Raw genomic sequence first — 57671 nt, 5'->3', positions numbered from 1 at the left:
GCGTGAGGCGAAAGTAAAACTATCTCATTTATCAATATAAATGCCAGAAGAATTCATCAATCTCATTGCAAGCTCTTGTGTGGCTCACACTATGATGAAGCATTGGTTACTATCCTAGTATAAGCCCCGAGTGGTGAACTTTCCTTAAACTAGAAAGAATTGCTCTTCTAAGCCTACAGTTACTCAGGCAAAATATTCATAAGCCTCTGTATCGACAGATAAACTCAATATCTACATCACTATAGCGGCAATGTAATGCCAGAGTTGAATTAAATATCACGAAGGGAACACATTCTTCTACTGGTATATGAAATGTCCAAGATGTAGTGATTGCTCAGTTTTAAAACTAAAGTCAATTGATTAGGTTTCATCTTTCATATACCTTCCTTGAGCTAGTGAATCAATATGAAGTAGTCTTTTATCAACCGCTCTACTTTGTACTCGATACACCATCAGAATGTAGATGCAATCATATTACCCCCTTAAAAGCGATGAATGATAAAATCTTACTCAATACCCCTCTTTACACTTTCTGCCACCAGCTTGATAGTGCAAACCTAAGTGACCTAGATCTAATAAAGGCCGATGCGAAGCAAACATGGCTAAGGAAAATTTCACTGCTGCAAACCCAGTTGAAAACCTTGCCTCACCTGGCTGGACAAGTGCTGCTACGCCTGCCCATGGGAGCAAACCTTGAAGATATAGAGTCAATAGTGCTCTATCGTGGGATCATATTCGTTATTCAGATAGATATGGACAGCGATAATTACCAGCCAAGCTCTATCGCTCAGGTTCATCTGGCTGCTCGCCAGCTTAAAGACCTCAACCAAGCCAACAAAGACAAGTATATGGTTCCTGTATTATTGGCCGAAAAAGCACAGCCACAATCGGGGGCATTAGCGGCAACAGAAGACAGACTGTTTGACACTATGTGTGACAGCGGAGAGTACTTATCTGCAATGATCGAACATTTCGCCAACCAGTTTAAAGCGGATGAGATCGATGCTGAAAACTGGTTAGTACAACATTATCGTAGCCTCTAACGCGTCATTTTCTTCACGAAAACCACCACAAACAGCGCCATGGTAAAGCTGCCGAGAAAGGCTTCGAAGGCAGCAATAAACCTAGCGATTCCGACTGGGGAAATATCCCCGTAACCGAGAGTAGTAAAGGTCACTACGCTAAAGTAAAGCGAGTTAAGAAATTCAAATAGATAGAATTGCCAGCCACTAAGATCTTCATATATCGGGTGTGCGCCCGTAGTATCCAAAAAGAAATACGCCATGGCACAGACTAATATCAGAAAGATAGAAAAGCCGACCACCCGCATCGGATCTTCGCCATAACCGCAGAACAGATCGACCACTTTAGACACCACTCTACGGACACTCAACTTTGGCATTTGATATCGACGAAAACGCATCTCGCGTTTGAAGAAGTCTCCCGCCATTTCGAACAAACCCTGCTTCTCACATTGCTTGCGAATATTTCGACACACTTCCTCGGCTTCCTGATACAAAGATGCAACTTCTTTGTACTGACGCTTCTTGCGTGCCTGCTTAGCTTGTTGTTCTTGCTTGAGGTAGGTTCCCCACTCAACATTCTCCAGCTTCGCTCGGCCAAGATCTGCTCCCAGTAAATTGCAGTCATCAAGCTTGGCACAATGCAGATTCGCACCTAACATCTTTGATTTCATTAACGACGAACCACGTAAATCAAGACCGAAAAAGTGCGCATCGGTCAGATCCGCTCGGTAAAAATCCACATTACGACATGAATAGCCTTCTTTACACCCTCGGTTCACCAAATTGATGTCTACCAAGTTTGTTCTTGCCAACTGAAATCCGTCTAAAGGTTTACCCGCTGCGGCCCATTGTTCAACCTTGTCTTTTATATCATCTTTGCTTTTATCGACTTTGGGATCATGCCAGTAACACAGTCCTGACTCACCACACGGTTGATCGCAGCACCAGCCATCAGGATTTTGATAGCTGCATTGGCCTTGTGTCGATTTCATATGCGCTGCCCCGTAAGCACGCCAGCAAGTGGAAACTTGCTGGCATTATTAAGTGTAGTGGGTGCATATACACTCGCAAACGCTATTTACAATTTAACTAATAACACTTTGTTGTTTCAGCCAACTTTTAAACAGCCGAGTATGCGGGTTGTCGACGTGAGTAATAATGAAATACCCCGCTCTGGCACGGATAGCTGGGAATGGCGCCACTAACCTGTGCTGTTTTAACTCATCCCCTAATAGTGCCATGCGCGCCAACGCCACACCGACTCCGGCTTCAGCTGCAGACATAGCCATGTCGGTACGATTAAAGAAGTGCCCCTGATGGGTGTCAAACTCAAGCGAGTGCTCTTGGGCCCAAAATTGCCATTCATGATCTTTGGTCGAGCCTTTCCATGGCATCGCATCATGGAGCAAGGTCACCTGTTGCCAGCTCTGTGCACTCCCTGACACACTAAGATGAGCAAAATGACGAAAATACCCTGGGCTCATTACTGGCAGCAAAGATTCCTCCATCAATAGCTCAGCGTCAGGCAACTTATAGGGTAATGGCCCGTAATCAATCGCGATATCGTAATCTCGGTTGTCGCTATCAACCAAGGCTCCCTCAGCAAACGTGTGGATCTGTATTTCAGGGTGTTGTTTCTGGAAATCTTCTAAGCGAGGCACCAACCACTTAAAAGCAAGTGAAGGGGTCAGCTTAAGTCGGATCTGCTTACTATCCGTCACATGCGTAAGTTGGTAGATAGTATCTTCAATAGCCGCTAAATGCGGTGAAACTGACTCAACTAATTTTTGACCTTGATCTGTCAAGCGAATACCTCTCGCATGACGCTCAAACACGTCAAAACCTAGACGTTCTTCCGCCGACTGAAGCTGTTGGCTGACGGCACCTGTAGTGAGGTTAAGCTCACTGGCCGCACTGGTCAGGCTGTGGTGTCTGGCGACAATGCACACTAGATTGATTCCATTAAGCAGAGCTGATTTCATAAAGCTTTTAGTTTTTCTAAACAGTGATATTAATTCTTATCGATTGTTAACCAGATGTAAATCCAACATTCTTGAAAAAATTCCCCGTTTATGGAGTTGGAGTGTGAAAGTCGTCATTTTAGGCAGCGGAGTGGTCGGATTAACCAGCGCTTGGTATTTACAGCAAGCGGGGTGTCAAGTTACGGTGATTGATCGCCAACCACGATCCGCAGAAGAAACCAGTTTTGCCAATGCGGGCCAGATCTCTTATGGCTACTCTTCACCATGGGCGGCTCCTGGCGTGCCCATGAAAGCCATAAAATGGTTATTAGAAGAGCATGCACCGCTAAAGATTAAGCCTAGCCTCAGCCCAGAACTCCTCCGTTGGGCTAGCCAAATGTTAAAAAATTGCCAGCTGGACAGGTATCGGATTAACAAAGCCCGTATGTTGGCGATTGCCAATCGTAGCCGAGAGTGTTTAGCGCAGTTAAACCAGCAATACGACCTCAACTATCAAGGGCGTACTCGAGGGACGTTACAAATTTTCCGTAACCGCAAGCAATTACTTGCAGTAGAAAAAGATATTGCACTGCTAGAAGAAAGCGGCACTCGATACCAGTTGCTGAATGCTCAAGAGTGTTTAGTGCAAGAGCCTGGGCTCGCCCACATTCAAGGAACACTTACCGGAGGTCTCTATTTACCAGATGATGAGACTGGAGACTGCTATTTGTTCTGCCAACAACTGCAAGCAATGGCAGAACAAGCTGGGGTTGAGTTCATCTTCAACACCGAGATACATAGCCTCAACACACAAGGTAATCAGGTACTCTCAGTCAACACATCGCAAGGGGAAATTGCCGCAGACAAAGTTGTGGTAGCCATGGGCAGCTATTCAAAATCGCTTTTAGAGCAAGTTGGTATAGACATCCCACTCTACCCCGTCAAAGGTTACTCACTCACCTTGCCTATCATTGACGAAGCATTCGCACCTCAATCAACCATTATGGATGAGACCTACAAAGTGGCCGTGACTCGCTTCGAAAATCGAATTCGCGTCGCGGGCACAGCCGAGCTGGCTGGTTTTGATCCCGCCCTGCCGGATAAACGACTCGCTACGTTGAATCATGTTGTGTCTAACTTATTTCCGGATGGGACAGATTTATCTCGCGCAGATTATTGGACAGGCTTCCGTCCAATGACCCCCGACGGCACGCCGATCATCGGAAGCACATCAATAAAGAACCTCTTTACTAATACTGGGCACGGCACCTTAGGTTGGACTATGGCCTGTGGCTCAGCAGAGATCCTGACAGAAGTGATTACACAGTCAAATTATCACCAATATAAGGAGCTCAGCACGCATCGATACAACGAATAGTGTAAATACCTACAATCGATGATATTGACAGTACAAAAAACGAGCTACACAACTATAGCGCGCATTGTTAGTGCGCTATGGATTGGGTCATATCAATTCATTTTTCAAGCATTTTGAAACTACTCGCTACGATAACACTACTCGTTAACATTTATTTAGCATTTTGTGCCTAAGCTCACGCAAATAAATTTTAAAGTACAAATCGGTTAACATCAGAGTTACAAAAAGGTTAATATTCTGTTCGCAAAACAACCACTATAAAACTAAACAGGGAAAATACTTATGCAGTCATTAGTTGATTTTCTGAATGGAATCATCTGGAGTCCGGCACTGATTTATTTGTGTCTTGGCGCTGGCTTGTTCTACTCAATCATGACGCGATTCGTGCAGATTCGTCACTTCGGTGAAATGTGGCGTCTGCTTCTTTCAGGTAAAAGCTCGTCCAAAGGCATCTCTTCTTTTCAGGCACTCGCCGTTTCACTTTCAGGACGTGTAGGTACAGGTAACATTGCTGGTGTTGCCGCTGCTATCGGCTTTGGTGGCCCGGGCGCGGTATTTTGGATGTGGGTGGTAGCATTCTTTGGTGCTGCGACAGCCTACGCGGAATCCACGCTTGCACAAATTTACAAAGAAGAAGACAACGGTGAGTTCCGTGGTGGTCCTGCTTACTACATTGAGAAAGCAATGGGTCAAACGTGGTATGCGTGGATCTTCGCTATTGCGACCATTTTTGCATGTGGTTTCCTACTGCCGGGGGTTCAGTCAAACAGTATTGGTAATGCAGTTGAAGCCGCATTTGGCTCAGGTGCTATGATCGAGACAGCGATCGGTACATTCAGCTTTGCGAAAATCTTCACTGGTACTGTTATCTCCGTCATTCTAGCCTTCATCATCTTCGGTGGTGTTAAGCGTATCGCGAACTTCACACAAATCGTGGTTCCTTTCATGGCGCTGGCTTACATCGTAACGGCCTTCATCATCATCCTTCTAAACATCGGTGAAGTACCACGCGTATTCTCAATGATCATTGGTGATGCGTTCACACCTATGGCAGGTGTTGGTGCGGCCATCGGCTGGGGTGTTAAACGTGGTGTTTACTCAAACGAAGCGGGTCAAGGTACAGGTCCTCACGCAGCTGCAGCAGCAAGTGTTGACCACCCAGCTCAGCAAGGTCTGGTACAGTCGTTTTCTATCTACATCGATACGCTACTAGTATGTTCGGCGACAGCATTTATGATTATCATCACGGGTGCTTACAACGTACACGGTACAGAAGGCTTCTTAGTTCAGAACGTAGCAGCGGACATTGCAGCGAACGGCCCTGTCTTCACTCAGATGGCAATTGAAAGCGCATTACCGGGTATTGGTAAGCCGTTCATTGCGATTGCATTGTTCTTCTTTGCTTTCACAACCATCCTTGCTTACTACTACATCGCAGAAACAAATGTGGCCTATATCCGTCGTCACATCAAAGTTAACGGCTTGATGTTCGTACTAAAAGTGGCACTTATTGCGGTTGTGTTCTACGGTACAGTTAAGACTGCAAACCTTGCATGGGCGATGGGTGATGTGGGTGTTGGCCTGATGGCATGGCTCAACATAGTTGGTATTCTGATCATCTTCTTTATGGCGAAGCCAGCACTTAAGGCTCTACATGATTACGAAGAACAGCAGAAGCAAGGCGTCACAGAATACACATTCAACCCTGTTAAACTGGGCATAAAAGGCGCAGATTACTGGGAAGATAAATATCGTCGTAAGACAGGTAAAGAACCTACAGCAGAAGAAGAATCCAAGCCAGTTGAGCAACCTTCAACCTAATTTGGATATCTAAGATAAAAAGCAGTGGTAAAAAAGGGGTTAGCCTATGGCTAACCCCTTTCATCTTATGTTCCCAAATATATTTCTAACACGGCCATTAGCCATGCCAGCAATATTCTTTACGCCGCAACAGCTTCCGTTGCAACTGATGCTTTTTTCTCACCAATAGGCAGAATCGTGCGGCCATATTCGTTGTTCAGTACTTGAGCCATCGCGAAGTAGATTGCACTTGCACCACAGAAAATGCCTTCAAAACCTGCAATTGTGCCAATCAGCTCACTCCCCGTGAAATCACGTGCGGCAAGTAGGAAAAACAAAATAGTTAGCGAGCCGAAAACCACTTGCTTCGCTGTTGGGTAGCAAAGAGATCCGATAAACATGAAACCCGTGAAGATGCCCCACAGAGCTAGGTACCAACCCATAAAGTGTGCAGGGCTTGCCGGCAACCCCATGTAAGGCATAACAATCAAGCCAACCAGTGTTAGCCAGAACAAGCCATAAGAAGTAAATGCGGTAGTACCAAACGTATCACCACGTTTAAAGCACATCATGCCGACAATCACTTGGCTCAGACCACCATAGAAAATACCCATTGCCAAAATCATTGAATCAATTGGGAAGAAGCCTGCGTTATGAATGTTTAGCAGGATGGTTGTCATACCGAAACCCATCAGACCAAGTGGAGCTGGGTTAGCCAGTTTTGTTGACATTTTGCACACCTTTCAAAAAAATTAATAAAATTTACGCGCGAAGTTTAATTCCGTTCAATAAAAAAGATAGATCTGGAATGTGCAATCTAAGATTACAAAAACCGTCCCATAACGCGAAAGCAAACCAAAAAGCTCCTGCTTATTGCAGGAGCTTAGTTTACGAGTTATGAACCTGTTTACATTACTGGCAAGAGATTTCATCCCAGAACCAGTTTGACTGGGTTGGCGTATCCCAAACACCCGGGCCATTCTTAGCAACAAAGCATTTACCTTCATGGGTGACTTTATCGCCGTTGGCAACTTGAGTTACACCAGCTTGCCACTGAATAAAGGTATCAGGTTCTGGCGTTGGGTCAGGATTCGGGGTTGGATCTGGCGTAGGCTCAGGTGTGGGTTCAGTTGGCGTGCCAGAGATGAGTTCCCACGGTCCACCTGCGTCTGGGGCATCACCTTGTGTCCACCATTTCGCTTTATACGTCACTCCTAGATAGGTAACTTCCTCACCCGCATTGTAAACCTTACTGGCACTCCAAGCCTTTCCTGTGCCAGGATCAGGGTCAACCGGGTCTAACTGGTCAACAACACGCACTTCAGGCCAGCTAGCGTGAGAACCATACATATTCGTCACACATTTTTCGTAGTCACCTGGTACCAGCGCAGAGTAAGCGGTCTGGAATCCAACCAATTCACACTCAAATGAATAACCACCCGGACGATCAGCATAGTACTTCCAGTTGCCATCCCAGTTGGTGTAAAGCACATCCGTCGCACCATTTAGGTTAAGGCTACCGTATGGAGTCTGTTGCCAGCAGGTATTCTTTTCATCGGCTTCGATTGGAATCTGGTAATGAGACGACAGTCCTTCCCAATATCTTATACGGTTGACGGGTTGCCCTTTATTTTTATTCTGTTCTCCACACTCAATGCCCCCATTGATGATATTAATCGTGGTGCCAAAGCCATAACCAATCCCCGCTTCAATTTCACGTTGAGAAGGCGACCACGTTTTATCAATCACATGCAACATCGCTGGTTTCGGTGCTTGTGGCGTTAAAAAGAACCAGATCGCAGATGCTAAGTTCAACCAAGAGTCGGCAACTAAGCCTGGGTTGTTGAGCAAAACAGACGCATCACCATCAAACATTGCTTCGGAAAACGCGCCGTAATTAAAGTGGTAAGAAAGCTGCTTAGCACCGCGTCCAAAATAGCCCTGCCCTGCCGCACACGGCCATTTTTTATTTTGCCAATCATTCTGACCACAACCGGTGGTATAGCCCTCCTGACCTTCAGACCAGCCCATTTCACGTACATGCACTAACGCCTGTTGCCACTCTTCAAGACCTAATGGATTATCCGACACATTATCTTTGGCAATATGCCCCCCAGTTTCCTGCGCGAAGTGGGCAAATGCCGTTACGATCGAGCGTTTACAGATCGCATCGGAATCTCGCCCATCCGTATACTCGGCACAAAAGGCGGGAAACTTACCAATCGCCCGTAGGAAACGTGTATAAGTGTACTCAGGCGCAGCCATATTGGTCAGAAAATCCCACTCTACCTGAGGAAACACACGCTCAGCGCGCTTAACGTTATCCGGATTAGTGACAAGGCTAGGCTCAATCGCTTCAACAACGCTATTTGGTGCGGTGGTAAGTGCCTGAGACCATATCTGGTACATAGGGTCGGAAGTTTGTGCTTGCTCTGCCGCCTGTATGTCAGCGCGGGCAACCACATAACCGTTAGGATTCTGTGGATCAGGCTGAATATTAGTCATAGCCCAACTGGACGAAACAACCGCCGAAGATACAGCAGCGGCCAAATAGGTTATTTTTCTCATCACAATTTCCCTTGTTTTATAAAACTTAGGGAATGTTAGAAAAAGACAAATCAAGAATCACGGTGAATGAATGAGCCTATTGTTAAGTTGCGAGTCACTTTGGAGTTACAACGCAATAAGGAGTAATTTCGACCAATAAAAAACCAGCCCGAAGGCTGGCTTTCAATTGGGGTACATCGAATGGGAAGTTATTCCCACTCAATTGTCGCTGGTGGCTTACCTGAAATGTCGTAAACTACGCGAGAAATACCGTCAACTTCGTTGATAATGCGGTTAGAAACCTTACCTAGGAAGTCGTATGGTAGGTGTGCCCAATGCGCAGTCATAAAGTCGATCGTTTCCACTGCGCGCAGAGAAACCACCCAGTCGTATTTACGACCGTCGCCCATTACACCAACAGAGCGTACAGGTAGAAATACCGTGAAGGCTTGCGATACCTTGTTGTAAAGATCCGCTGCATGTAGCTCTTCAATGAAGATAGCATCTGCACGACGTAGCAAGTCACAGTACTCTTTCTTGATTTCGCCAAGAACACGAACCCCTAGACCAGGACCTGGGAATGGATGGCGGTAAAGCATGTTGTAAGGCAGACCTAACTCTAGGCCAATCTTACGAACTTCATCTTTGAACAGCTCACGTAGAGGTTCAACAAGGCCCATTTCCATATCGTCTGGCAGGCCGCCAACGTTATGGTGAGATTTGATTACGTGTGCTTTACCTGTCTTAGATGCCGCTGACTCGATGACGTCTGGGTAGATAGTACCCTGAGCAAGCCATTTCGCGTTTTTCAGCTTCTTAGATTCTTCATCGAATACGTCGACAAATACGTGACCGATAGTCTTACGCTTCTCTTCTGGATCCGACTTACCTTCAAGAGCGGCAAGGAAACGCTCTTCTGCGTCAACTTTGATGATGTTCAGACCGAATTGATCGCCAAACATATCCATTACTTGTTGACCTTCGTTTAGACGAAGTAGGCCATTATCGACGAATACACACGTTAGTTTGTCACCGATTGCACGGTGAACCAGCATCGCAACGACAGATGAATCCACACCGCCCGACAGGCCTAGGATGACTTCGTCGTCACCTACCTGCTCTTTAATACGCGCAACGGCATCTTCAATGATCGATTCAGAAGTCCATAGCCCTTCACAACCACATACGCCAAGAACAAAGTTCTCAAGCATTTGCTTGCCTTGCTTAGTGTGCGTTACTTCAGGGTGGAACTGAACACCGTAGTATTTCTTCTCTTCATTGGCCATTGCCGCATAAGGACAAGTATCTGTCTCACCGACTTTTACGAAGTCCGCTGGAATTTCTACCACTTTGTCACCATGGCTCATCCACACATCTTGAGTTGCTTCAAGATCTTTAAACAGTGCCGATTCACCAGAAACTTTGACTTGTGCGTAGCCGAATTCACGCTCGGTTGAACCAGCAACTTTACCACCTAGCTGCTCAGCCATAGTCTGCATGCCGTAACATACACCTAGTACTGGCACACCAGAGTCAAATACATATTGAGGCGCGCGTGGAGAGTTGTCTTCCGTTACGCTTTCTGGACCACCAGATAGAATGATACCGTCTGGATTGAATTCACGAATATCCGCTTCTTCAACGTCCCAGCTCCACAGTTCACAGTAAACACCGATTTCACGTACACGGCGTGCGACTAGCTGAGTGTACTGAGAACCGAAGTCCAAGATCAGAATACGTTGGTCATGAATATTTTTAGTCATTTTGAGCAGTCTTATAAGCTAGGTTATTAAAACGGAGGCGAGTGTACTCGCCTCTTATTAATGCTTCAAGGAAAAAAGCAAACGTTTACGTCAGGTGTATAGGTTTTCTTTTTACAACAGTAAAAATTAACCTAGACGGTAGTTTGGTGCTTCCTTGGTAATTTGAACGTCGTGTACATGAGACTCTTTCATGCCAGCGCCCGAAATACGTACAAATTCAGCTTTGGTACGCATATCTTCAACGGTTGCACTGCCAGTAAGGCCCATGCTTGAACGTAGACCACCCATTTGTTGGTGAACGATCTCTTTTAGGCGGCCTTTGTATGCGATACGGCCTTCGATACCTTCAGGTACAAGCTTGTCTGCTGCGTTGTCAGATTGGAAGTAACGATCAGATGAGCCTTGAGACATAGCGCCCAGAGAGCCCATACCACGGTAAGCTTTGTAAGAACGGCCGTTGTATAGAATGACTTCACCTGGTGCCTCTTCTGTACCCGCGAACATTGAGCCAACCATCACACATGATGCGCCAGCAACGATAGCTTTACAGATATCACCGGAGAAACGGATACCGCCATCGGCAATAACTGGAATGCCATATTCGTTCGCAACTTCAGCTGCATCTGCAATAGCAGTAACCTGAGGAACACCCACACCTGTTACGATGCGAGTGGTACAGATAGAACCAGGGCCGATGCCCACTTTCACCGCACTGACACCTGCTTCGATCAGTGCTTTAGCACCAGCACCGGTTGCAACGTTACCGCCAATGATATCTAGATCTGGGTAAGCCGCACGAGTTTCTCGAATACGGTTTAGTACGCCTTCAGAATGACCATGAGAAGAGTCGATAAGTAGAACGTCAACACCCGCTTCAACCAAGGCTGCAACACGCTCTTCGTTACCCGCGCCCGCACCAACTGCTGCACCAACGCGTAGACGACCTTGCGCATCTTTACATGCGTTTGGTTTACGTTCTGCTTTATGGAAATCTTTCGCTGTGATCATACCGGTTAGTTGGAACTCATCGTTCACGACCAGTACTTTCTCAACACGTGCTTCATGCATTTTCTCTTGCACTTCTTCACGAGTTGCACCTTCTTTTACTGCCGCCAGACGCTCTTTAGGCGTCATAACCACTTCAACTTTCTTAGAAAGGTCAGTTACGAAACGAACGTCACGGCCAGTGATGATACCAACTAACTCATTGTTATCAGTTACGACAGGGAAACCTGCAAAACCATGCTTCTCTGTTAGAGCCACAACGTCTGCAATTGTTGCATCAGGGTTTACCGTAACCGGATGTGAAACCACGCCAGCTTCGTAAATCTTAACCTGATGAACCATCTTAGCTTGTTGCTCAATAGACATATTCTTGTGGATAAAGCCAATGCCACCCTCTTGCGCTAGCGCGATAGCTAGACGAGCTTCAGTAACAGTGTCCATAGACGCTGAAATCATTGGGATGTTTAGAGTGATGTTCTTAGTCAACTGAGTGCGAAGATCAGCTGTGTTTGGGAGAACGGTGGAGTGAGCTGGCACGAGTAGTACATCATCGAATGTCAGCGCTTCTTTGGCAATTCTTAGCATTTGCAATATCTCACAATTAGAGGAGTAAAAAGACAACCCAATCTCATCGTTTCGCGTAATGAGGGTAACCAGTTTTAGGTTGTTGGCTACATTTGGATTAGATATTGCGGAGGGATTATACGGTTAACGCAATCGCTTGACCACAAGTTTTTTTAATTTTTTTCTTGCAATTGCCCCCTTGCTATGTATTATATTGCCGCTAATTTCCATACTCACGCCTATGAGATTAGCTGTGTCATCTCTGACCAATCAAAACATCTTCACTGTTTCTCGTCTTAATTCTGAAGTTCGCCTATTACTAGAAAATGAAATGGGTATTGTGTGGTTGGTCGGTGAAATCTCAAACTTCTCTTCGCCAGTTTCAGGCCATTGGTATTTTACCCTCAAAGACTCCCGTGCCCAGGTCAAGTGCGCCATGTTTCGTGGTAACAATCGACGAGTCACATTCAAGCCACAGAGTGGTAATCAAGTCTTAGTCAAAGCTCGTTTATCCTTGTATGAACCGCGCGGCGATTATCAATTGATTGTTGAGAGTATGCAGCCAGAGGGTGATGGCAGGCTTCAGCAACAGTTTGATGAATTGAAGATGAAACTTGCCGGAGAAGGACTATTTGCCCAGAGCAATAAAAAGCCTTTACCTGAGCACCCTAAGTGTGTCGGTGTCATCACATCCAAAACAGGCGCAGCACTATTTGATATTCTAGATGTCCTTAAAAGACGTGATCCTTCATTACCTATCGTGGTTTACCCGACATTGGTGCAAGGAGAAGATGCGGCGATTCAGATCGCACAGGCGATAGGGTGTGCAAATAGCCGAAACGAATGTGACGTGTTGATTGTAGGCCGTGGTGGTGGCTCTTTAGAAGATCTTTGGTGCTTCAACAACGAAATTGTCGCACGTACAATCGCAGCCAGCCAAATACCTATTATCAGTGCTGTTGGTCATGAAATTGATGTGACTATCGCGGATTTTGTTGCGGACATGCGCGCACCAACTCCATCTGCCGCTGCCGAAATAGTCAGTAGAGATAATAGCCACAAAGCAGAGGCCATCAATTCACGTAAACACAAATTGCAAAGTGCGATTCGATACTACTTGACGCAGCAAAAGCAAACGACTGCAACGTTATTGCATAGACTGGAACGTCAGCACCCAACTCACCAGTTACAACGTCAAAGCCAACAGCTTGATGATTTGTCACTGCGCCTTCAACGATCAATGGAAAACTACCTATCCTCACGCAGACAAAACCTAGAACGCCAACAGTACAAACTACAGCTTCACTCTCCTGTCACAAAACTTCGCGAGCAAAAACTGGCGTTACAAAGGCTTGAACAAAAGCTTACGGATGCCTTGGACAGAAAGCTGTTAAAATCACGTCATCAGCTGGCGCTCGCGGCTGAAAAGCTCGATACCGTCAGTCCACTTGCCACATTAAAACGTGGATACTCTATTACTCAGGATACATCTGGAAAGGTTCTAACCAGCGCCACAGAAACAAGATCGGGCGACACCTTGGTCACCCGTGTATCTGACGGCGAAATACGCTCAACCGTTATCTAAGCTAACTCTGTTTGATAAATTCAATCCGCACTTTTGACTTGGATTTTAATTCATTGCAGGAATGGCAAAAATAGCTCGCTGATCCACACGCTTGGATTTTCTCTAGTTGCTTATTACAATCTGGACAGTAACCAACTTTGGTGTAATTACTTGCACAATCACTACAGCGATAGTGACCTTGCCATTCCAGTTCTCGTTGACATATTGGGCACTGATCCATTTTGACTCTCGTAATCGTTTTATTTTCTCGACCAACAGCTTATATTTGTTGCTATCGAGAACACAATGATCCACATCACGCCCAATGGCAAGTTTCGCTCGGTATGATGGGCTAAAGATCTTAATAAGATCATCGGCTAAATCCATTTTGATCAGCGATCACCCCCTAAAAGAATATTTATATCACCACACACCGAAAGCATAAGTTACATGTGCTGTTTTTGAACTTTAAGCGATATAAAAAACCAAATTAAGTTAAAAACAACCAATAGATAAAAATTTAATAAAAAGATCCACTCTAGCTCATGCTGCTATTACATTGGTACGCATTTCGATATTTTGTGTATCAAGTTGAGTAAAACTCACCCTAATCGCTTTGTATTCATTAAGACTTTTAGCATGCGTGCCGCCACATGGAATTTCAGCTACGCTCCCTTCACCAAGATCACATTGCCAATATCGTGAGTCTGTTAAAGACTCTCCGCAGCACTTTATATTGATTTTTGCCTCTAAGGATAACCATTGTTCTATTTGTTGGTTAACCAACACCTGTATCTGTACAAGGTCTTTTAACACATCTGCGCTGTTCAAACCTCGTTTGCGCAAAGTTTTCCCTAAGCGGTAGGTATCGACACACTGATCTTCACTCACATAACTGGTTTCCTGAGCATAGCTATTAAAGTCATAGTTGCCGTGAGGGTCCTTGCGATCGGCATCTTTACGCCAATATCCATGCTCTACTAAGACCTTATTGAGCGCCAAAAATGCGATATGTCCTGCGCTATGTCCCCTGCTCAATGCTTGCTGATAAGCTTTATCTACAACTAATGTGACTTCCTGACCGAGGCGAAGGTTTATTGCAGACTCTTCCAAACAATGCACTACGACAAATACCCAGCCCTGTGTGTCTCGCTTGACTGGAATGTCCTTATCCACGTAGAGCTCACCGCTGCTCAACTCAACCGCTCCCACTACACAATCTTTAACCTCGTATCCCTCTATCCTTCCCTTATCAGCTGGGTGATCAGGCCATATATGACTCACGGGATGAAACGGTGTCACCTCTGTGATGACATAGAGTGCATTTTCTCCCTGCTTAACAAGTTGAATAGAAGATGTAAGTTGCCAGATCTGATGGCAAAAACGTGTAATCGTCGGTGTCACTGACATTTTATGTATCCTATATAAAAAAAGCGCCCTTCTTAGAGGCGCTTTCATACAATCATTATTATTTTTTGCGATTTTTCATCATACTCATCAAGCGCTTACGTTTGCGCTCCTGAGAAAGGGTCATCTTGTTCGATTTACCTTCAAATGGGTTCTCACTACTCTGGAACTGAATACGAATCGGCGTCCCCATGATTTCCAATGACTTACGGTAATAGTTCATCAAGTAACGCTTGTAAGAATCTGGTAGCTCATTAACTTGGTTGCCATGAATGACTACGATTGGCGGATTGTAACCACCAGCGTGTGCATACTTAAGTTTCACACGACGACCACGAACCAAAGGCGGCTGGTGATCTTCAGTCGCCATCTTCATTATACGGGTCAGGACAGATGTACCCACTCGGGTTGTCGCCGATTTATAGGCTTCTTGTACTGATTCAAACAAATGACCAACACCTGTACCATGAAGTGCAGAAATAAAGTGGATACGAGCAAAGTCAACAAAGCCAAGACGACGGTCTAACTCCTTCTTCACGTGCTCTTTTACGTCCATATCCAGACCATCCCACTTATTGACCGCAATCACAATCGAACGACCAGCGTTCAATGCAAAACCAAGCAAGCTTAAGTCTTGATCAGAGATATTTTCACGCGCATCAATAACAAGAAGTACAACATTCGCGTCTTCTACGGCTTTGAGCGTTTTAACAACCGAAAACTTCTCTACTGTTTCGTTGATACGCTTACGGCGACGAACACCTGCGGTATCAATCAGTACGTATTCTCGGCCATCACGTTCCATTGGAATATAGATAGAATCACGCGTTGTGCCCGGCATGTCGTACACGACTACGCGCTCTTCACCAAGAATACGGTTTGTTAACGTCGATTTCCCAACATTTGGACGACCGATGATAGCCAGCTTGATAGGTTGATCTTGTAAGCGCTGGAATTCCGCTTCAGCTTCTTCTTCGGTGTAATCGAGCTTCTCTTCTTCATCGATGAAGTCGGTCAGATCTTCAATTTCACCCTGCGCTTCCTCGGCCATTTTCTCTGCAAAAGGATTGAGTGCACGATCAATCAGAGCACCAACACCACGGCCATGCGCTGCAGCGATTTGGTACATGTTTTCCACACCTAACTGCCAGAAATCAGCCGATGCTGCATCTGCATCAATACCATCAACCTTGTTCACAACCAACATTGAAGGCTTTTCAATTTTGCGCAGGTGGTTAGAAATGGCAATATCAGCAGGAGTCAGGCCGGCACGGCCATCCACCATAAACAGAACTACGTCTGCTTCATCAATCGCGGCCAGTGACTGCTCTGCCATTTTGGTTTCAACGCCTTCTTCAGTACCGTCGATGCCGCCAGTGTCAATCACAATAAATTCGTGTTCACCAAGCTTAGCTTGGCCATATTTACGGTCACGAGTTAAGCCAGGGAAATCCGCAACCAATGCGTCACGCGTACGAGTTAATCGGTTAAACAACGTTGATTTACCAACGTTTGGACGCCCTACCAGAGCAACAACAGGTACCATAATAACCTCTACAATATGCTTTCTTTATGTAGTTATAGGTAACAACTCCGTAGAGTTCACTAATGAGCGCTTTACCTATAACCACATTACCTATGAGTATCTAAAACAAACAAACGGCTCCCAACTGTTACCAGCTAGGAGCCGAATGTGAATTATATCACACGATTACTTGGTAATGGTCAGTTTCTTTACATCGCCATCACGAGTAACTGTGATGTAGCCTTCTGGGACAACCACAGGTGACACAGCAAAACCACTGCTGCTGACTTGCTGCTGAGCAACAAATTCGCCAGTATCACGATCTAACCAGTGAAGATAACCTTCACCGTCACCAACAACCACGTAACCATCAATCAGTACGGGCGCTGTCAGCAAGCGGTGTTCAAGCTGTTCATTACTCCATAGCTCTGTGCCACTGCGTGCATCTACCGCAACCAGATAATCTTTATCTGTCACCATATACAAACGCCCACCATCGCTAGCAAGATCAGTTGACGAAGAATACTTACGCTTCCAAACCGACTTTCCTGAACGCAAGTCTATTGCTGTTAACTGACCATTGTAGCCAACAATGTATAGAGTACTACCTAGAACGAGTGGAGATGCATCAACATCAACCAAGCGATCAATTTCGGTTGCCCCTTGCGGTGTCGCAATCGGCTGTTGCCAGATCAACTGACCACGTTCTGCAATCGCAGCAGCCAAGCGGCCATTTGCCGTTCCCCAGAACACGCCACCCGATACGGTGATGGGTGCACTGTTACCTCGCAAAGTTAGGCTCGGTACTTCGGTACTAATGGTCCACTTACTATCGCCCGTCGCCTGATCCAGCGCAACCAACATACCTGTTGCAGTGTGGACAATAACCAGATTGCTTTCCGTTGCAGGCGCCGCTAACACTTCACCTTCCACATCAACGCGCCAGTTGACCTCACCAGTCTCTTCATTCAGGGCTATCACTTGACCGTTTTCACTACCAATAAAGATTTGGCTGTAACCTGCAGTGATACCGCCAGATAAACGGGCTGAAACATTTTGCTCAAGGTCTTGTTGCCATAATGTATGGCCATTTTCAGGATTAAGCGCCTTAACAACACCATCACGGCTTGCCACAAAGATTTTGTCGTAAGCGTATTCAGGAGAAAGTTTAGAGAAGTAGTTGGATACCCCATCTCCAACACTGGTACTCCATTCGATAGCCGGCGTAAATTGACTTTCAACCTGAGGTACTGGTGCCATGATAATGGTGTCTTCTTCACTGGCACAGCCAGCTAAAACACCTAATATCGCAGCAGCAGTCAGTGCTTTTTTCAGCATTTTTTTCATGCATCGCACCCTTATTTAGCTAGATCGTCCAGCTTCATTTGTAGAGTCTGGCTCGCATCATCTGCTTGTTGCGCTTCAGTATACGCAGCATACGCACCTTCAGTATCTCCCTTACGTAGGAGAATATCACCTTTAAGTTCAGCCACTCGGCCAACCCAACCTTCATCTGTGATCGTTGCTAGCTCAGACACGGCAGAATCAAACTCACCTTGTTCTGCTTTCAAGCGCGCTAGGCGGAAAGCAATCACAGAAGTCAGAGCAGGATCATCCGTCGCTGTTTTCGCCCACTCTAACTGTGCCAGTGCTTCATCTAAGTTGCCTGCTTCAACCTGAGCTTTAGCCAGTTGTAGCGCAGCTAGCACTGCGTATTGCGTCTCTTTGTTAGCATCGATGAAGCTCTGAAGAGCCGCTTCACCTTCGATACCTTTCGCTGCCAATTCCTGAACGGCTTTGGTATAGCTTTCAGATGCGGCTTCTTGAGCTGCTGTCACTGAATCTTGATAATAGCGCCAACCGAATAGACCGCCTAAACCGATAACCGCGCCAAAAATGACGGCCTTACCGTTTTCTTTCCACCAATCTTTGATCGCTTCTACTTGTTGTTCTTCAGTATCGTAGAGTTCCACTTCCTGTCCTCTTAAATCTAAAAAGTGGCGAATAGAATCGCCACTTCAAATTTGAATGCGTTTAAACCAACTCAGCTAGCTTAGCGGCAACATCCGCTTGGCTATAAGTTTCTTGAGTACCACCAACTAGGTCTTTCAGTACTACAGTGTTATCAGCCACCTCGTTCTCACCAAGAACCAGTGCCACTGCTGCACCCACCTTGTCGGCACGCTTGAATTGTTTCTTAAAGTTACCACCACCGAAATGGTTCATCACACGAATGCCTGGAACTTGCTCACGTAGTAACTCAGCCATCTTCATGCCCGCCATCATAGTGCCTTCGCCCGCAGTAACCATGTAGACATCAACAGAGCGGCGAACATTCGTCAGCTCTAACGTTTCTAGCATAAGAACTAGACGCTCAAGCCCCATCGCAAAGCCCACAGCAGGTGTCGATTTGCCACCAAGTTGTTCAACCAGGCCATCGTAGCGACCACCACCACATACAGTGCCCTGAGCACCTAAGCTTTCGGTAATCCACTCGAACACAGTGCGATTGTAGTAATCTAGGCCGCGAACCAAACGCTCATTGACTGTGTATTCGATACCTGCGGCGTCAAGAAGTTCACAAAGACCAGCAAAATGTTCTTTGGACTCTTCGCCCAAATAATCTGATAGACGTGGCGCATCACCTAGAATAGCCTGAACGTCTGGATTTTTAGAATCCAGTACACGCAGTGGATTGGTATGCATGCGGCGTTTACAGTCGTCATCCAGTACATCAATATGCTGTTCAAGGAAAGTAATCAACGCGGTGCGATAGTTAGCACGATCTGCCTGTGAACCAATAGAATTCAACTCAAGGCGAACGTGTTTATCAATCCCCAACTCACGCCACAAACGTGCCGTCATCATGATCAGTTCAGCATCTACGTCTGGACCATTAAGCCCGAATACTTCCACACCACATTGGTGAAATTGACGGTAACGGCCTTTTTGCGGACGTTCGTGACGGAACATAGGGCCCATGTACCATAGACGCTGCTCAGAACGATCAATCAGGCTGTTCTCAATACATGAACGAACACAGCCAGCAGTGCCTTCTGGACGAAGAGTTAAGCTGTCACCGTTACGATCTGCAAAGGTGTACATTTCCTTTTCAACCACATCAGTCACTTCACCGATAGCACGGCTAAACAGATGGGTCATCTCAACGATTGGCATGCGCACTTCGCTGTAACCGTATGCGCTGATTACATTCTTCACTGCGTTTTCAAGTTTCTGCCACAGTGGTGATTGAGTTGGAAGGCAGTCGTTCATGCCTCGAATTGCTTGGATTTTCTTTGCCACAGTTTTTTACCGTAAGAATGGTTACCGTAATCTAAATTACGTTGAGATTAATCGTTTACTTTTACGTCAATGCGGTTTTGCTTGTCCATCACTGAAGCTTTAGCACGAATTTTGGCTTCCAGCTGGCTAACCAGATCATCATTATCAAAGCGCTCTTTCTGGCGTTTGCCATCTTCATAGAAAGCGCTTTTCTTATTGCTGCCGGCAAGACCAAGATGAGAAACTTCTGCTTCACCTGGGCCATTGACAACACAGCCGATAATGGAGACATCCATTGGAGTGATAATATCTTCTAGACGTTCTTCAAGCGCATTCACTGTTCCAATCACATCAAACTCTTGACGCGAGCAGCTTGGACAAGCGATGAAGTTGATACCACGAGAGCGAATACGTAGAGATTTAAGAATATCAAAACCGACTTTGATCTCTTCAACAGGGTTCGCAGCCAATGAAATACGCAGCGTGTCTCCGATACCTTCCGCCAATAGCATTCCCAGACCGACAGAAGACTTCACTGAGCCAGCACGTGCACCGCCTGCTTCTGTAATACCTAAATGAAGTGGCTGATCGATTTTTTTCGCTAGCAAGCGATAGGAGTCAACCGCCAGAAAGACATCTGATGCTTTAACGCTGACCTTAAATTGATCGAAGTTAAGACGATCAAGAATATCAACGTGGCGCATCGCAGATTCGACTAACGCTTCAGGTGTAGGTTCGCCGTACTTCATCTGGATATCTTTTTCCAAAGATCCGCCGTTCACCCCAATACGAATCGGGATGTTTTTATCACGAGCACAATCAACCACCGCACGAATGCGATCTTCTTTACCGATGTTGCCCGGATTGATACGTAAACAATCCACACCGTATTCCGCGACTTTTAACGCAATACGGTAATCAAAGTGAATATCAGCCACTAACGGGATATTCACCTGCTGTTTGATTTGTTTGAATGCTTCAGCCGCATCCATGGTTGGTACAGACACGCGAACGATGTCCGCACCGACATTTTCCAGTGATTTAATTTGTGCAACAGTCGCTTCGACGTCTGTTGTTCTGGTGTTCGTCATCGACTGCACAGCAATCGGAGCGCCGTCACCAATGGGCACATCGCCCACGTAAATACGAGTCGATGGGCGACGTTTGATAGGAGATTCGTGTTGCATATTTAATTCTAAGGTAAGGTGAATCTTGCTACTTTGCCTGAAGTATACCCAGAAAGGTCAACAGGTTCACTTGATAATGTCATTGAAACGTTTTCAGGGGCTCCCAAAATCACTTTATAAGGTGTTTCGCCACTGACTTGCAAATCATGACCCGCTTTCTTAATGCCTGTAGCCAGCGTTTTCCCCGTCGCATCTTTTACTTGAATCCAGCAATCATCGCTGAATGACATCTCAAGCAAATTCTGATTGGTAGCGGGTTCTGGGGCAGACGCTTGCAATTTACTTTCTTCTGCCACCGATGGTTCCGGTTCTGCTTCTACAGCTAGAGTTTCTTCAGTCGGCTCAGCTGTTTCCGCAGGAGTGCCAGCTTTCGGTGGTTCAATCACTTCAAGCTCATTGTCTTGAGTGGCAACCGAAGTCGTCACCTCTTCCAATGGCTGCTCAACCAATTGCTGATCTTCTGGCGACTCATTGATCAAACTCGGTTCAATAGCAGCAAAGTCGAGTTGGTTATTCTCCGCCAGTTCTTGCTCAATTTTCATTTCCTGCTCAGTTGCCGTCGTCAACTCAACAACGCTGTTTTCCTGGTTCTGCCACCACCACACAGAAGAAATACCCACAATAACGGCAAAAATACCCCAAGTTAGGGTCATAATGCGGCTATCGTGTTTTTCTTTATTGGTCTTCTGCGAGAAGCTCTGCATCTTGTGCTCTTCATGTTGCGCTTCTCCGCAATCATCAAGCGCACACAGCACGACAGATTCTTTAATCCCCACGACACGAGCATAAGAGCGCAAATACCCACGAGTGAAGGTGGCAACCTGCTCACTCTCAAATTGGTTAGATTCGATGTTTTCAATGATGGAACGACGAAGACGCAGCCTATCAGCCACTTGCTGCTGTGTCAGACCTAGTTCTTCTCGTTTTTGCTTTAAAATCGTACCCGCTTCGATTTTGTTCTCTTCTTGTACCGCAGTTTGCTGTTCTGCACTCATTTTTATAACGTCTCTTTTCAAGGGGATTCCAGCCAATCGCACATTTATTATTTTTCGTTAGTGGTGCTGGTTTTGTTCAGAATCCAGAATTTTTGAGGACATCGCCTCACCAAATTGCTTAAAAGTGCTTCACTAAAATCGCAGAGGAATAACCTCTAAAGCACTAAAGTTTAATTCTAATAGATATCAGAGATGAAACAACATAGAAAAGGCGCATAAATTACAAGCAGCTCAAGGTTTTTCCTGATTTTGACATAATTTAGCAATACCAATTTACAAAAAAGCCAGAGTTCAACTCTGGCTTTTCCATCAAAACTCTCAATTAAACGGCTTTGACTTCAATTGTGTCGCCCTTCGCTGCACGGAGCATCGCTGTACGTTTAGTGCGATCGATAACATCTCCGACCAATTGACCACAAGCAGCATCGATATCATCACCACGCGTTTTACGCACTGTCACTGTATGCTCATATTGCATCAATGTTTTCTGGAACCGGTCAATACGTGAATTGCTTGGCTTCTTGTAAGGTGAACCTGGGTAAGGGTTAAATGGAATCAGGTTGATCTTACATGGTGTGTCTTTGAGTAACTCAGCCAACTCACGGGCATGCTCCATGTCGTCATTGACATGATCCAGCAGCACATACTCTACCGTCACTTTTCCGCGGTTGGCATTTGATGACGCGATGTAACGACGAACTGAAGCGAGGAAGTCTTCGATATCCCAGCGATCATTAATTGGCATAATCTCACTGCGTAGCTTGTCGTTTGGTGCGTGTAGAGAAATTGCCAGCGCGACATCGATCTGCCCGGTCATCTGGTCCAAGCCAGATACGACCCCTGATGTTGATACGGTTACACGACGCTTTGAAAGACCAAAGCCAAGATCATCCAGCATTAATTCAAGCGCAGGGATCAGGTTTTTCATGTTCAGCAAAGGCTCCCCCATCCCCATCATCACAACATTAGTGATGGGGCGACGCCCTGTCTCTTTTTCCAAACCAATTTCGCGTGCAGCACGCCAAACCTGACCGATAATCTCAGAAACTTTCAAGTTGCGGTTAAAGCCTTGCTGAGCTGTTGAACAGAACTTACATTCCAATGCACAACCAACCTGAGAGGACACACATAACGTCGCGCGATCATCTTCTGGAATATACACCGTTTCGACATCCTGATCGCCAACCTTCATCGCCCACTTAATCGTGCCATCGGAGGAATGCTGAGCCTCAGCAACCACTGGCGCTTTGATTTCACAACGACGCATCAGTTTTTCACGTAGTTTCTTGTTAATGTTGGTCATTTTTTCGAAGTCATCGACACCGAAATGATAGATCCACTTCATTACTTGCTCAGCACGAAATGCTTTTTCACCCAGTTCTTCTGCAAAAAACTGGCGCATCCCTTTGCGATCAAAGTCGAGTAGATTGATTTTTTCAGTGGTCATGTGGCCTCACGAAACGACGTAACATTAATTAAGGGCGCGAATTGTACAGCCTTTATTCAGCGACAACAAGAGGTCTAACACCCTGTATTTTTTAAGGCATTAATATCTCAGTGATTAAATTTTATACAGATATAATCCCCCCGCCAAATCAGAGGAATGCAGTTATCGGGTGACTTGCTTTATTTGCTCAACAATGGCTTTTAGGCCGTTGCCTCTCGACGGGCTGAGGTGGGCAATAAGGCCCAACTTTTCAAAGTACTCATCTATATTAAATGTCTGAATTTCTGTATTGGTTTTGCCGTCATAAACCGCCATGACCAGTGCAATAAGGCCACGAACAATACGTGCGTCAGAATCAGCACAAAAATGCCACACACCATCTGTATTTTCACTCACCAGCCAAACCTGGCTTTCACAACCTGAAACCGTGACTTGTTCAGACTTCAGCTCTTCAGGCATCATAGGAAGCTTCTTTCCCCACTGAATAACTTGGCGGTAACGATCTTCCCAACCTTTAAAGCCTTGCATAATCGTAACGATGTCTTCTGCTTGAATATCGGTGCCAAAAGGTGACGGTGGAAATGTGGACATAAGAATCTCCAAACGAACTATTTACGGTATTTCTGAATCAGCTTCTCGACAATGCGCGAAACCGCCACAAAGCCGAATGTTGCGGTAACGACCGTTGCCGCTCCAAACCCACTCGCACAGTCCATACGTTTTGGCCCTTCCGCTGTCGACTTCACACCACATACACTGCCATCTGGCTGAGGGTATTTCAGCTGTTCCGTTGAAAATACACACTCAATACCAAACTTACGCTGCGGATTCTTGGGGAAATTGTGATGCCGACGCAAAGTATCTTTGATTTTTTTCGCTAATGGGTCTTGGATGGTTTTGGTCAGGTCAGCAACTTGAATCTGGGTTGGATCGACTTGCCCACCCGCGCCGCCGGTAGTGATCACTTTAATCTTGTTGCTACGACAGTACGCCAGCAATGAAGCTTTCGCTTTCACGCTGTCGATCGCATCAAGCACGTAATCAAACTCTTTTGACAGATATTCATGCTGGTTGTCAGGGGTAATAAAGTCATCAATCAGATTAACTTTGCACTCTGGATTGATAAGCTTGACGCGTTCGGCCATCACTTCAATTTTACTCTGTCCCACCGTACCGTTCATTGCATGGATCTGACGGTTGATGTTAGTGACACACACGTCATCCATATCAATCAAGGTCAACTCACCGATACCTGTACGAGCTAATGCTTCGACTGCCCAAGAGCCCACGCCACCAATACCAATAACACAAACATGTGCCGCACGAAGGATTTCCACTTCGCTATTGCCGTAGAGACGTCGAGTGCCGCCAAAACGTTGGTTGTAGCTGTCTGAAGCCGGAGTATCAAGTTCGCGCATGGTGCTGTTCTTCCGCCGAGTAATGGTACAAAAATAAAGAGTGCGATTTATACGCACTCTTTATTAAAAAGTCTAGGTTGAGTTAAGCTCAAGCTATTTTAACTTCTCCGGCGGCAATGCCCAAGGTGCTTGAGTAGCGGAGTTTTCTAAACCCAATTTCCAAACTCGGCCAAAATGTTTGTAATGGCCAGCTTCTGTCCCTGCCCTTGGTCCCATTCCATGATAGAGATCGAGGTGATTCTGTTTCACCGCCCCGCCAGTATCAAGAACAATCAGTAAACGCAATTGATGCGCACCACTCCATGTACCGTCCGCATTAAGTAAAGGTACCTCAGCGAGAATAGGCGTTCCCATTGGGAAAATAGATCGGTCACCGGCAACAGAAGCCATTGGCAGCAGCGGGATCCCTGCCGTTCCAGTCACAGGCGCATCAGCTCTTGGCTCAAAAAAGACGAACGATGGGTTCTGTTCAAGTAGCTCGCGCACTGTTGCCTCATCATTAGCCAACACCCACTCTTTGATGGCTTTTAAAGACATTTTTTCCCGCGGTACTTGATCACGTTCAATCAGTATTTTTCCGATACTGATATAAGCCTTGTTATTCTTGCCTCCATAAGCGAAATATTCCAGCGTGTCATCATCTTCAAAATGGACAAAACCGCTACCCTGAACTTCCATCAAAAATGGGTCTATCATGTTCGCGGCATAGCCAAGTTCTAAGCCCTGACCTTCCAGCGCACCATCATAAATCTGTGCGCGTGTCGGGCAATCGATATCACATTCCGGTTTGCCATAAACCGGATACTTGTACGTTTCATTCGGCTCGTGACGTAATTCCATCACTGGCGAGAAATAACCAGTGAACAAGACGTTACCTTGCTTATCACCACCACCTAGCTGGGCCGTTTGAATGCCAAAGTCGCCTAACTGTGCTGGATCACCACTCTGTAACACCCATTCATTGAGCTTTTCATACAGTGGTTGATAAATGCGTGCCATTGAGGGCGACTTATTGATCACCTGCTGTGACTGTTTGGTGAACTCAGTAAAATCCCGCGGCTTATCTGATTCGACCACAGCTGTTTTATTCAGAATCGAATTAAATTCACCATCAAGATATTGTTGAGCACGATCGTGCGGTTGCGCGCAGCCAAACAAAATGCTAGCCGCCAAAATTGGAAGATATTTTTTGAACACAGGTTTTATTCCTTTCAAGCCCGAAACAAAGGATGACAAACTCAAAGGCTTAGCGCAATCGCATAGACGTTAACGGGTGTTATTTTTGAGCTTTTCTGACAATTGAATAGACAGGCTGGTAGCGAGGCTCGGAAATTAGCCTCATTTGACTGAAATCTTGATTGAGGATCAGATAACGACGCTCTATTTCGCCTACCCGAAACTCAACATAGGTACCGTTGAAACGAAAGCGGGTATCGACAACACCACCATCAATCACCACTCCGGTTTCATTCAATACAAAACGATCCGCTGAGTACGGTGCAACTCCCTGTTCAACCCATGTTCCATATACCATTGAATTGGGGTGCTGAATATCTTGATAGTGCTCATACAATGCCTTCGCCACAAATATCGAAGCAATCGCCAACGCAATAGCAAAGATGATCACCGCTCGCTCTAACAGTTTCTTTTTCGTCAACTTGATACGCCTAATTTGACTTCACGCCACAACAACTGACAAGTGTAATGATTGCATTAAGTGTTAACCTAATTACTTCACTTTGCTAGAAATACTTATCAAAACAGACCAATCTATAAGCCCTTAAAATAATCCGATTGATTCATCTAATCGAAATTTAGTGCCTATAACCAAAAAAAACTTGCCGACAATGGAATAAAAAAGCAATATATTTACATATAAATTCACACAAATTGGATAAATAGTGAAGATTCGTAATACCGCTTTAGTCAAAGGATTCCGCCAATCCGCGCCCTATGTGAACGCTCACCGAGGTAAAACCATGGTGATCATGCTGGGGGGAGAAGCGGTAGCAGATGGTAATTTTGCTAATATTATTAGCGATCTCGCTCTACTTCACAGCCTTGGCGTAAAAATCGTGCTGGTTCATGGTGCTCGGCCACAAATCAATCGAATTCTTCAACAATGTCAACATGATACACCCTACCACAAAGGTATACGGGTGACCGATGAGGTCAGTCTCGACTTTGTGATGCAAGCAGCTGGACAACTCCAATTAGCCATTACCGCTCAACTTTCGATGAGTCTTGGTAATACACCAATGGCAGGGACTCAGCTTAATGTCGTCAGCGGCAACTTTGTCATCGCACAACCTTTAGGCATCGACGATGGGGTTGATTACTACCACAGTGGTCGCATTCGCCGAATTGATGTGGAGGGTATTAATCGCACACTCGATCAAGGCTCCATCGTTCTACTTGGCCCGATTGCCAGCTCAGTCACAGGCGAATCCTTTAATTTGTTATCAGAAGAAGTTGCCACTCAAGTCGCAATAAAGCTTCGTGCTGATAAGCTGATTGGTTTCTGTTCTGAGCAAGGGGTTATTGATCATAATGGCAATGCTGTTGCAGAGCTCTTTCCTAGAGAAGCGGAACAATTCCTGGAAAAGCTGGAACAAGACAGTGACACTAGTGGCGATAACGCCTCTGGCACACTCAGGTTTCTTCGCGCTGCTACGACCGCTTGTCGCGCTGGCGTACCACGCAGCCATTTGGTGAGTTATAAAGTGGATGGCGCCTTAATTCAGGAGTTGTTCTCCTTAGATGGTATCGGCACCCAAATCGTTAGAGCCAGTGCAGAGCAAGTTCGCCAGGCAAACATTGATGACATTGGGGGCATCTTAGATCTGATTCGCCCACTTGAAGAACAGGGAGTCTTAGTCAGACGCTCCCGAGAGCAACTAGAGCAGGAAATCCATCAGTTCACGATAATCGAGAAAGATGGTTTGATCATTGGCTGCGCTGCGCTTTATCCCTACACACAAGAAAAAATGGCAGAAATGGCATGCGTCGCGATTCACCCTGAATACCGTGATGGCAATCGTGGAGTTCTGCTGCTCAATCACATCAAACTGCAATCAAAATCCCAAGGAATTAAACATATTTTTGTTCTCACAACCCGAAGCTTGCATTGGTTCCGTGAACAGGGGTTTGGTGAAATGTCCGTCGACTTTCTTCCTTCGCAAAAACAAAACCTCTACAACTATCAGAGAAAATCGAAGATCTTAGCTATTGAACTGTAATGCATAGTAATAAGACAAGAAGTTAGTCAGTTTCTCAATCTCGTCTCACAGATGAAACACCTTTCTTTCCATTGTGATCCATTTTTCCACTTTATTTTGTCGCATTAACTGGTTAAAATTCGAGCTCCCTGATTCCCCTTAGCGGGAGAGGGAGCCCTATTGGACATGTCTTCAACTTACAGGTGAATACTCCTGTAAGTCGCACGGATTGCTTGAGGTAGATAACAACGTCACTAAGAGCAAATAACCGATGAAAACCATCATCTGTAACTCCATCCAGAGCTTCTGGGATATGGCTGATAACGAACTTCTGGAAGGGTTGGACGTCCACTGCGTCTTCCCTGTCAGCAAGGGGTTAAAAGCATTCATATTGAATTACCAAGAGAAATACCGTATTCGTAGCATCTCTTTTAGTCGATCCATTCGATAAATTTTATCAATAGCCATGGATGGTCATTGTTGCAAACGACTTACCAAACCACTTGCCCTTTCAGTTCTGATTTTTACCCCTCGCGACATTACCCTTTCATCGGCATACAAACTCAATCTTTGCTTGGCACGCGTAATTCCAGTGTAAATGAGTTCACGTGTCAAAATTGGGGTAAAGTCTGGTGGTAATATCATTAGGGTGTGCTCAAATTCACTGCCCTGAGATTTATGAATCGTCATCGCGTAAGCTGTTTCATGCTCCGGCACTCGGCTTGGAAGCACCGCTTTAACAGAACCATCAGGCAATTCAAAAAACACTTTGAGTCGCTCTCCCCCTTCCGAGTTATCACGCAGGCAAAGGCCGATATCACCATTGTACAAGCCCAACGCATGGTCGTTACGCACCACCATGACAGGTCGGCCGTGATACCAAAGCTCATCCTGAGTTTGGATCAGTTTACGAGCTTTGAGCGCACGTTCTACACGGACGTTAAGCCCAGTAATGCCAAAGTCACCTTCTCGCACAGCACACAACAAACGACATTTAGAGAACAGCTGCAGCGCAGCCTTTGCTCTTTGATGAATGGTTTCAGCCAGTTCGGTATCGGGATCTATCACGGTTTGCCCGATGCGCTGCAAGTAATGGCTGTATTCCTGCACCAAGGTCTGAATCATCTGGCTGTAGCTCTCGCCATTGATAGGAAATTTAGCAATATCTTTAAAATCTCGCTGCCACACCCAATCAACTTTTTGTGTTGACCCAGAGTTGACCGCTTTCGCTAGTTGGCCGATTCCTGATCGCGCATCGAATCGGTAGCTCTTTTGCAACATACATAAGCTATCAGCAATGCTCACAGCGGTATTCGCTGTGTGAGCTAATGTCTGGTATCCCGTAAGCTGGGCAATCATGTTAGCTTGACTCGCGCTATAGCTTTGCTGGTGAAAAGCGCAAATATCACCCAGCACCGCACCGGCTTCAACAGAAGCAAGTTGGTCTTTATCTCCAAGTAATACCAAACGAGCATGCTTTGGCAAGGCGTCCACCAATTTATACATCATAGGCAAATCGACCATGGAAGCTTCATCCACGACTAAGATATCGAGATGAAGTGGGTTGTGCTGGTTGTGACGAAATTCTACGCTATTTGGCACCGCACCGAGTAAACGATGCAAAGTGCTGGCGTCGGTTGGAATTTGATCTTTAAGCGCAGGTTCAACAGGAAGTTCGGCTACGGCTTTACCGATAGATTCCGTCAAACGCGCGGCGGCTTTCCCAGTGGGCGCAACGAGCTTAATTACAGGCTCTTCGCCAGCTTGGTTCGCCTGAGTGATTAACGCAGCAAGCAATTTTGTCACTGTGGTGGTTTTTCCAGTTCCCGGCCCACCAGAAATCACCGCAAAGCGGCGTGTCAACGCTACCGCAGCAGCGACCTTCTGCCAGTTGACGCACACCGACAAAGGCACCAACTGATCCAACACATTCAATTGCTCGATTTTGGTCACATTAAGGAGCTTTTGGTCTATGGTAGGCCAATCGAGCAGCTCACTGCTCACCACATCAAGATGATCGCAGACTAGCTGCTGTCTGAGTACGGGGGTCGAACTCCCTTCAGATTGCGCGGAGGCCAGAGCAGTAAAGAGATAATGATAGTTTCTGGCAAACAGATGATTGAGCAATTCTGTTAGCTTTTGAACCTCTATAGGCTTTAAGATCATTGGTGACCCAAAGCTATTCAAACGACTCGCCAATACGACTTCATAATGCCAGTACCGATGCAGGTAAAGTCGATCGCCGTCAAAAATCATCGGAGCTGACTGCCCTTGCTTGCCAACTAGGGAGGAAGACTCAAGTCGTGATGGCCAATTCACCTTCTGCAACCATTGATTCAGCTCAATAGCCGCTTCGCCAAACAACCCTAATTTGGCAGCCAAGTCCACAGCCTGCCCATAATTGTCAAACAGTGGTAAGCAAATATGTCCTTTACCTAACTCACAGCTGAGTACCGCCGCCATAAACGCAACATATTCATCGTTACTTTGGGCGAGAACAAAACGAGCAAACTGATAATCAATTTGTCGGATTGAGCCTTTGCTCGCCAGAGACTGAAGACACGAAAAGAGAACTTGCATGATTAGAGTAACTCCATCTGGCCAGAGCTGGACTGTTTCGGTTCGATAGGACGCCCATCAATCAGGCTGTCCATGTCTTCAAGAAATTCAAGCGTCGGACGCGCTGAGAAAATGCCGTGGCCACTTGCCCCATCCATACCGCGTAAAAACAGGTAATAGACTCCGCCGAAGTGAGTCTGGTAATTATAATTTGGCACACGAGATCGCAGGAAGCGGTGTAAAGCCAACGCATAGATTTGATATTGCAGATCATAGCGGTGATCCGCCATTGCCGATTTCAGGGCCTCGCCGTGGTAATCTGCGACATCACCTCCAAGGTAATTGGACTTCCAGTCAAGCACGTAATACTTGCCTTGATGTTCAAACACTAAGTCGATAAACCCTTTCAGCATACCCTGTGTGGAATGAAAACCGAGATCGCCCGCTTTAGCAGACAGAGGGTCATGACGCTGAATAACTCGATTCAATGCCGGTGCTGTCAGTATTTCAATCGGCAACAAGAACTCCATTTCCACTAAACGCTGATCCGGCTGCTTTTGATTGAGTTTCAGTTGCTTACCATCCAGAGGGGTAGCCAATACCGTGTCGACAAGCTGCTGCAAAACTGGTAGCCAAGCGGAGTCTAACTGCTCACTCTCCATTAGACTCACAATAATTTCTCTATTATTGTCTGACGTGGCAGGTTCGGTAAATTCTACTTCTTCAAACAGGGTGTGAAGGAAGGTACCGGGTCTAGCGCCTTTGGGGAAAGTGAAAATACTCTTCTCAGGTTCCAGCGCCTCTTCGTTCTGCAGCTCATCAGAGGAATCGACATCCAACAACAGAATGTCCGTCACGGCATCCTCAAAATGGTGACTTGTGCCTTGCTTTACCAAACCTGAATAGCTGGTTATGCGCCAATTACGGTCAATTTCATTGTTCAACTCATTGGCGTGCAGTGCTTGCTGTCCTGCTTCTCGAACCACCAGCTTTTCATTGACGCTTTCCGGTAATCCTTCCACTCGAACACAACTCAGTTGCTGAGCCTGTTGGTGCAGCGCCGCTGTTAAATCTGCGATGCCACCTTGTTCGCCGTTTTGTAATAAGTACCCCATCGCACTGTGATGTACACCTGTCGGCTCTTTGGTCGAACGTCCATTACGCAACGGAGCCGTACCAATGAAACAACCATAAACAGCTCGGGTAAGAGCAACATAGATCAAGCGCAAATCTTCCGCCAAACGCTCTTTATCGGCTTGCTGTAATGACGCATCCTGCTTAGTGATATCAAGAATGGTTTTGTCCAAAGCACTATCGTAGTACTTGGCTTCACTCGCCTCTCGATAACTGAATACGAACGGCAAGAACACCAACTCGTATTCCAATCCTTTTGATTTGTGAATGGTTACTATCTGGACCAAATTGCGCTCCGATTCCAAGCGCTGGATTTGTTCGTCACTGCCTCCCAATCCATTACGGGCATCGCTGATCGATTGTGCCAACCAGCGCAACAAGCCGTGATCGCTGTCTAGCTCTTGGCTGGCTTGCTGGAGCAGCTCTCCGATGTGCATAAAGTCAGTCAGAGATCGCTCACCGTTTTCTTCTTCGAGCAATCTCTCAGCGATGTGCCTTTTACTCATTACGCTACGCAGCATCGGCAGTACGCCACGCTGACTCCACAAACGACGATATTCTTTAAACTCATTAATGGCGTTTTCCCATTCGTTTTCATCGTTATTGAGTTTGTCGAGGCTTCCTGCATCAAGGGCAAATAACTCCGACGCGAGGCTAGCCCTTAAAGCTCGATCGTTTTCTGGTGTGAGCACAGCTTGGAGCAAGCGCTGTAAATCTTCGGCCACTTGTGAGACAAACACACTATCTCGATTGGACAGATAGACGCTGGCAATCCCCTTCTCAGCCAAGGCTTGTTTGATCATTCGACCTTCGCTGCCCGTTCGAACTAACACCGCAATGTCTCCAGCCTGAATGGCGTGTTGCGACTTTCCGTCATCAAAACATGCTTGATCATTCTGCGCGGCCGATAAAATATGATGGATCTTATTCGCACAGGCTTGTGACATGGCTTGGTGATAGTCACCTTTCGCTAAAGGCTTCTCTTCCGCTTCTTGTAACCAGTAAGTCATTGCTGGTTGAGGTTGCCCGTCGATCATCCATCGACGTTTATCTGCATTCGGGCTCGAGTTAACCGGAACAAACGGAATATCCTTATCGTAGATAAAAGGATGATCTGGCGTTTGAAACACCTGATTCACCGCAGCAACCATCTCTGAGCTAGAACGCCAGTTAGTCCCTAGGGTGAAGTGTGAGGAAACCTGATTACGTGCTTTAATGTAAGTAAAAATGTCCGCACCGCGAAAGCCGTAAATGGCCTGTTTGGGATCGCCAATCATAAACAAGCCACATTGAGGGTTATCGAGATAGATACGGCTGAATATGCTGTATTGAAGCGGATCAGTATCCTGGAATTCATCAATCATGGCGACCGGATAGAGAGAGCGAATCCGCTGAGCCAGTTGTTCACTGTCATCTCCATCAATCGCGGCAGAAAGTTGCGTGAGTAGATCATCAAACGACAACCACTGTTTCTGCTGCTTTGCTTTCGCTAACATATCACGGCACTGCTCTATAGCATGTGCCAGCAATGGTGCTTCCAAGCTGATAGGCTGTGCGAGAAACTGCTCAATCGCCAAAAAAGTGGGGTGGCTTGGCGCCTGCCCTTTGGGTGTTTTCTCTTGTAAAACATTCTGGGCAAACTTTTCCAGTTTATCCGGATAGTCATAGCCCGTAGTTTCACTCGCTGCCCACATGTCGACCACTTCAAGCCAGGTAGGCAAGGATTTTTTGGTGTAGCTTCGTTTATTGAGATCTGATTCACTGATCAGGGCAAGATAGTCTTGCTGACCTTGACGCCAAATCGCTTTGAGATCGTCAATTTGCTTAAGGTTCTTGGCATGTAACTCAGCCATACTGCCCTGCATCGCGGGCACTGATAGCTGTAAGGGCGCTCCTGTTAAGTATGGAGAGATCTTTTTTAGTAATGCAGCAGGAGAGTCCCAAATTCGCCGCACTTCACCAGCAAGCTGAAAAGGTAACGGGTAAAAATTGCGTCGCCAGTAATCTGCCACAACCTGAGCTTTGAGGTGACTTTCATCCGTGACGAATTCATTATTAAACCGACAACCTGACTCAAACGCATTTTGAGTCAGCATGCGCTGACAAAAGCCATGAATCGTGTATACCGCCGCTTCATCCATCTGCCTTTCGGCTTGGAGTAAAATATCAGCCGCTTGAGAGTGATCGTCAATGTCTTCAAGCAAAGGCTGAATGACAGGATCATGACTTTGCCCACGTGAAAAGGCCAACCTTGCATCATGAATTCGGGCTCGAATTCGGTCTCTCAACTCGGCAGTTGCCGCCTCGGTAAAGGTGACCACCAGTATTTGGTCGACCGTTAATGGCTGTTGATGTTTGCTCTCTGAACAGCCGTGGCCCAGCAATAACCTAAGGTACAAACCTGCGATAGTGAAGGTTTTACCGGTTCCAGCCGACGCCTCAATTAAGCGCGCGCCATGAAGTGGAAAAGTCATGGTATTCAGTGACGTTACCATTGACGTGGATGTCATAAAATTCGAGCCCTTGATGCATTAGTTCCAGATCCAAGTGTGACCTAGATTTTAAAATGATATTTATCAATAACAATCCTATTCAAGATAGGATTTTATGAGACCTTTCTCACGGCAAGCGAGTGGACTTACCGATAGTATGCGCAGCATGACTTACGTTGGCCATGCCTGACGCTAAGCAACCAAATCATGGTCCCTCTGACCTGTGGCCGTAAAGAAAACACCCTACACAAATAATGATTTCCTGGCGGCCACCTATTTATCTATCTCTTGATTGTTTTTCACTGTAAGCCTCGGCGCTTGTAATACTAACGTCGTCAAAAGCCTGACTTGCATCGCCAACTCTTCACTCCATTGAGGCCAGATACGGGCAATATAAGAATTCGCACCTTCCCCTGGACTCAAGTAACTGTCGTTAAATGTGTCTGCCATTTTCTTTAGCGCTTTTTCTTCATCATCAACCCAATTGCCACGATTGAAGCCAGCTTCGACACAAGCTAAGGCCGTATTAGGAAAATACGCTAAAGGCGTTGTCATTCCTTGATAGAACAAACGAACCAGTTCTCCCAGTGTCGATTGAGCAACCGCTGCATTCTCTAACGCTGGATAAGTTAGGTGTACAACGCCTTCTTTACGATCATAGCCAACCATGTGCGAGCATTGATAATGCCCCATCGCATTCATGGCTAAATGATCGATCCAGACAGCAAGGTAATCCTGAGCGCGAATACGTCCACTACGAAAGCGGACTAACCCCGATTGATAGCTCTGTGTGAGCCACCCCGTCAACTTAACAGGTTTACCTTCTCCCAATACATCAAAGGCCAATTTCACTTCAAGATCGTCGTTAGGTGAACCACATAGCCAAGCAAGTTTTTCTACCAGTTCTTCGGCTTGAACCCGATTAGTTTCAAATTCGATATCACCAAATGCGCCTACCGGTAGCTTGCCTTGTGCACGCTGGTGAGCAATGAAATCATTAATAATGGCTTGCTGGTCCCCTTCTCCACTAAGCTGGTGCTCAAGCAACAGTTCCAGCAGGCTATCACGCATTTGATAGCTTTCTAAACCATTCAGCACAAATGGCTCATCATCTTGCATCACAGGTAATGGGGGTTCAAACACCACTTTTAGACGGCGATTAAAGAAATACTGTACAGGCAAACGCCAAAAACGTTGTAACTCAACCAAGTCCAGTTCAAGCGGATACACAGCATCCAACAAATAATCACTTAACTGGCGATTAAACTTCCCACCGACTTGACCTTGTCGACTCGCGGCAGATAACCATTCTTTGGCGTAACTAGCACTATTTTCAACAAACGCACTTGGACTAAATGGCACCATTGGGTGACTGGCTCGGATACAACTCAGTAAACGCTGACCCGATTCATCCACCGCTAAGTTTTCATCTCCTGCCAAGCAATAATTTTGTTGGCAATACTCCATTAATTCAGACACTAATACCGATGGCACTCGCTCAGTATTGTCCTGAATCGAGCGACCTACATAGCTGATGTAAAGTGTGTGCTGTGCAGATAATAAGGCTTCCAAAAATAGATATCTGTCATCATCCCGACGAGAGCGATCACCGGGCTTCGCTCGGCCATTCATTAGATCAAACCCTTCCGGTGGAACCGTTCGAGGGTAAATACCATCGTTCATCCCAAGTAGGCAGACGGTACGAAATGGAATTGAGCGCATCGGCATCAAAGTACAAAAGTTCACTTGGCCAGCGAGGAAGCGCTGGCTGACTCGAGTTCCAGACAGTTTGTTATGCAAATATTGCGAGACTATACTTGGCGTCAACGCCTGTTTATACGCAGCATCTTGAAGCTGATCTTTTAAAGATGTGAGCGTATCTCGAATCGACTTGAGCGCGGCTTCGCCCTCCAAATCAACACGAAAGAAATCATCCAATGCTAGCGTTAATGTTTCACGCCACTGTTCAATAGGCTGGGTTTTGGCTAGTTGGCTGCGGTAATGGCTGACGGTTTCGATAAAGTGGGCCAGTTTCCCCGCTAACTCAGCGCCCATGCCTTGAACCTGATTATAGGGTGACAACAAACCACTTTTGGTTTCGAGTAAACCTGCAGACTCTGGCATCGCATAACCAAGTAGCATACGCTGAATACCAAACTGCCAAGTATTTTGCGATATTTCAGGCAAATCAAATTCTTCACCAGTGTGGTGATTAAGTCCCCAGCGAATTCCCGACTCTTCTACCCACTGCTTCGCTTGAATGAACTCATCCTCATCCAAATCAAACCGCGCTAGAATCGATGGCGTTTCAAGTAGCTCAAGTAACTCAGAAGCAAGACAGCGAGTATTCGGCAAGTTAACAACCTGCATAAACGCATGCAAAATCGGGCTTTCCTGATCAGCCGTTCGGTCAGAAATAGAATAAGGGATGAAGCGCTCACCCGGTGCATTGCCAAACACAGCCTGAATAGCCGGACTGTAGGCATTAATATCTGCGACCATAACAATGATATCGCGTGGTTTAAGGCTTGGATCTGCATCAAACATCGCCAGCAATTGATCATGCAGTACTTCCACTTCACGCATCGGGCTATGGCAAACATGCAATGTGACCGAGCGATCCTGTGCATCAATCACCTGTTTGTGATAGCTATCATCAAGTTTTTTATCATCCTGATGCTCTTCAAGATTAAGAATGTCTGCCTGTAGGTGATGCAGCAAAGAATCACGATCAATATCCACGAACGCTTCAATTTCGTGAGCCTCTAGTTGAGACAGTAAATACATATTATCTCGACCTAACTTGCCCATCGAAGCAAGTAAACTGTTACCGACCACATTGGTATGCAGTTCATCATCAAGGTTTTGCTCGATATCACCTTTCAGTTGCTGAGATTCGCCCTCCAGCTCAGAGTGGTCTTGTTTCCATACCAAATGCTGTCGATGCCGAGCCGCCAAACGGGCAAGGTATTTACGATCGCGCACCTCTCCCCAATAGTAACGACAAGGGTTAGTAAACATCAGATGGACATCAATATGCTCACCGATGGCTTTCAGTGCGTCCATGTAACGAGGGGGTAGCGAAGTGATACCAAAAACAAACAATCGCTTCGGTAAATGTTCAAAGTGACCACTGCTGTTTTCCAGCGTATCAATGAAATGTTCGTAAAGGTTGGCGCGATGATAAGGTGACTGCCCAAGCGCCACAGTATGGTCGTATAATGCCTGCCACAAAATAGGCTGCCAGCAATGTTCTTCTCCCAGTTCAGCCACCGTTTTTCCAGCTTCCCAGCGGGCAATCCACTCAGGGCGATAAACCAGATAACCATCGAAAATATCAGCGATTTTTTCAGCCAGTTGATAAAGCTTACTCTGATCTTCATCATCCACCAGATAGTGCTTAAGTGCTTCGAACTCGACTTGCTCGAGAAGCTCAGGAAGAATAAACATCAGCTTCCATGTCATGGCTTCTTTGTTGAATGCACTTCGCTGAGGCACATCTGGTAATACCTGAGTGAACATATTCCAGATGAAAGTAGCAGGGAGTGGGAACTCAATGTTTGCAGCGACACCAAATTCTTTAGCTAACTCGATTTTCAGCCATTGAGACATACCCGGGCTCTGAACCAGAATTTGCTCTTTTTCGAACGGGTTATCCAGTGGGTTAAGCCGAACCAATTCGACGAGTAAAGATTTTAAAACGTCAACTTGGTTGGAATGGTAGACAGTAAACAAAATGCACTCACACTATTCTTGCCACAATTGGGTTGAGATTAGCATAAGTGCATCACTTTCTTGATCATTATACGCCTATCAATGCATCAAAAGGCTACGCATTACGCACTATGACTTTGTGAGGCTGATAGAAACTGAAGTAACGCCATGCGACATATCCCACAACCCCGGTCGCGACTATCAGCTCAAAGCTCGCTAACATTTGCACTTGATCGACATAATGAGCCTCAACACCGATCTGTTGCATCCATCCTGCCAACTTAAATAATGCTGTTGAACCAATGACCATTGGGAAAGTAAACGCGGCGTAACCTGGACTAAACGGTAGCCGTAATAGTCTGAAAAACGAGAGATAAATGATCGCAGTCATCAAAACACCGATGCCAAACAACAAGCCAACAATCACAGGCGAGGGCTGCGCTGACACCGTCAGATAACCAGCTAAGGATAAACTCGCGGGGGCCGCCATAATCGCCAAGGTTGGTTTCGCCGCATCAGGCACCTGGCGGGTAAACATAAAACGATAAAGCATCATTGGTAGCATAATGGCATACGCCAGCATGCCAAAAACTAATGCGCCATGTGCTATCATCGCAAGATCCGGATTACCCGAAAACGACACATCCGCGACAATAATCCCCACTGGCGGCACAAACCAGCTTGGTACCATATGATGAAGTTCAAATTCCTGAGCGCGGTGATAAACAAAGCTAACAAGAAAAATAATATGCAGCCCGACCGCCCCTAACCAAAGCGCATCTCCCATCACTGGGGAAAAATGGCCGAGTGAGTGAGACACCACCATGGTGCCCATTGCAAATGTCGGAACCACACTGCCCACCACAGGATGGGCCAGATCTTGACTCAATAGATGTCGATGAAATAAAAACTTTACTGCCAAAACGATAAGCAACACACTGGCTAGCGCAGCTCCAGCCCATTGGCCGTAACCATGCAAAGGCGCAAAGTTTTCCCAACACCAGCCTAAACTGGCAATCCCCAGCGCTAATCCTGCCATAGGTGTCGGTGCACCCATCACTTTTGCTTTTGTCGCTTGAATCATGATTGCCTCACACTCTTTCTTTTGCAGAGGCAATATTACGCTTGCTAAACGTTCGGATATATCTAATTATTTAAAACACTTGTTCAGAATAGTTAAACGTTATAATTATGGCTGCCAATATTTCTCTCAAACAGTTAAAAGTGTTCATTGCCATTACTCAGCACGACACGTTGACTGCCGCTTCGGAAGCACTGTTCTTATCCAAAGCCGCGGTTAGCATGGCGTTGTCAGAACTTGAGAGACAGCTTGGTAACTCTTTATTTGATCGAGTTAACAACCGCCTTATTCTCAACCAAGAGGGGCAAAAACTGCTGCCGTTGGCAGATGAACTACTGCATAGAGCTCAAGATATCGACCAACTGTTTGACGGAGACCAACCCCTCAGGGGGCTACTCAGAATCGGTGCTAGTGATACGATCGGTAATCAAGTCGCACCTTACATGCTCAGTAAATTTCGCCAGCAAACCAGTCATAAAGCTCAGAGTTTATTCATTGCGAACTCTGCGTTGATCTGCGAGAAACTGGTCGACTATGAACTCGATCTGGCAATGATTGAGGGGAAAACCTTACACCCTCAGCTAATTTCTACTCAGTTTGGCCAAGATGAAATGTGTGTCATCTGCGCACCGAATTCACCATTTGCTAAGTCACCTCAGCACCCAATTGGTCAACTCGAAAATAGCGAATGGATTCTACGCGAGCCCGGTTCAGGCTCACGTGAGTTTTTCTTACGTGTGATTGCACCACGCCTTGAGCACTGGCAAGAAGCGTTTCAACTCAACACCACTGAAGCACTAATCAATAGTGTTTCCGCTGGCCTTGGGCTCGGCTGTTTATCTCGCCTATCAGCAGAGCCAGCGATCCGAGATGGTCGAGTCATCGAACTGACTTTGCCTCTAGATATGAAAAGGCGTTTCTGGTTACTAGTGCACAAGGAAAAATATCAGAGCCCATTACTCAAGTCTTTCATCAACTTCTGCCATAACTGGCAATACAAAGAACAGACATCAGGCAAAGGCTAATAACCTGAAAAATCAAGTAAAGATTGCTTAGATAATCAACCATTGCTCACTCTATCAGCTAACACACTTTCCAGCTCTCAGAGTTGGGCTGGCTATCTGGACTTAATTGCTCAAAAGCTGTATAAACAGACAGTAATACATTTCATTAATTTTTGAGTTAGAGGACCAACCATGGCTGTAATCGTCAAGTACGTGGTAGAACGCAACGGAGAAGAGAAAATGACTTTTACCTCTAAAGCGGAAGCTGACGCCTATGATAAAATGCTTGATATGGCTGATGAGCTTTATGAGCTGCTAGGTAAAAGTGAGTTGCTGGAAGATGAAGGCAAGCAAGAAGACTTGGCTATGTTCCTGGCACAAAACAAAGAAGAAGTGCTTTTCGCTTTGGGAGCTAAACGCAAACCAGCACCAAAGAAAAAGAAAATTGAAGCGGTTGAAGACGCTGAAGAAGATTCTGCTCAAGAAGACGCAGCATAACAACACGTTAAAAGATATATGAAACCTCAGCCATTGCTGAGGTTTTTTGTTTTAGAGGAAACAAATCGCCCCACATTTACCCTAATTCTCTACTCATCTCTGAGTTACTATTTCTACTGTCTAGCCGCCATGAGAAAATTGAGATGAATTATATTGTCGAAGTATGTATCGATAACATTGAATCCCTTCACCGTGCGATTGAAGGAGGAGCAAACCGCATTGAACTTTGTTCATCACTAGCGCTAGGTGGCCTTACACCAAGCTTTGGTTTGATGAAACAAGCGGGCAAATTCTCATCCATACCTGTGTATGCCATGATTCGTCCTCGTCAGGGCGACTTTCTCTATACTGATGAAGAGATCGAAAGCATGCTGATTGATATCGAAGCGGCGGCAGCGGCTAAGTTACAAGGTGTCGTCATTGGCACTTTGAATGCGGATGGCTATATCGATATGACCAAGGCGACACGGCTGGTCAACAAAGCCAAATCGCTCAACCTAGGTGTCACTTTCCATCGCGCGATTGATCAATGCGCAGATTATCAAAGATCTATTGAAGATATTGCTAAACTTGGTTGCGAACGTGTTCTCACATCTGGGCTTGCCACTAATGTAGAACAAGGCATCGATATTCTTCGTCATATGGTAGAACTGGCTAACGATCGTTTCTCAATTATGGCAGGCGCTGGCTTAAATGCAGAAAATGTCTGCAAGATCGTTTCTGAATCTGCTGTTCAGGAAGTGCATTTATCGGGAAAATCCACACGGCCAAGCAAAATGAAGCTCATCGCGGAGCAAGCCAAAATGGGCAATCAGAATATTGATGACTTTGTTGTTCCGGTCACGGATCCACAAGCGATTGAAAAGGTAGTAAAAGCTCTCACTTCTTCGTGATACTTCTCTCAAGCTTGGCTTTGAAATGCTAACCTTTTGATAGCAAAAGGAGGGTCTATGAGTAAAGGCAAACTGAATAAGAAGTTTTATGAAAAGGAACTTGCACGGCTACAGATTGAACTAGTCAAGCTACAACAGTGGGTTAAGCAAGAAGGCCTTAAGGTCGTTGTTATCTTTGAAGGCCGTGATGCTGCCGGAAAAGGTGGTGTGATTAAACGCATCACAGAAAAGCTCAATCCTCGTATCTGTCGCATTGCCGCTCTTCCCGCCCCAACAGAGAAAGAAAAGACCCAATGGTACTTCCAGCGTTACGTTGCACACCTACCTGCCGCTGGTGAAATCGTGCTTTTCGACCGTAGTTGGTATAACCGAGCTGGGGTCGAGAAAGTCATGAACTTCTGCACCCAAGAAGAGTATGATGAATTTCTGCGATCTTGCCCTGAATTTGAGCGTATGTTGCAGCGTTCTGGAATCATCTTGCTTAAATATTGGTTTTCTGTCTCTGATGAAGAGCAAGAAAAGCGCTTCCTAGAGCGAATCAATACACCAATTAAACGTTGGAAGTTTAGCCCAATGGATTTGGAATCACGCAATCGCTGGGCGGAATATTCTGAAGCGAAAGATAAAATGTTTGCCTACACAGACACCAAACAGTGCCCATGGTGGGTCGTGCCCTCAGATGACAAAAAACGCGCCCGCTTAAACTGTATCAGTCACTTACTCGAGCAAATTGATTATCAGGAAATTACTTATCCAGAGATATCGCTGCCTGAACTGAGCAAAGAAGGCTACATCCGAGCTCCAATTGAAGAACAAACGTTTGTCCCTGACAAATACTAAAACCCGCCCAGTAATCTACGCATCACCACAGATTTAACGCAGCGCATCATCTATGCTTTGTTCGCCCAAGTGGCGAACATCTTTGCCTTTAACAAAGTAGATGATGTATTCACAGATATTTTGGCAGCGATCCCCTACTCGCTCAATCGCTCGAGCAGACCACATCACTTGCAGGATATGGGGAATGTTCTTCGGGTCTTCCATCATGTAGGTCATCAACTGGCGGATCACCGCTTCGTATTCTGCATCAATTTTGTCATCCAGCTTGTATACTTCCGCCGCTGAATCGACATCCATACGTGCAAACGCATCTAAAACCTGATGCAACATACCGATTGCCTGACGACAAAGTGGTTCAAGAGAGACTTGGAACATCTGCTCTTTGGATGATGGGCTTTCAATCGCCACATAAGCCATTTTGGTGGCGACATCTCCAATGCGCTCAAGGTCAGTGATGGTCTTGATGATCGCCATGATCAAGCGTAAGTCTTTCGCAGTTGGCTGACGTTTAGCAATGATTCTCGTACAAGCTTCATCGATAGAGACTTCCATCGCATTCACTTTGTGATCGTCACGCACGACTTTACGCGCTAGCTCAATGTCCTCTTTGTGCAGTGCCTGCATAGCAAAAGATAACTGCTGCTCAACCAAGCCTCCCATCGTCAGCACGTGGGTTCGGATGGATTCTAATTCGACATTAAACTGTCCTGATATGTGACGTCCAAAGTTCATGAAATATCTGTATCTCCCTTATTAGCCGTATCTACCTGTGATGTAGTCTTCCGTTTGTTTTTTCATTGGCGAAGTGAAAATCGAATCCGTATCTGAGTATTCGATCAACTTACCCATATGGATAAATGCCGTGTGATCGCTGACCCGTGCAGCCTGCTGCATGTTATGAGTAACAATAACTACAGTATATTTGGTTTTAAGATCATTGATCAGTTCTTCAATGGTCAGAGTGGAAATCGGGTCTAGTGCCGAGGTCGGTTCATCAAGAAGTAATACTTCAGGTTCAATCGCAATCGCACGAGCAATGACCAAACGCTGCTGCTGACCACCAGACAAACCAAACGCATTCTCATGTAGCCTGTCTTTCACCTCTTCCCATAGCGCCGCGGCACGCAGTGAGTGCTCAACAGCATCATCAAGAACTCGGCTGTTGCGAATACCCTGCAAGCGCAGACCATATACGACGTTTTCATAAATTGATTTAGGGAAAGGATTCGGACGCTGAAACACCATCCCGACCCGGCGACGTAGTGTTGCTACATCAACCTGTGGGTGGTAGATATTTTTACTATGCAGTTTGACTTTCCCTTCCACGCGGCACCCTTCCACCAGGTCATTCATTCGGTTGATGCAACGTAAAAGCGTTGATTTACCACACCCTGAAGGCCCGATAAACGCCGTCACCTGACCTTTAGGAATGCGCATGGAAATATCGCTCAGTGCCTGAGTATTCTGGTAGAACAGGTTCAGATCTTCGATAGCAATCGCGGTCTGCTCTTCACTCAGGTTGTTCACGTCTAATGGCGCCTGATAGCCCAATGTCTGATTAACTGAAAACATCTCTTAATCTTGCCCCAGAGTTCGATATTTCTCGCGTAGGTTATTGCGAATACTGATCGCCGTCAGGTTCAGCCCGACGATGACACTCACCAGCAAGAACGACGTGGCGTAAACCAACGGCCTTGCACTTTCAATATTAGTGGTTTGGAAACCAACATCATAGATGTGGAAACCTAAATGCATGAATTTTCTATCCAGATGCAAAAATGGGAATTGGCTATCAACCGGCAAGCTAGATGCCAATTTGACTGACCCCACCAGCATCAAAGGCGCTACCTCGCCTGCAGCACGGGCAACGGCCAGAATCAGTCCGGTAATGATCGCTGGGCTTGCCATTGGCAATACAATTCGCCACATTGTTTCAAACTGAGTTGCTCCGAGCGCCAAAGAACCATGACGGACGGAACTTGGGATGCGGGTCAAACCTTCTTCGGTAGCCACAATTACAACGGGCAGTGTCAGCACCGCCAATGTCAGCGCTGACCAAAGTAAACCCGGCGTACCAAATGTCGGCGTTGGCAACTTCTCCTCATAAAACAAGGCATCAATTGACCCGCCTAAGGTATAGACAAAAAAGCCTAAGCCAAACACACCGTAAACGATCGAAGGGACACCTGCGAGGTTAATAACCGCGACTCGAATCAAACGTGTAAAGGCATTACTTTTGGCATACTCATGGAGATAAATCGCCGCAATCACGCCCAGAGGCATAACGATAATCGACATGATCAGCACCAGTAAAACCGTACCAAACATGGCAGGGAATACACCGCCTTCAGAATTTGACTCTCGCGGATCGTCGGATAAGAACTTCCATGCTTGATGTGCCCACTGAGCGACTTTTTCTAGCAACGTCATTTGGTTTGGATACCAAACATCCAAAATTTGGCTGAGAGGGATTCGGTATTGATTGCCTTTCATATCTTCGACAATCAGGCCTTGCTGAGCCAATTCTAACCTCAGTGCATCCAGCTGTGATTCCATTTCCGCAAGTTGCTGGCTAAACATACTCGATTGAGCGTCGTAACGTTTGATGAATTCGGCATCTAAGCGACCATTCAGTTCACGTCTTTTCTTTTCTAAACGCAGCCTGTCAGCCTGAGCACTGATCACTTTGATCTGCTTCTCTACCAAACGGTCAATTTTAGTACGTTGCTTATCGGCAAATACCAGCGCGCTTTCAACATCGGTTTTAGCCTGCTCGCTTACCTTACCATCAGCAGTAAAATATCCTTTCGGTTGACCGTAAAAATCCCCACCTCGGGTCCGTTCAATCACTGCCCAACCTTCAGGTTTTGAACGTTCAAGCAAGTCGACTTCCAGAATAGAAACAAAGTCAGCAGGGTAAATATCACGATTGGCAATCTTAATACTCAGTCGCTGAACTAAGCCTTTCTCCTCGACTTCAGGAGTGAGCGCAATGTCCATTTCGCGTAAGTGGCTGATCGGCACATATTCTTCGGCGTAAAGCTGACCAATCAAGACATCACCCTGTTCGGTTTTCCACTGGTAAAGGGGGGCAGGCCAAAAATAGGACAAACCTTTCCAACCGATAAGCAGTAGCAAACCAAGCACCGACAGCAAACTAATGCTGACTGCTCCGCCTGTTAGCCAGACCCATGGTGAACCGGACTTTAGCCACTTAAACACGCTCAATGTCCCTCGGATAACTTCGATTACAGCGCACGATATTTATCCCTTAACCTTTGACGAACCCATTCCGCGAGCGAGTTAACCGCGAAAGTAAACACCAGCAAAATCAGCGCCGCCAAAAATAGAATTCGATAATGAGAGCTGCCCACTTCCGACTCAGGCATTTCAACTGCGATAGTGGCAGACAGGGTGCGCATACCCTCTAGAATATTCCAATCCATGATTGGCGTATTACCTGTAGCCATCAGCACAATCATAGTCTCGCCTACGGCACGCCCCAACCCCATCATGATGGCAGAAAAGATACCTGGGCTTGCGGTGAGTAGCACAACATGAATCAGGGTTTGCCAGGGTGTCGCGCCTAAGGCCAAAGATCCATCAGACAGGTGCTTAGGTACCGAAAAAATCGCATCTTCCGCAATGGTGAAAATGGTTGGGATAACCGCAAATCCCATCGCAAACCCCACCACTAGAGCGTTGCGTTGATCAAAGCCAATTCCCTGCTCAGCCAAATATGCTCGAACATCGCCATTGAACAACCATTGTTCAATATTGCCACTCTGGCTCAGAATCACCGCTGTAAATACCACCATTGCAGGCATCAAAATCACCGCATGCAGGCCGTTCGGTAAACGACCACTCCACCGGCGAGGTAATTTGTGCCATATGGCACCGATGACGATGGTCGAAATGGGTAAAAATAACATCAAAGAAACCACTGCTGCCAAATGGCTTTCCACAAGTGGGGCGAACCATAACCCAGCGAGAAATCCGATAATCACAGTTGGTAATGCTTCCATCAGTTCGATTGAAGGTTTCACCACTCGTCGCATTGATGGCGTCATGAAATAGGCGGTGTAAATAGCGCCAAGAACCGCAATCGGCACGGCAAACATCATGGCAAACGCCGCCGCTTTTAGCGTACCAAACGCAATCGGTACAAGACTAAATTTGGCTTCGAACTGATCATTTGCCGATGTGGTTTGCCAAACAAATTCAGGTTCTGGGTAACTCTCATACCAAACTTTCTGCCAAAGCGACGACAAGGATATTTCTGGGAATGGATTATCCACATAAGCAACACTGAGCTGCGAGTCAGAGAGTGCCAACAAGTATTTTTCATTGTTAGACATTGCCGCCAGTTGCGGTGCTTTGTCGTAGGCACGTTTAAAAATTACCAGCTTTTCACTGGTCGTATAATGACTCTGTACCGTGCCATTAAGATAAAAGCTGTAAAAGCCTTTACGGTAAGTATCAGGCAGTAAGAATTGCAGCTGTGAAGCCAGTTTAAAGTCACGAATTTGAGTGAGGTTTCTTTGCCCATCACTCAACACATCAAACCACTGTGAGACTAGCCCATCGTGGTGACTGACCAATAAAGAGTAGGCTCCAGACAACAGCTTTATGTCCGTGACCGCATGCTTGCTCTCTCCTTGGCTCAAATCAACGACTTCACGGACAACAAAGTTCGCTAAGCCTTTTTGAGCAACCACCAGTTCAGATCCAGTTCTTAAATAAAGAGTCTTGCCATCAGGCGTGAGAATAATCTGTTCTAAGTCGGGAAAAGGGGTTGCAAACTCAAACTGCTGTAGAGCTTGTTTACCATCACGCCAGCGGATTTGGACAGTATCATCATCGTAATGGCCGACCAAGGTCACCTGTTCAGCTTTAGAAAATGCAAACGATGTTAGCTGTGAACCCGAGTCCGTCTGAAGGTCAAACTCCAATGGCCACTGATTCACTTCTGGGGAGAAAGTACGTTTATCACCTTGTAAAGAGCTCGACATCTCAGGTCGATACAACAGAACCTCACCTGCGGGTGTCGCAGCACCCAACCAGCCTTGAGCTGGACTGCCATTAGTATAAATCGTGTATTGTGAGCCGAGCTCTACCGACAAACTGGATTGTGGAGACTGGTGAGTCAACGACCAAAAATCGACATAACCAGCTTTTGAGACCACATAAGCGTGCTCACCATAGTCATCGATTCCAGCGGCCACTGGAGCGGCCGTCGTAATAGGTTGGATGGCAACATTGGGGGTTAACTTAGCATCAGAAAAAAGAGGCAGGACCATCATTGCTAGATAAACGAAGATCAATACCAGTGCAGCCAAAACACCGACACCACCTGTCGATACCGCTAGCCGAACTAAACGATCTTTGATTAGTCGCTTTCGATCACGTTCTCGCAATGAAAATTCGGCTTTAGCCATTTCTCTCACTTACCTGCATTTACCCAGATGTATAATATGTCGATTAGGTGACAATTATATTACAGATCGCAATAAACAACTGAAAATAATGCAATAAGAACATGCAATAAAAGTGTCATACAAACCCCTTAATTTCTAAACCAGTTCCATTTTTCCCAGTGCAATTTAGTTAGGTTCGTCAATAAAGGTCAGGGTATGAGTGCAGAAAAGCTTTACATTGAAAAAGAATTAAGTTGGTTGTCTTTCAATGAGCGAGTGCTCCAAGAGGCCGCAGATAAAACAGTGCCACTTATTGAAAGAATTCGATTTTTAGGCATTTTTTCCAACAACTTAGACGAGTTCTACAAAGTACGATTTTCCGATGTAAAACGTCGTATTCTCATCAACCAAGAGCGGGGAGGAAATGATAACTCCAAGCACTTACTGACCAAAATGCAAACCAAAGCACTCAGGCTCAATGAACGGTTTGATGAGCTATACGCAGAGCTGATCCGTGATATGGCGCGCCGGAGAATTTTTCTGGTGAATGAAACCCAACTCAATGAATCTCAGGAAAAGTGGATCAAAAAATACTTCCACAACCAAGTTTTACCACACGTCACACCTTTATTAATGAGAGACGACATTGATGTTCTGCAGTTTCTCAAAGATGAATACGCCTATATCGCAGTTGAGCTGCGAAAGCAGGATCAAAATCAATATGCACTGATCGAGATACCGACTGACCACTTACCTCGCTTCGTGATGGTACCAGAACAAAAAGGCAAGCGACGTAAGACCATTATTCTACTCGACAATATCATTCGTTATTGTCTTGATGAGTTATTCAGTGGTTTCTTCGATTACGACGAACTGAACGGTTACGCGATGAAAATGACTCGCGACGCGGAATATGATCTCAGTCATGAGGTGGAGCATAGCCTACTAGAACAAATGTCCGAGGGGGTGAGTCAGCGCCTGACCGCCATGCCTGTCCGTTTTGTTTATGAGCGTAACATGCCAGAAGAGATGCTGGCATTCCTATGTGACAAGCTGCAAATTTCCAACTATGACAGTCTGATTCCCGGTGGGCGCTACCATAACTTCAAAGACTTCATCGGTTTTCCAAATGTCGGCCGAGAATACTTGGAGAACAAACCTCTCCCCCCTATAAAGTGCGCTGACTTTGATGGCTACGCCAACAAATTTGATGCGATCAAGAACCAAGACATCCTACTTTATTACCCTTACCATACTTTTGAGCACATCACGGAGCTGGTTCGTCAGGCATCTTTTGACCCTAAAGTGCTGAGTATCAAAATCAATATCTACCGAGTGGCGAAAGACTCACGGTTAATGAATTCATTGATCGATGCCGTTCATAACGGCAAACAAGTTACGGTAGTGGTCGAATTACAAGCACGATTTGATGAAGAAGCCAACATCGAATGGTCAAAGGTGCTCACTGAAGCGGGGGTACAAGTCATCTTTGGCACTCCGGGGCTAAAGATCCACTCTAAGTTGCTGCTAATTAGCCGCCGAGAAGAAGAGGAAATCGTTCGTTACGCCCATATCGGGACTGGAAACTTCCACGAGAAAACAGCTCGTATTTACACCGACTTCTCTCTACTCACTGCAGATCCCGAAATCACTAATGAAGTGCGTAACGTCTTTGGGTACATCGAAAACCCATACCGACCAGCGAGATTTGAGCATCTAATGGTTTCACCGCGTAACTCGCGCAAACAACTCTATCGCCTGATAGATGGTGAAATTGCTAATGCGAAGTTGGGCAAAAAAGCCGCCATCACGCTAAAAGTAAACAATTTGGTCGATAAAGGACTTGTTAACAAGCTTTACGGTGCCAGTACTGCCGGAGTTGAGATCAAAATGATCATTCGTGGTATGTGTTCATTGGTCCCAGGTGTAGAGGGAGTGAGCGACAATATCCAGATCATCAGTATTGTTGATCGCTTCCTTGAGCACCCACGCGTCATCATTACTCATAATGATGGTGATCCTCAAGTGTACATTTCTTCAGCCGACTGGATGACACGTAACATCGATTATCGTATTGAAGTCACTGCTCCAGTCCGTGACCAACGTCTTAAACAGCGAATTATTGATATCATTAACATCCAGTTTACCGATACAGTAAAAGCCCGTTGGATAGACAAAGAAATGAGCAATACTTATGTTCCGCGAGGTAACCGCAAGAAAGTTCGCTCACAGGTTGCCATTTATGACTATCTTAAACATGTAGAAAAACAAACTAAGAAACGTAAAGAACTGTCCCTAACTCATGACTCAGTCTCCGGAAATTCGTGATGTTGCCGCGATTGATCTTGGCTCTAACAGCTTCCACATGGTGGTCGCACGCGTAGTAGATCAAGATTTGCAACTGGTCAGCCGCCATAAGCAGCGAGTACGTCTTGCTGCTGGTTTAGATGCTCAAAAGAACCTAGATAACGCCTCAATCGAACGAGGGTTAGAATGCTTAGCCATGTTTGCTGAGCGCCTACAAGGTTTTGAAGAAAGCAACGTTCGTATTGCGGCAACGCATACGCTACGTCAGGCAAACAATGCACATATTTTCCTTCAACGCGCGCGAGAAGTGTTGCCATTTCCGATTGAAATCATCCCCGGCGTCGAAGAAGCACGCCTAATTTACCTCGGAGTGGCACACACTCAACCAGAGTCAGACTCAAAATTAGTGGTCGATATTGGTGGTGGTAGTACTGAGATGATCATAGGCAAAGGTTTCGAAGCAGAACTGATCAACAGCAAACAAATGGGCTGCGTCAGCTTCACCAAGCTCTACTTTGCCAACGGTAAACTTTCACGCAAAAACTTTGCTAGTGCCACACTCGCCGCCGAACAGCGAATCGAGTCCATCGCACACCGCTATCGAAAGCAAGGTTGGGAAGTCGCATTCGGCTCTTCGGGGACCATCAAAGCTATTCGCGAAGTATTGCTGAGTATGGGGTTTGAAGATGGCATCATCACTGCAAAGCGTCTCGACAAGCTGATCGAGAAACTCTGCGAATGGTCCGTGATTGATGAAATCGAATTGAGTGGCTTAACTCCAGAGAGAAAACCGGTTTTCGCTGCTGGGGTAGCTATTCTGGCTGCCATATTCAAAGATCTTAAAATAGATGAAATGCATTTTTCAGAAGGTGCATTACGTGAGGGCCTGTTGTTTGAGATGGAAGACGGCTTTAAACGCTCTGACATTCGGATGAGAACCACAGAAAACTTGGCGAATAAGCATCTGGTTGATCTTGAGCATGCGGCTAAGATTAAACATCAAGCGCAATCTTTCCTACAACAAGTTCACCAACAACTTGGTATCAAAAAAAGCTCTGAGCTGTTTGATCTACTTGACTGGAGTGCGCTACTTCATGAAGTCGGACTCAGTATCAGTTTGCAGGCCTTTCATCGCCACTCTGCTTACATTCTGCGCCACACCTACATGCCTGGTTTTAACCGCGAGCAACAAACCGTACTCGCCATGTTGGTTCGCTTTCAACGTAAAGCACTAAAGCTGCACGAAATGGCAGAGTTCGCCTTATTTAAGAAAAAACACATCATAGGTCTGATTCGAATTCTGCGGCTAGCTATTTTACTCAATGGACAACGTAGCGAAGATGCCTTACCAGAATTAGCGCTGACCATTGATGGCGAGAAATGGACATTGAACTCAGATGACGCACAGTGGTTAGAGAACAATAAATTACTTCATGCTGATTTGATCACTGAGCAAGAGTACTGGTTGGCGGCAGGCTGGGAGCTTAGCTTTTAGCTATGACTCCCGCTAGCAATGAGATAACTATTGGGGCATTCTCAGTTTATCAACATCGACTCAGTCGACGATACCAACCTTGGCTAACTCTTGACGCGCAATGTCGGCGGACATAGGTACATAACCATCTTTCTCAACTAGCTTTTGTCCTTGCTGAGAATAGATAAAGCGAATAAATTCTCTCTCGATTGGAGGAAGGGGCTTATGCGGATTCTTATTCACATAAACGTAAAGGTAGCGTGATAGTGGGTACTTACCTGTAAGAATGTTTTCTTGACTGGCTTCCACATACTTTTCGCCTTGTTTAGCAATAGGCAGCAGTTTCACACCAGAGACCTGGTAGCCAACACCTGAGTACCCAATGGTGTTAATTGCCGACGCTACAGACTGAACGACGGACGCCGAACCCGGCTGTTCATTGACATTACTTTTAAAGTCCCCACCACACAGCGCATTATTCTTAAAGTATCCGTAAGTCCCCGAGACCGAGTTACGACCAAATAGCTGTATACTGCGTTTAGCCCAGTGATAATCGAGCCCTAAATCCGCCCAAGTCAGTACAGGCTGGGTGCTACCGCAACGCAGAGTGGCAGAAAAAATAGCATCAAGTTGGGTGAAGTTGAGCCCTTTAAGTGGGTTATCACGGTGGACAAAGATACCGATCGCGTCAATCGCAATACGTAGCTCAGTGGGTTTGTAGCCATGTTCACGCTCAAAGGCTTCAATTTCCCGATTTCGCATCGGTCGACTCATTGGGCCAAATTGCGCGGTACCTTCGGTTAACGCTGGAGGAGCCGTTGAAGAGCCAGAGGCTTGTACCTGACCATTCACGCTCGGGTAAAGCTGCTTAAACTCTTCTACCCACAAGGTTGTCATGCCGGCTAATGTGTCAGAACCAACACTGGTTAAACTGCCAGTAATACCGGGCACTTTTTGATATTCAGATAGGCTCGTTGAAGCCGCTTGGACACCAAAGGAGAAGCTGGCAGAAATAATAAGAGTAGTGAGCGCTAACTTCATTAATTCACCACCAAACGAGGTGGTAGCACGAATGAGAATTTACTGCCGACACCCACTTCGGATTGTATTTCTAGATGCGAGTCGTGATGCGTCAACGCATGTTTGACGATCGCTAAACCAAGTCCACTGCCACCAGTATCTCTTGAACGCGCTTTATCCACTCGATAGAAACGCTCAGTGAGTCGGTGTAAATGTTGAGGTTCAATGCCTTCCCCACCATCTTCCACCTCTAAACATGCGCCTTGCGCAGTCTGATACCAACGAACTCGGACATCGGCTCCTGCTGGTGTGTATTTCACTGCGTTATAGACCAAGTTTGAAATGGCACTGCGTAGTTGGTCTTCATCACCAAGTACACGCAGGCTGTTATCAATATCAAAGTTCAGCTTATGCTGCTGATCGCCACTCAAACTCGCCGCTTCTTTCTCCAACACATCTAGCATTGCTGGGACATTCACTACGTCTTCCAGTTCATGCATTGGCGCCGCTTCAATCTTAGATAATGTGAGCAGTTGATTAACCAAGCTGTTCATACGATTGAGCTGCTCAGTCATTACGCCATGGGCTTTAGTCCACATAGGGCCGACAACCATATCCGGGTCTTCGGTCATTTCAAGATAGCCTTGCAACACCGTCATTGGTGTGCGCAGCTCGTGCGAAACATTGGCAAAGAAATTACGACGCATGCCTTCCAACTGCTTAAGCTGAGACACATCACGCACCACCATCAGATGCTCACCTTCGGTATACGGTACAATACGCAGCTCAAGCATACGCTCGACATTAAGTGGCGAACGCATCTCAAGCGGCTCGGAGAAATCTTGTTTATTAAGATACTTGATGAAATCTGGCGTGCGGATAAGGTTGGAAATTGGCTGACCTGAATCGTCCGGCCAACGGAAGCCGAGTAAGTGTTGGGCGAGCTTGTTGCACCAAACAATGTTGCCTTCACTACGGAACACAACAACCGCATCCGGTAAGGATTCAGCACCATTGCGGAACCGGCGAATCAGATTGGTCAGCTCTTTGCGCTTTTTGCGCTGGCGCTGCTGCAAGCGGTAGATACCGTTAAATAACGACTCCCAGTTACCGCTTCCCGATGGTGGTGTCAGGCGCTTTTCATCCCACAACCACGCCGACAGGCGCATCTGATTATGCAGATGCCATACAAGCTGCAAAACCGTGGCCGCTAGAAGCAACCACGGCATATGACCGAAAATCCATCCGACAATCACCCAAGGGGTGTAAAAAAAAGCCAGCTCCCAGGCTAGCTTTTTCCAAGTTAACCGCTCTACCACTTACCTCTCCAGATGGTTAATTTAAATTATGCCTTGGTTGAGAAACGGTAACCTGCACCACGTACCGTCTGAATCAGCTTGTCATGGCCTGCCGCTTCTAATGCTTTGCGCAGACGACGAATGTGTACATCTACAGTACGGTCTTCAACATACACGTTGGTTCCCCATACGTTGTTCAGCAGTTGCTCTCGGCTGTAAACGCGCTCTTGGTGCGTCATAAAGAAGTGCAGCATCTTGAACTCAGTTGGACCCATATCCAGTGGCTGATCGTTCGCGGTTACGCGGTGCGAAACAGGATCCAGCTTCAAGCCCTGCACATCAATCACATCTTCAAGTGCCGTTGGCGTCACACGGCGAATTACCGCTTTAAGACGCGCCACCAACTCTTTTGGCGAGAATGGCTTAGTAATGTAGTCATCTGCGCCGACTTCCAGACCACGAACCTTGTCTTCTTCTTCACCACGTGCTGTTAACATCACAACTGGAATGTTGCGTGTCAGCTCTTCACGTTTCATGTGTTTGATGAAGTTGATGCCGCTGCCACCAGGTAGCATCCAATCTAGTAGGACTAGATCTGGGAAGGGTTCAGCTAGCTTAGTCACCGCACTATCGTAGTCTTCAGCTTCGACCGCTTGGTAACCTTTTTGCTCAAGAACAAAGCAAAGCATTTCACGAATTGGTGCTTCGTCTTCAACAACCAGAATCCTTCTAGACATAATTGAATAACCTTTGAGTTAGTTGAATTTAATCGGGCATTTACCCTTTGCAACGATAGGCATTATTACCATCAATTATGACACTTTTGTGACCTTTGAAAACAAATTTTCATATAACTTTCATCCCACTATTGCGCTGTTGCAATAGGACAAGCACGGCAAAAGTCTTTATGATTGGCCCCTTAACTTCAGGTATAGAGAAAGTGTATGTGGTTTAAAAACTGTCTGGTTTACCGTTTTAACCGAGATATTGAATTCAAAGCAGACGAGCTGGAAAAGCAGCTTGAAGAGTTTCGTTTTACGCCTTGTGGCAGTCAGGACAAACAAAAGTTTGGCTGGGTGACAGCAATGGGTAAACATGGCGACATGATGACTCACGTGTCTGAAAACCGCATTCTGATCTGCGCGAAGAAAGAAGAGAAAATGCTGCCAGCGTCTGTGATCAAAGAATCACTCAATGCAAAAGTTGAGGCGATGGAAGCACAAGAAGGCCGACCTCTGAAGAAAAAAGAGAAAGACAACCTCAAAGATGACATTGTCATGGATTTGCTACCGCGCGCATTCAGCCGCAGCAACCATACCTTTGTTGTTATTCTGCCTAAAGAAGGCTTTATTCTGGTCGATGCCAGCAGCTATAAAAAAGCGGAAGATGTGCTCGCCCTTCTACGTAAAACCATGGGCAGCCTACCTGTCGTGCCAGCCATTCCAGAAAAAGCCGTTGAAACCACATTAACTGAATGGGTCAAAACAGGCGACACTCCGGTTGGGCTACAGATGTTGGACGAAGCTGAGCTTAAGTCGGTTCTCGAAGAAGGCGGCGTGATCCGCTGTAAGAAACAAGAACTGACGGCAGACGAAATTCGCAGCCACATCGATGCCGATAAGGTAGTGACTAAACTGGCTCTTTGGTGGCAAGAGCGTATTGAGTTCATTCTGGCAGAAGATGGCAGTATCAAGCGCCTTAAATTCTCTGATGAACTGAAAGATCAGAATGATGATATTCCTCGTGAAGATCAGGCTGCACGATTTGACGCTGACTTCTCACTCATGTGCGGCGAGTTAAGCGCCTTCCTGCCGAACTTATACGAGTGTTTAGGCGGATTACCTCACCCTAACGCTTAACCTCCTCTCTAGGTGCTCGACGTGTTCGAGCGCCTATCTGTAATCTCCTCAACTAAGTTATGGACTTTTTTCTAGTCACAGGTCACGTTTTGGCGTAAAATTTGCGCCCCAATTCCATAAGGTGGAATGGACCTGACTTGAGATCAGACTAAGAGAATTACACATGACTACTGAGAAAGCATTCGTACCTGAGCTACTGTCACCAGCGGGTAGCCTGAAAAATATGCGTTACGCCTTTGCCTATGGTGCAGACGCGGTATACGCAGGCCAGCCTCGTTACAGTCTTCGCGTACGTAACAACGAGTTCAACCACGAGAACCTAAAAATTGGTATCGACGAAGCGCACGCCCAAGGCAAGAAGCTTTATGTGGTATGTAACATCCAACCTCACAACTCCAAGCTAAAAACCTTCATCCGTGACCTAAAGCCTGTGGTTGAAATGGGCCCTGATGCGCTCATCATGTCGGATCCAGGTCTGATTATGATGGTTCGTGAAGCATTCCCAGAGATGCCAATTCACCTGTCAGTTCAAGCCAACGCCGTCAACTGGGCAACAGTTAAATTCTGGGCAGCCAATGGCGTTGAACGTGTGATTGTTTCTCGTGAGCTTTCTCTGGAAGAGATCGAAGAAATTCGCGAGCACTGTCCTGAAACCGAACTTGAAGTGTTCGTTCACGGTGCTCTATGTATGGCTTACTCTGGTCGTTGTCTCCTATCTGGATACATCAACAAGCGTGACCCTAACCAAGGTACATGCACCAATGCATGTCGTTGGGAATACAACGTCGAAAAAGGCAAAGAGAACGATTCTGGCGATATCGTTGAAGCCTTCGATCCTAACGAAGCGCAAGCCGTTGAAGTGCAAGATGAGCGCCCTGATGCAACACTTGGTCTAGGTAAGCCAACTGATGAAGTGGTATTGCTTTCTGAAAGCCACCGCCCAGAAGAAAAGATGGCAGCTTTCGAAGATGAGCACGGCACTTACATCATGAACTCGAAAGATCTGCGCGCCATTCAGCATGTTGAGCGTCTGACTAAAATGGGTGTCCACTCACTCAAGATTGAAGGTCGTACTAAGTCATTCTACTACTGTGCACGTACCGCTCAGGTTTATCGTAAAGCGATCGACGATGCAGTCGCGGGCAAGCCATTCGATGAAAGCCTGATGACCACACTTGAGAGCCTGGCTCACCGTGGCTATACAGAGGGCTTCCTACGCCGTCATACGCACGACACTTACCAAAATTACGACTACGGGTATTCCGTATCTGATGCTCAGCAATTTGTCGGTGAGTTCACGGGTAAGCGCCGCGGTGACCTGGCTGAAGTTGAAGTGAAGAACAAATTCGTGGTAGGTGACAGTCTTGAGCTTATGACACCAAAAGGCAACGTTGTCTTTACTCTAGAAGCGATGGAAAACCGTAAATCACAACCCGTTGATGACGCAAAAGGAAACGGCCACTTTGTTTTCATTCCTGTACCTCAGGACATGGACTTAGAATACGGTCTGTTAATGCGCAATCTTAATAATGGTCAGGATACCCGTAACCCAACAGGTAAGTAACCATGGCGTTGTTGATCACGGATAAGTGCATTAACTGTGATATGTGTGACCCAGAGTGCCCAAACGGCGCGATTACCATGGGTGATACTATCTTTGAGATCGACCCCGATCTTTGCACTGAGTGTAAAGGCCACTATGAGAAGCCGACCTGTCAGTCGGTGTGCCCGATCACCAAGTGCATCATCACTGACCCAAATCATGTCGAGACTGAAGAAGAGTTGTTAGAAAAGTTCGTCATCATCCAAGGGTTAGCCTAAACAGAAAATGCCGCTCCAATGAGCGCAACGTAGTTCACTTAAGAGGAGCTGCGTAGCGATTAACAGGGTATCGGGTCTTTGATATTTTTACCGCCCTAGGCCGATTTGGCTTAGGGCGTTTGTCTATAAAGAGGATAGATAAATCTCCTCGAAGGGAAGGCTCTTTAAGCGTTT

At 46.2% G+C, this 57671-nt stretch carries 46 protein-coding genes; 15 read left to right on the top strand and 31 right to left on the bottom strand.

Annotation, left to right across the window (positions count from 1 at the left end):
• The first annotated feature begins 491 nt into the window (after positions 1-491).
• Positions 492-1043: a hypothetical protein gene (locus L1D15_RS16110; protein ID WP_239867337.1), complete on the top strand. Its 552-nt coding sequence runs from the start codon at positions 492-494 to the stop codon at positions 1041-1043.
• Here the strand turns inward: L1D15_RS16110 and L1D15_RS16105 are convergent.
• Both L1D15_RS16105 and L1D15_RS16100 read right to left on the bottom strand, forming a co-directional pair.
• The gene (locus L1D15_RS16105; RefSeq protein ID WP_239837477.1) at positions 1040-2017 is read right to left on the bottom strand and encodes an ion channel; all 978 of its coding nucleotides are present in this window, start codon (positions 2015-2017) and stop codon (positions 1040-1042) included. The two genes, L1D15_RS16110 and L1D15_RS16105, sit on opposite strands and share 4 nt — an antisense overlap.
• Positions 2018-2110: 93 nt before the next feature.
• Positions 2111-3007 carry a LysR substrate-binding domain-containing protein gene (locus tag L1D15_RS16100; RefSeq protein WP_239867334.1) on the bottom strand — a complete coding sequence of 299 codons (897 nt, stop codon included), beginning with the start codon at positions 3005-3007 and terminating at the stop codon, positions 2111-2113.
• Between L1D15_RS16100 and L1D15_RS16095 the strand changes: the two genes are divergently transcribed.
• Both L1D15_RS16095 and L1D15_RS16090 read left to right on the top strand, forming a co-directional pair.
• Positions 2967-4364: a D-amino acid dehydrogenase gene (locus L1D15_RS16095; RefSeq protein WP_345779107.1), complete on the top strand. Its 1398-nt coding sequence runs from the start codon at positions 2967-2969 to the stop codon at positions 4362-4364. The two genes, L1D15_RS16100 and L1D15_RS16095, sit on opposite strands and share 41 nt — an antisense overlap.
• A gap of 282 nt (positions 4365-4646) precedes the next feature.
• Positions 4647-6185 carry an alanine/glycine:cation symporter family protein gene (locus L1D15_RS16090; protein ID WP_239876423.1) on the top strand — a complete coding sequence of 513 codons (1539 nt, stop codon included), beginning with the start codon at positions 4647-4649 and terminating at the stop codon, positions 6183-6185.
• 119 nt (positions 6186-6304) lie between these two features.
• Here the strand turns inward: L1D15_RS16090 and L1D15_RS16085 are convergent, their stop codons facing one another.
• The 4 genes from L1D15_RS16085 to guaB all read right to left on the bottom strand — a co-directional run bounded on the left by L1D15_RS16085 (position 6305) and on the right by guaB (position 12064).
• Positions 6305-6895, bottom strand: a complete 591-nt coding sequence (locus L1D15_RS16085; RefSeq protein WP_038156453.1) for a GPR1/FUN34/YaaH family transporter — start codon at positions 6893-6895, stop codon at positions 6305-6307.
• A 181-nt stretch (positions 6896-7076) separates the two neighbouring features.
• Positions 7077-8732 carry a chitinase gene (locus L1D15_RS16080; RefSeq protein ID WP_239876422.1) on the bottom strand — a complete coding sequence of 552 codons (1656 nt, stop codon included), beginning with the start codon at positions 8730-8732 and terminating at the stop codon, positions 7077-7079.
• Between the two features lie 188 nt (positions 8733-8920).
• Complete coding sequence (gene guaA, locus L1D15_RS16075; RefSeq protein WP_038513204.1) at positions 8921-10474, bottom strand: glutamine-hydrolyzing GMP synthase; 1554 nt, start codon at positions 10472-10474, stop codon at positions 8921-8923.
• Positions 10475-10600: 126 nt separating this feature from the next.
• Positions 10601-12064 (bottom strand): IMP dehydrogenase, encoded by a 1464-nt coding sequence (guaB, locus tag L1D15_RS16070; protein ID WP_239876421.1) that lies wholly within the window; start codon positions 12062-12064, stop codon positions 10601-10603.
• Positions 12065-12296: 232 nt separating this feature from the next.
• Here guaB and xseA point away from each other — a divergent pair, with 232 nt between their 5' ends.
• Positions 12297-13628 (top strand): exodeoxyribonuclease VII large subunit, encoded by a 1332-nt coding sequence (gene xseA, locus L1D15_RS16065; RefSeq protein WP_239876420.1) that lies wholly within the window; start codon positions 12297-12299, stop codon positions 13626-13628.
• Position 13629: 1 nt separating this feature from the next.
• Here xseA and L1D15_RS16060 read toward each other — a convergent pair whose 3' ends face one another.
• The 14 genes from L1D15_RS16060 to L1D15_RS15995 all read right to left on the bottom strand — a co-directional run bounded on the left by L1D15_RS16060 (position 13630) and on the right by L1D15_RS15995 (position 26525).
• Positions 13630-13818, bottom strand: a complete 189-nt coding sequence (locus tag L1D15_RS16060; RefSeq protein WP_239837643.1) for a zinc ribbon domain-containing protein — start codon at positions 13816-13818, stop codon at positions 13630-13632.
• Positions 13731-13994, bottom strand: a complete 264-nt coding sequence (locus tag L1D15_RS16055; protein ID WP_239868579.1) for a hypothetical protein — start codon at positions 13992-13994, stop codon at positions 13731-13733. Before L1D15_RS16055 ends, L1D15_RS16060 begins: the two co-directional genes overlap by 88 nt.
• Positions 13995-14150: 156 nt before the next feature.
• Positions 14151-15017 carry an alanyl-tRNA editing protein gene (locus L1D15_RS16050; RefSeq protein WP_239876419.1) on the bottom strand — a complete coding sequence of 289 codons (867 nt, stop codon included), beginning with the start codon at positions 15015-15017 and terminating at the stop codon, positions 14151-14153.
• A gap of 58 nt (positions 15018-15075) precedes the next feature.
• Complete coding sequence (gene der, locus L1D15_RS16045) at positions 15076-16560, bottom strand: ribosome biogenesis GTPase Der (RefSeq protein ID WP_239837469.1); 1485 nt, start codon at positions 16558-16560, stop codon at positions 15076-15078.
• Between the two features lie 165 nt (positions 16561-16725).
• The gene (gene bamB / locus L1D15_RS16040) at positions 16726-17886 is read right to left on the bottom strand and encodes an outer membrane protein assembly factor BamB (protein WP_239876418.1); all 1161 of its coding nucleotides are present in this window, start codon (positions 17884-17886) and stop codon (positions 16726-16728) included.
• Between the two features lie 11 nt (positions 17887-17897).
• The gene (locus L1D15_RS16035) at positions 17898-18512 is read right to left on the bottom strand and encodes a YfgM family protein (protein WP_239837467.1); all 615 of its coding nucleotides are present in this window, start codon (positions 18510-18512) and stop codon (positions 17898-17900) included.
• A 61-nt stretch (positions 18513-18573) separates the two neighbouring features.
• Positions 18574-19842, bottom strand: a complete 1269-nt coding sequence (gene hisS, locus L1D15_RS16030; RefSeq protein WP_239876417.1) for a histidine--tRNA ligase — start codon at positions 19840-19842, stop codon at positions 18574-18576.
• A 47-nt stretch (positions 19843-19889) separates the two neighbouring features.
• The gene (gene ispG / locus L1D15_RS16025) at positions 19890-21008 is read right to left on the bottom strand and encodes a flavodoxin-dependent (E)-4-hydroxy-3-methylbut-2-enyl-diphosphate synthase (RefSeq protein ID WP_239837465.1); all 1119 of its coding nucleotides are present in this window, start codon (positions 21006-21008) and stop codon (positions 19890-19892) included.
• An 8-nt stretch (positions 21009-21016) separates the two neighbouring features.
• Positions 21017-22003 carry a cytoskeleton protein RodZ gene (rodZ, locus tag L1D15_RS16020; RefSeq protein WP_239876416.1) on the bottom strand — a complete coding sequence of 329 codons (987 nt, stop codon included), beginning with the start codon at positions 22001-22003 and terminating at the stop codon, positions 21017-21019.
• A 322-nt stretch (positions 22004-22325) separates the two neighbouring features.
• A complete protein-coding gene (locus L1D15_RS16015) occupies positions 22326-23450 on the bottom strand; it encodes a bifunctional tRNA (adenosine(37)-C2)-methyltransferase TrmG/ribosomal RNA large subunit methyltransferase RlmN (RefSeq protein WP_239876415.1) in 1125 nt (374 codons plus the stop codon).
• Between the two features lie 162 nt (positions 23451-23612).
• Positions 23613-24041: a cysteine desulfurase sulfur acceptor subunit CsdE gene (gene csdE / locus L1D15_RS16010; protein WP_239876414.1), complete on the bottom strand. Its 429-nt coding sequence runs from the start codon at positions 24039-24041 to the stop codon at positions 23613-23615.
• A 17-nt stretch (positions 24042-24058) separates the two neighbouring features.
• Positions 24059-24868 carry a tRNA cyclic N6-threonylcarbamoyladenosine(37) synthase TcdA gene (tcdA, locus tag L1D15_RS16005; RefSeq protein ID WP_239867299.1) on the bottom strand — a complete coding sequence of 270 codons (810 nt, stop codon included), beginning with the start codon at positions 24866-24868 and terminating at the stop codon, positions 24059-24061.
• A 93-nt stretch (positions 24869-24961) separates the two neighbouring features.
• The gene (mltA, locus tag L1D15_RS16000; RefSeq protein ID WP_239867296.1) at positions 24962-26065 is read right to left on the bottom strand and encodes a murein transglycosylase A; all 1104 of its coding nucleotides are present in this window, start codon (positions 26063-26065) and stop codon (positions 24962-24964) included.
• 79 nt (positions 26066-26144) lie between these two features.
• On the bottom strand, positions 26145-26525 hold the full coding sequence (locus tag L1D15_RS15995) for a DUF2850 domain-containing protein (RefSeq protein WP_239876413.1): 381 nt from the start codon (positions 26523-26525) through the stop codon (positions 26145-26147).
• Positions 26526-26769: 244 nt separating this feature from the next.
• Between L1D15_RS15995 and argA the strand changes: the two genes are divergently transcribed.
• Together argA and L1D15_RS15985 are read left to right on the top strand one after the other, a co-directional pair.
• A complete protein-coding gene (gene argA, locus L1D15_RS15990; RefSeq protein WP_239837458.1) occupies positions 26770-28107 on the top strand; it encodes an amino-acid N-acetyltransferase in 1338 nt (445 codons plus the stop codon).
• A gap of 250 nt (positions 28108-28357) precedes the next feature.
• Complete coding sequence (locus L1D15_RS15985; RefSeq protein WP_239837457.1) at positions 28358-28537, top strand: hypothetical protein; 180 nt, start codon at positions 28358-28360, stop codon at positions 28535-28537.
• Positions 28538-28560: 23 nt separating this feature from the next.
• On the opposite strand, the gene recD is transcribed toward L1D15_RS15985, so the two are convergent.
• The 4 genes from recD to L1D15_RS15965 all read right to left on the bottom strand — a co-directional run bounded on the left by recD (position 28561) and on the right by L1D15_RS15965 (position 39069).
• A complete protein-coding gene (gene recD / locus L1D15_RS15980) occupies positions 28561-30666 on the bottom strand; it encodes an exodeoxyribonuclease V subunit alpha (RefSeq protein WP_239876412.1) in 2106 nt (701 codons plus the stop codon).
• A gap of 2 nt (positions 30667-30668) precedes the next feature.
• A complete protein-coding gene (gene recB, locus L1D15_RS15975) occupies positions 30669-34289 on the bottom strand; it encodes an exodeoxyribonuclease V subunit beta (protein ID WP_239876411.1) in 3621 nt (1206 codons plus the stop codon).
• Between the two features lie 255 nt (positions 34290-34544).
• Positions 34545-38006 carry an exodeoxyribonuclease V subunit gamma gene (gene recC / locus L1D15_RS15970; RefSeq protein WP_239876410.1) on the bottom strand — a complete coding sequence of 1154 codons (3462 nt, stop codon included), beginning with the start codon at positions 38004-38006 and terminating at the stop codon, positions 34545-34547.
• Between the two features lie 94 nt (positions 38007-38100).
• Positions 38101-39069 (bottom strand): TDT family transporter, encoded by a 969-nt coding sequence (locus L1D15_RS15965; protein ID WP_239876409.1) that lies wholly within the window; start codon positions 39067-39069, stop codon positions 38101-38103.
• Between the two features lie 107 nt (positions 39070-39176).
• Here L1D15_RS15965 and L1D15_RS15960 point away from each other — a divergent pair, with 107 nt between their 5' ends.
• The 4 genes from L1D15_RS15960 (at position 39177) to ppk2 (ending at position 42301) form a co-directional block, all read left to right on the top strand.
• Complete coding sequence (locus L1D15_RS15960; protein WP_239867278.1) at positions 39177-40091, top strand: LysR substrate-binding domain-containing protein; 915 nt, start codon at positions 39177-39179, stop codon at positions 40089-40091.
• A gap of 171 nt (positions 40092-40262) precedes the next feature.
• Positions 40263-40568: a YebG family protein gene (locus L1D15_RS15955; RefSeq protein WP_239876408.1), complete on the top strand. Its 306-nt coding sequence runs from the start codon at positions 40263-40265 to the stop codon at positions 40566-40568.
• Between the two features lie 143 nt (positions 40569-40711).
• On the top strand, positions 40712-41461 hold the full coding sequence (locus L1D15_RS15950) for a copper homeostasis protein CutC (protein WP_239876407.1): 750 nt from the start codon (positions 40712-40714) through the stop codon (positions 41459-41461).
• Between the two features lie 57 nt (positions 41462-41518).
• Complete coding sequence (ppk2, locus tag L1D15_RS15945) at positions 41519-42301, top strand: polyphosphate kinase 2 (RefSeq protein WP_239837447.1); 783 nt, start codon at positions 41519-41521, stop codon at positions 42299-42301.
• Positions 42302-42334: 33 nt separating this feature from the next.
• Here ppk2 and phoU read toward each other — a convergent pair whose 3' ends face one another.
• Genes phoU through L1D15_RS15925 form a run of 4 tightly spaced genes read right to left on the bottom strand, consistent with a single transcriptional unit; the run spans position 42335 to position 47739 of the window.
• On the bottom strand, positions 42335-43033 hold the full coding sequence (phoU, locus tag L1D15_RS15940) for a phosphate signaling complex protein PhoU (RefSeq protein WP_045976565.1): 699 nt from the start codon (positions 43031-43033) through the stop codon (positions 42335-42337).
• Positions 43034-43054: 21 nt separating this feature from the next.
• Entirely contained in the window at positions 43055-43873 is an 819-nt protein-coding gene (gene pstB / locus L1D15_RS15935; RefSeq protein WP_239837446.1) for a phosphate ABC transporter ATP-binding protein PstB, read from the bottom strand.
• Positions 43874-43876: 3 nt separating this feature from the next.
• Positions 43877-45523: a phosphate ABC transporter permease PstA gene (pstA, locus tag L1D15_RS15930; RefSeq protein WP_239876406.1), complete on the bottom strand. Its 1647-nt coding sequence runs from the start codon at positions 45521-45523 to the stop codon at positions 43877-43879.
• Between the two features lie 26 nt (positions 45524-45549).
• Positions 45550-47739, bottom strand: coding sequence for an ABC transporter permease subunit (locus L1D15_RS15925; RefSeq protein WP_239876405.1), 2190 nt, complete (start codon positions 47737-47739; stop codon positions 45550-45552).
• Positions 47740-47934: 195 nt separating this feature from the next.
• Between L1D15_RS15925 and ppk1 the strand changes: the two genes are divergently transcribed.
• A complete protein-coding gene (gene ppk1, locus L1D15_RS15920; protein ID WP_239837443.1) occupies positions 47935-50046 on the top strand; it encodes a polyphosphate kinase 1 in 2112 nt (703 codons plus the stop codon).
• Complete coding sequence (gene ppx / locus L1D15_RS15915) at positions 50021-51520, top strand: exopolyphosphatase (protein ID WP_239876404.1); 1500 nt, start codon at positions 50021-50023, stop codon at positions 51518-51520. The genes ppk1 and ppx overlap by 26 nt, the downstream gene beginning before the upstream one ends.
• Before the next feature lie 60 nt (positions 51521-51580).
• Here the strand turns inward: ppx and L1D15_RS15910 are convergent, their stop codons facing one another.
• Genes L1D15_RS15910 through phoB form a run of 3 tightly spaced genes read right to left on the bottom strand, consistent with a single transcriptional unit; the run spans position 51581 to position 54554 of the window.
• A complete protein-coding gene (locus tag L1D15_RS15910) occupies positions 51581-52540 on the bottom strand; it encodes a phosphate ABC transporter substrate-binding protein PstS family protein (RefSeq protein WP_239876403.1) in 960 nt (319 codons plus the stop codon).
• Positions 52540-53838, bottom strand: a complete 1299-nt coding sequence (gene phoR / locus L1D15_RS15905) for a phosphate regulon sensor histidine kinase PhoR (RefSeq protein WP_006959747.1) — start codon at positions 53836-53838, stop codon at positions 52540-52542. Before phoR ends, L1D15_RS15910 begins: the two co-directional genes overlap by 1 nt.
• A gap of 26 nt (positions 53839-53864) precedes the next feature.
• Entirely contained in the window at positions 53865-54554 is a 690-nt protein-coding gene (gene phoB / locus L1D15_RS15900; RefSeq protein WP_006959748.1) for a phosphate regulon transcriptional regulator PhoB, read from the bottom strand.
• 207 nt (positions 54555-54761) lie between these two features.
• Between phoB and rdgC the strand changes: the two genes are divergently transcribed.
• The 3 genes from rdgC (at position 54762) to L1D15_RS15885 (ending at position 57497) form a co-directional block, all read left to right on the top strand.
• Positions 54762-55676, top strand: a complete 915-nt coding sequence (gene rdgC / locus L1D15_RS15895; RefSeq protein ID WP_239876402.1) for a recombination-associated protein RdgC — start codon at positions 54762-54764, stop codon at positions 55674-55676.
• Positions 55677-55839: 163 nt separating this feature from the next.
• A complete protein-coding gene (gene yegQ, locus L1D15_RS15890) occupies positions 55840-57240 on the top strand; it encodes a tRNA 5-hydroxyuridine modification protein YegQ (RefSeq protein WP_239876401.1) in 1401 nt (466 codons plus the stop codon).
• Between the two features lie 2 nt (positions 57241-57242).
• Complete coding sequence (locus tag L1D15_RS15885; protein ID WP_006959752.1) at positions 57243-57497, top strand: YfhL family 4Fe-4S dicluster ferredoxin; 255 nt, start codon at positions 57243-57245, stop codon at positions 57495-57497.
• Positions 57498-57671: the final 174 nt, after the last annotated feature.

It is taken from the genome of Vibrio sp. Isolate25, assembly GCF_022398025.1.
Taxonomy (GTDB): domain Bacteria; phylum Pseudomonadota; class Gammaproteobacteria; order Enterobacterales; family Vibrionaceae; genus Vibrio; species Vibrio coralliilyticus_A.
The sequence above is the reverse complement of the archived record's forward strand: the minus strand, read 5'-3'. Positions and strand labels throughout refer to the sequence as shown.

What these genes read in the sequence shown, in the direction of transcription:
- L1D15_RS15910 (WP_239876403.1), bottom strand. Translation starts at nt 52,540, where the DNA reads ATGAAGTTAGCGCTCACTACTCTTATTATTTCTGCCAGCTTCTCCTTT.
- L1D15_RS15960 (WP_239867278.1), top strand. Translation starts at nt 39,177, where the DNA reads ATGGCTGCCAATATTTCTCTCAAACAGTTAAAAGTGTTCATTGCCATT.
- L1D15_RS16095 (WP_345779107.1), top strand. Translation starts at nt 2,967, where the DNA reads ATGCACACTAGATTGATTCCATTAAGCAGAGCTGATTTCATAAAGCTT.
- ppk1 (WP_239837443.1), top strand. Translation starts at nt 47,935, where the DNA reads ATGAGTGCAGAAAAGCTTTACATTGAAAAAGAATTAAGTTGGTTGTCT.
- L1D15_RS15965 (WP_239876409.1), bottom strand. Translation starts at nt 39,069, where the DNA reads ATGATTCAAGCGACAAAAGCAAAAGTGATGGGTGCACCGACACCTATG.
- phoU (WP_045976565.1), bottom strand. Translation starts at nt 43,033, where the DNA reads ATGAACTTTGGACGTCACATATCAGGACAGTTTAATGTCGAATTAGAA.
- L1D15_RS16080 (WP_239876422.1), bottom strand. Translation starts at nt 8,732, where the DNA reads ATGAGAAAAATAACCTATTTGGCCGCTGCTGTATCTTCGGCGGTTGTT.
- L1D15_RS16100 (WP_239867334.1), bottom strand. Translation starts at nt 3,007, where the DNA reads ATGAAATCAGCTCTGCTTAATGGAATCAATCTAGTGTGCATTGTCGCC.
- L1D15_RS15985 (WP_239837457.1), top strand. Translation starts at nt 28,358, where the DNA reads ATGAAAACCATCATCTGTAACTCCATCCAGAGCTTCTGGGATATGGCT.
- L1D15_RS16085 (WP_038156453.1), bottom strand. Translation starts at nt 6,895, where the DNA reads ATGTCAACAAAACTGGCTAACCCAGCTCCACTTGGTCTGATGGGTTTC.
- ppx (WP_239876404.1), top strand. Translation starts at nt 50,021, where the DNA reads ATGACTCAGTCTCCGGAAATTCGTGATGTTGCCGCGATTGATCTTGGC.
- guaB (WP_239876421.1), bottom strand. Translation starts at nt 12,064, where the DNA reads ATGCTAAGAATTGCCAAAGAAGCGCTGACATTCGATGATGTACTACTC.
- recB (WP_239876411.1), bottom strand. Translation starts at nt 34,289, where the DNA reads ATGACATCCACGTCAATGGTAACGTCACTGAATACCATGACTTTTCCA.
- rodZ (WP_239876416.1), bottom strand. Translation starts at nt 22,003, where the DNA reads ATGAGTGCAGAACAGCAAACTGCGGTACAAGAAGAGAACAAAATCGAA.
- L1D15_RS16105 (WP_239837477.1), bottom strand. Translation starts at nt 2,017, where the DNA reads ATGAAATCGACACAAGGCCAATGCAGCTATCAAAATCCTGATGGCTGG.
- der (WP_239837469.1), bottom strand. Translation starts at nt 16,560, where the DNA reads ATGGTACCTGTTGTTGCTCTGGTAGGGCGTCCAAACGTTGGTAAATCA.
- rdgC (WP_239876402.1), top strand. Translation starts at nt 54,762, where the DNA reads ATGTGGTTTAAAAACTGTCTGGTTTACCGTTTTAACCGAGATATTGAA.
- guaA (WP_038513204.1), bottom strand. Translation starts at nt 10,474, where the DNA reads ATGACTAAAAATATTCATGACCAACGTATTCTGATCTTGGACTTCGGT.
- L1D15_RS16090 (WP_239876423.1), top strand. Translation starts at nt 4,647, where the DNA reads ATGCAGTCATTAGTTGATTTTCTGAATGGAATCATCTGGAGTCCGGCA.
- L1D15_RS15925 (WP_239876405.1), bottom strand. Translation starts at nt 47,739, where the DNA reads ATGGCTAAAGCCGAATTTTCATTGCGAGAACGTGATCGAAAGCGACTA.
- ppk2 (WP_239837447.1), top strand. Translation starts at nt 41,519, where the DNA reads ATGAGTAAAGGCAAACTGAATAAGAAGTTTTATGAAAAGGAACTTGCA.
- phoB (WP_006959748.1), bottom strand. Translation starts at nt 54,554, where the DNA reads ATGTCTAGAAGGATTCTGGTTGTTGAAGACGAAGCACCAATTCGTGAA.
- L1D15_RS15955 (WP_239876408.1), top strand. Translation starts at nt 40,263, where the DNA reads ATGGCTGTAATCGTCAAGTACGTGGTAGAACGCAACGGAGAAGAGAAA.
- L1D15_RS15885 (WP_006959752.1), top strand. Translation starts at nt 57,243, where the DNA reads ATGGCGTTGTTGATCACGGATAAGTGCATTAACTGTGATATGTGTGAC.
- yegQ (WP_239876401.1), top strand. Translation starts at nt 55,840, where the DNA reads ATGACTACTGAGAAAGCATTCGTACCTGAGCTACTGTCACCAGCGGGT.
- L1D15_RS16050 (WP_239876419.1), bottom strand. Translation starts at nt 15,017, where the DNA reads ATGTCAGTGACACCGACGATTACACGTTTTTGCCATCAGATCTGGCAA.
- tcdA (WP_239867299.1), bottom strand. Translation starts at nt 24,868, where the DNA reads ATGCGCGAACTTGATACTCCGGCTTCAGACAGCTACAACCAACGTTTT.
- L1D15_RS16015 (WP_239876415.1), bottom strand. Translation starts at nt 23,450, where the DNA reads ATGACCACTGAAAAAATCAATCTACTCGACTTTGATCGCAAAGGGATG.
- recD (WP_239876412.1), bottom strand. Translation starts at nt 30,666, where the DNA reads ATGCAAGTTCTCTTTTCGTGTCTTCAGTCTCTGGCGAGCAAAGGCTCA.
- pstB (WP_239837446.1), bottom strand. Translation starts at nt 43,873, where the DNA reads ATGTTTTCAGTTAATCAGACATTGGGCTATCAGGCGCCATTAGACGTG.
- L1D15_RS15950 (WP_239876407.1), top strand. Translation starts at nt 40,712, where the DNA reads ATGAATTATATTGTCGAAGTATGTATCGATAACATTGAATCCCTTCAC.
- L1D15_RS16110 (WP_239867337.1), top strand. Translation starts at nt 492, where the DNA reads ATGAATGATAAAATCTTACTCAATACCCCTCTTTACACTTTCTGCCAC.
- L1D15_RS16055 (WP_239868579.1), bottom strand. Translation starts at nt 13,994, where the DNA reads ATGGATTTAGCCGATGATCTTATTAAGATCTTTAGCCCATCATACCGA.
- csdE (WP_239876414.1), bottom strand. Translation starts at nt 24,041, where the DNA reads ATGTCCACATTTCCACCGTCACCTTTTGGCACCGATATTCAAGCAGAA.
- bamB (WP_239876418.1), bottom strand. Translation starts at nt 17,886, where the DNA reads ATGAAAAAAATGCTGAAAAAAGCACTGACTGCTGCTGCGATATTAGGT.
- ispG (WP_239837465.1), bottom strand. Translation starts at nt 21,008, where the DNA reads ATGCAACACGAATCTCCTATCAAACGTCGCCCATCGACTCGTATTTAC.